The sequence below is a fragment of the Kineosporia sp. A_224 genome (assembly GCF_002198655.1).
Lineage (GTDB): Bacteria > Actinomycetota > Actinomycetes > Actinomycetales > Kineosporiaceae > R-H-3.
In genome coordinates this window covers 1-49,914 of the sequence record NZ_MWLN01000038.1, presented here as the reverse complement: position 1 = coordinate 49,914, position 49,914 = coordinate 1, and the positions used below count along the sequence as shown (strand labels likewise).

Sequence of the window (49,914 nt, the reverse complement as noted above, 5' to 3'; positions counted from 1 at the left end):
AGCAGCGAAGCGGTTCGTCCGTGCCTACCGGCGCGGGGGAGGCCGTCTGCAGCGTGCCCGGCCACACGAGGCGGGCGACCTGGCGGCGCCCGGAGCGCACCAGCTCGGCGGGCCCCCCGCGCCGGTAGGCACGGACGAACCGCTTCGCTGCTCGGCGCGCCCGGGTACGGACGGCGCTCACGGACCCTGGCTCGGACACCCTCGTCACCTCGACATCAACGATTCCGGACACGCAGAGCCAGTCGCTCAGCGTGGTCGATCCACAGCGGAATGTAGTGCATCGTGTCGCCCTGGAGGATGCTCACGGCGGGACTGGTTCAGCCGGTGCCGGGGCCCGTCGATGGGATGTACCTCACGAAACACGCGTGACACCTGACGACGGGACGCTATCGACGTGACGGCAGCCGAGAGCAGCGAGCGCTGGTCCCCGCCCCGGGACACCGCGGAGCACGCCCGCCTCGCCGAGGCGGCGGGCACGGACGCGCCCTGGCGGCTGTGGGGCCCCTACGTCGCGGGGCGGCAGTGGGGCACGGTCCGGGAGGACTACTCGGCGTCCGGCGACGCGTGGAACGCCTTCCCGTTCGACCACGCGCACCGGCGCGCCTACCGCTGGGGCGAGGACGGCCTCGGCGCGGTCTGCGACCGGTTCGGCTTCCTCAACCTCGGCGTCGCGCTCTGGAACACCCGGGACGACCGGATCAAGGAGCGGCTCTTCGGCCTGGCCAACGGCGAGGGCAACCACGGCGAGGACGTCAAGGAGTACTGGTGGGCCGTCGACGGCACCCCGACCCACTCCTGGATGCAGTGGATGTACCGGTACCCCCAGGAGGCGTTCCCGTACGAGCGGCTGCGCACCGAGAACGCCGCACGCGGCCGGGACGAGCGCGAGTACGAGCTCGGGGACACCGGCGTCCTCGACGGCAACCGGTTCTTCGACGTCCTCGTGACGTACGCCAAGGCAGGCCCGGACGACCTCTGCGTCGAGATCACGGCGACGAACCAGGGGCCCGACGCCGCCCCGCTGCACCTGCTGCCGCAGCTGTGGTTCCGCAACACGTGGGCCTGGGGCCGGGACGGCCGCAAGCCCTCGATGCACCAGCTGCTGCCGCCGACGTTCACGGTGAGCGGGCTGGAGGCCGTCGAGGTCGAGCACGCCCACCTCGGCCGCTACCACCTCGCGGCCGAGGGCACGCCCGTGCTCCTGTTCTGCGACAACGAGACCAACGCCGTCGAGCTCTTCGGCGCCGCCCGGAACGCGACGCCGTACCCGAAGGACTCGGTCGACAAGCGGGTCGTCCACGGGGACACCAGCGTCGTCAACCCCTTCGACGAGGGCACCAAGGTCGCCGTCTGGTACGTCTTCGACGCGGTGCCGGCGGGGGAGTCGGTGACGGTCCGGCTCCGGCTCGGCCGCGCGCTGCCGACGACGGGCACGTTCGGCCCGGAGTTCGACGCCGTCCTCGCCGCGCGCAAGCAGGAGGCCGACGAGTTCTACGCGCAGGTCGTCCACCCCGACATGCCCGACGAGGACCGGCACGTCGCCCGCCGCGCCTACGCCGGGCTGCTGTGGACCAAGCAGGTCTACCGGTACGACGTCCAGGAGTGGCTCGAGACCGACCCGTCCCCGGAACCCGCTGCCGGGCAACGGGATGCGCCGGGCGTGCGGAACACGGGCTGGAAGCACCTCTACCTCGCCGACGTGCTCTCGATGCCCGACGAGTGGGAGTACCCGTGGTTCGCCGCGTGGGACCTCGCCTTCCACGCGATCCCGCTCGCGCACGTCGACCCCGGCTTCGCCAAGGAGCAGCTGCTGCTCATGTGCCGCGAGTGGGCGATGCACCCCAACGGTCAGCTCCCGGCGTACGAGTGGGCGTTCGGCGACGTCAACCCGCCCGTGCACGCCTGGGCCGCGTGGCACGTCTACCGGATCGACGGCTACCGCGACAAGGACTTCCTCATCCGGGTCTTCACCAAGCTGCTCCTCAACTTCTCCTGGTGGGTGAACCGCAAGGACGCCAACGGGTCCAACGTCTTCGAGGGCGGCTTCCTCGGGATGGACAACATCGCGCTGTTCGACCGGTCGGCGCCGCTGCCCCCGGGCTTCCGCCTGGAGCAGTCCGACGCGACGAGCTGGATGGCCTTCTACTGCCAGCAGATGTTCAAGATCGCGCTCGAGCTCGCCCGCACCGACAAGGCGTGGGACGACGTCGCGACGAAGTTCTTCGAGCACTTCCTCGCGATCGCCCAGGCGATGCGGTCGTTCGGCTCGCAGGGCGAGAGCCTGTGGGACGAGGAGGACGGCTTCTTCTACGACGTCCTCGTCGCGCCCGACGGCTCGACGCAGCCGCTGCGGGTGCGCTCGATGGTCGGGCTGCTGCCGATCCTCGCCGCGACCGAGGTGCCGGCGTGGGTCGGGGAGGAGTGCCCGGACCTGTCCGCCCGGATGCGCTGGCTGCAGCGCCGTCGCCCCGAGCTCGTCCGTCCGCTGCTGTTCTCCAAGGGCGCGGGGGAGCGCAAGATCCTGCTCTCCCTCGTCGACCCGACCCGGTTGCGGCGCATCCTCGAGCGGGTCTTCGACCCCGAGGAGTTCTTCTCCCCGTTCGGGATCCGCTCGCTCACGGCGTCCTGCCGGCAGCCGATCACCGCGCACGTCGCCGGCCGGGACGCCTCGATCGAGTACGAGCCGGGGGAGTCCCGGACGAACCTGTTCGGCGGCAACTCGAACTGGCGCGGGCCGATCTGGTTCCCGGTGAACGTCCTGCTCGCCGACAAGCTCCGCACCATCGGCCGGCACTTCGGCGACACGTTCCAGATCGAGATCCCGACCGGCTCGGGAAAGCTGCACACCCTCGTCGAGGCCGCCGACATCATCGACAACGGGCTGACCGCGCTCTTCCGCCCGGTCGCCGGTCGCCGTCCCGCGGACGGCGACCGGATCGAGGCCTCGGCCGACCCGCTGTGGGCCGACCACCCGACGTTCAGCGAGTACTTCGACGGCGACACCGGTGAGGGCCTCGGCGCGAGCCACCAGACCGGCTGGACGGCGCTCGTCGCGCACCTGCTCAACCCGCGGCTGCCCCCGGACCCGCGGCGGCGGGGCTGGGCCTGAGGCCGGGGCGCCCGGCGCACGTCGGCCTCAGCTCGCGAGGGCCTGCCCGCCGCCCGTGAGGTACCGCAGCGCCGAGGCCGTGTCGGGGCAGGCCTGCGCCCGCACCCCGCCGCCCACCGTGCTCCAGCCGCGGACGATCACCGCGACGAGTGCGTTCGCGCCGGTGACCGCGACCCGGCAGCGCTGCGGGCCGAAGGTGCGCCGGTTGACGAGCTTCGCCTCGGACAGCAGCCGCGGCGACGTGAGGATGCCCTGGACGTCGACGTGGAGCAGGGGCGCGCCACCCGCCCGCGCCACCTCCTGCTCGCTCGCCGCGATCCGGGCGAGCAGTGTCGCCTCGTCGGTGCTGCGCAGGTCGACGTACAGGTAGGGGACGCCTGCGTGGTCGCGCCACTCGCACCCGTCCACGCCCACCTCCTCAGCATCGGCCGCGCGCGGGCGGTCGTGCCGGCCCGGTGGCCGCCATGTCCAGGATCGGTGGTCCCGGCCGGGCCCCGGAAGCCGCCGCCCGGACGACCTCCGGACGGGTGAGCCGTCACCGCTCGTGACCGGCCGGAGCGGGTGCGGGCCCGGAGCAGGAGGGAGGCGTCGTGGCCGTCGAGCGGGCGCCGGGTCAGGGTGCCGACGCGTCCGACGAGCGACTACCGGGCACCGCTGCGCGCGCGCTTTGCTCTGCCCTCACCAGCGAGCCAACGGTTCGGTCGCATGCCTGCTCGTCCCGGGAGGGGCTGCGTCGATGCTCGGGTCGATGCTCGGGTCTGGGCCGTCGTGATCACGACGCGGAGCGCCCGAGCACGGACCCGAGCTCGCCCGTCGTCGCTGCACCCGTCGCCGCAGGGGGATGCACGTCAGGGCGCGCACGGGTCTTCAACCACCGGTGCGACGTGGCTCGCTGGTGATGGCAGAGCAAAGCACCCGGCAGGGGAGTGCCGCCGTCGAGGCCGGCCCGGCGTCAGCGGACGGCGGGCGGTGCCGGCCGCCGTGAGCTCAGCAGCAGCGTCGCGGCCGCGACCGCGAGCGCTGCGGCGACGCCCGCGGACCCGCCGCCGGTGAGCACGTGCCAGGTGAGGCTGTGGCCGCCGCCGCCCGCGAGCAGCGCGCTGACGCCGTCGTGCGCCGCGCCCGTGAGCGCCGCGCCGAGGACGGCGCCCGCCGCGACGGCCCGCAGCCGCAGGCCCGGCACACGCCGTCCGCGGGCCGCGGCCGGCTCGACGGGCGCCGGGGCGGCCCGGCGCCACCGGAGCACGAGGTCGACCACGAGCACGACGAGACCGAGCGCGCTGCAGACGACCTGGGCCCAGTCGGCGCCCGAGTACCGGCCGTGCATCTGCGCCAGCCAGGGCACGTGCTCGGAGCCCCAGTGGCCGTCGTGCGTGAAGCCGTCCCAGAGCACGTGCGTCGCCGCGCCGACGGCGAGCGAGACGACCGTCATGCCGAGCGCCGCGGGCCGCAGGTACCGGCGCAGCCCGCTGCCGGCGTCCGGGTGCAGCCGGCGGCGGACCGCCGCCGGGGCCAGCAGGACGGCCGCCGGGGCGAGCAGCGACTGCCACACCGCGAAGACGGCCAGACCGAGGACGACGTCGGCCCCGAGGACGCCGTCGACCGCCTCGTGGGTGAGGCCCGAGCCGAACGGCGAGGGGACGTAGTACGGGATGTCCGGCGCCATGCTCCCGATGACGAGCGCGGCCGGGACGAGCGCGACCCGGCCGCGGGTCCAGCGCATGAGCGGCAGGACGGCGGCGGGGTGGCTCCCGGTGAACGGCATGCACCCACGCTAGGCAGACCGGTGCCGCCGCGGTCGCGCCGTCGCGGCGCATCCACGGGGTCTCCACGGGATCCCCACACCCGGGCAGCCCCGCCCCGCGCCCGCACTACACGCTGCGCCGGTAGGCCCGCCCCTCCCACGGCCCCAGCCGCAGCCCGCCGTCGGCCGCGGCGTCGCCCGCGACGACCTCCGCGCCCGACCACAGGTGCGCCTGCGGCACGACGGGCTCCTGCTCCTGCGCCGTGAAGTTGCCGAGCACGAGGATCTCGGTGGGACCCAGCCGGCGGGTGAACGCGTACACGTGCGGGTCGTCGGGCAGGAGCATCGTGAAGTCGCCGAGGGCGACGGCCGGTTCGGTGTGCCGCAGGTCCGCGAGGCGGCGGTAGTGGTGCGCCACGGACGACGGGTCGGCCCACGCGGCGGCGACGTTGACCTCGGTGCGGTTCGGGTTCACCGCGATCCACGGTGTGCCGGTCGTGAACCCCGCCTGCGGGCCGTCGTCCCACTGCACGGGGGTGCGGGCGTTGTCCCGGCTCATCGGCCGCAGCACCGCGAGGACGTCGTCCGGGTCCTGGCCGGCCGCGACCGCCGAGCGGTAGTGGTTGAGCGACTCGACGTCGCGGAAGTCCGTGATCGCGGGGAACGGCGCGTTCGTCATGCCGATCTCCTCGCCCTGGTAGACGTAGGGCGTCCCGCGGTGCAGGTGCAGGACGGTCGCGAGCATCTTCGCCGCGGCGACCCGGTGCTCGCCGTCGTCGCCCCACCGGGACACGATCCGCGGCTGGTCGTGGTTGTCCCAGTAGAGGCTGTTCCAGCCGGTCCCCGCGAGCCCGGTCTGCCAGCGCCCGAAGGTCGCCTTGAGGGCGCGCAGGTCGAAGGGGACGGGGTCCCACTTCGAGGCACCGTGGTCGATCCCGACGTGCTCGAACTGGAACACCATGTCCACCTCGGCACGGGCCGGGTCGGTGAACAGCCGGGCGTCCTCGACCGTGACACCGGGCATCTCGCCGACGGTGAGCAGCCGGTCGGGCCGGCCCGCGAAGACCTCGCGGTGCATCTCGGCGAGGAACTCGTGGATCCGCGGCCCGCACGTCCAGTGCGGCGAGCCGTCCCCGAGCGCCGCCCCGCCCGCGCCGGCGGGGGCCGCGACGTGCCCGTCGGGCAGCGACCCGTCGGCGCCGACCGCCTTGCTGATGAAGTTCACGACGTCCATCCGGAAGCCGTCGACGCCCCGGTCGAGCCAGCGCCGCATCATCGCGTAGACCGCCTGCCGGACCTCGGGGTTCTCCCAGTTGAGATCCGGCTGCTGGGTCGCGAACAGGTGCAGGTAGTACTCCCCGCTCGCCTCGTCGTACGTCCAGGACGGGCCGGAGAAGAACGACGCCCAGTTCGTCGGCTCGGCGCCCGGGGTGCCGGGCGTCATCCCCTCGCGGGCCGGCCGCCACCAGTACCAGTCGCGCTTCGGGTCGTCCTTCGACGAGCGGGACGCGACGAACCACGGGTGCTCGTGCGAGGTGTGGTTGACGACGAGGTCCATGACCAGACGCATGCCCCGCGCGTGCAGCCCCTCGACGAGCGCGTCGACGTCCGCGAGCGTGCCGAACGTGGGGTCGACGTTCTCGTAGTCGCTGATGTCGTAGCCGTTGTCGTGCTGCGGCGACCGGTACACCGGCGACAGCCACACGACGTCGACGCCGAGCCGCTCCAGGTGGTCCAGGTGGTCGATGACGCCGCGCAGGTCGCCGATCCCGTCACCGTCGGAGTCGGCGAAGCTGCGCGGGTAGACCTGGTAGACGACGGCGGAGGTCCACCAGGGCGGGGCTGCGGGGTCCATGCCTGAACGCTCCCAGCGCTCCGGGGGCGGGGCAAGGCGCGCGGGCCGGGGTCGACGCGCGGGGCCCGGTGATCGACGGCAGGCTGACGTCCATGACCTCGTCGCAGACACGTGAACCGCTGGAGACGGACGTCGTCGTCATCGGCGGCGGACCGCCCGGGGAGAACGTCGCGGGCACGGTCCGCGCCGCGGGCCTGGAGTGCGTGCTCGTCGAGCGCGAGCTGTTCGGCGGCGAGTGCTCGTACTGGGCGTGCATCCCGAGCAAGGCCCTGCTCCGCCCGCTCGACGTGCACGCCGCCGCGACCCGGCTGCCCGGGCTCACCGTCGGCGAGGTCGACGCCGCGGCCGTCCTCGCCCGCCGGGACTGGTTCACCGGCCGCGCGGACGGTGCGCCGTTCGCGCACGACGACGCGTCCCAGGAGTCCTGGGTCGCGAGCACCGGCGCCGTCGCCCTGCGCGGTGACGCACGGCTCGACGGCCCGCGCCGGGTCGTCGTCGAGACCTCGGACGGCGCCCGCACCGTGCTCGCGCGGCAGGCCGTCGTCCTCGCCGTCGGGACCGACGCCGCGGTCCCGGACGTGCCGGGGCTGCGGGCCGCCGCACCGTGGACGAGCCGGGAGGCGACCGACGCGCGGTCGGTCCCGCGGCGGCTGCTCGTGCTCGGCGGCGGGGTCGTCGCGTGCGAGATGGCGCAGGCGTTCCGCGGCCTCGGTGCCGCCGAGGTCACGGTCGTCGAGCGCGGCGAGCGGCTGCTCGGGCGCGCCGAACCCGTTGCGGGGGAGCTGGTCCGGGCCGCGTTCGAGGAGGCGGGCATCGACGTCCGCACCGGCACCGGCGTCGTCCGGGTGAGCCGTCCGGCGGCCGGCGGCGAGGTGACCGCCGAGCTCGACGACGGGACCACCGTCGTCGCGGACGAGATCCTCGTCGCGACCGGCCGGTCGCCCCGGACGGCCGGGCTCGGGCTGGAGTCCGTGGGCCTGACCGCCGAGCACCTGCACCGCGGCTACGTCTCCGTCGACGACACCCTCGCGGTGACCGGGCCGGGCCTCGACCCGGCCGCGCCCTGGCTCTACGCCGTCGGCGACGTCAACGGCCGGAACCTGCTGACCCACATGGGCAAGTACCAGGCCCGGGCCTGCGGTGCCGCGGTCGCCACGCGCGCCGCGGGGCGCACCGTCGCCCCGGACGCACGGTTCACCGCCGCGACCGCGACCGCCGACGGGCTCGGCGCCCCGGCGGTCGTGTTCACCGACCCGCAGGTCGCCTCCGTCGGGCTCACCGCGGCGGCGGCGCGCGAGCGCGGCCTCGACGTGCACGTCGTCGACCACGACCTGGGCGCGGTGTCCGGCGCCGCCCTGCTCGCGGACGGCTACCGGGGGAGCGCCCGGCTCGTCGTCGACCGCGCCCGGCGGGTCGTCGTCGGCGCGACGTTCATCGGCCAGGACGTCGCCGAGCTGCTCCACTCGGCGACGGTCGCCGTCGTCGGCGAGGTGCCGCTCGAGCGGCTCTGGCACGCCGTCCCGTCGTTCCCCACGATCAGCGAGGTGTGGCTGCGGCTCCTCGAGGCATACCCGGACGCCGCAGGCGCCGTCGACGAGTGACGCCGTCCGGCGCATCGTTTGCCCACGAGCACAGATTCCGGCATCCGGGATGATCCCCAGGAACGCGAATGGGTCCCCGCTCGTCGGGCAGTGCAGGAGCACGTACCGACCGACGACACGAGAAGGAGACCCCCATGGGCCTGTTCAAGGGTGCCGCCAAGGCCGGGATCGCTGCCAAGGCCATCCAGGTCGTCCGCCGCGAGGCGGCCAAGCCGCAGAACCAGGCGAAGGCCCGGGAGCTGTTCGCCAAGCTGCAGAACCGCCGCCGTCCGGGCGGCACGCCGCCGGCGAACCGCCCGCTCTGACCCGGCCGCAGGACCGGTGATGGCCGTCAGACGCTGACGGTCATCACCGAGCCGAGCACGCTGCCCACCTGTGCGAGCCGGTACAGCTCGCTGCGGTGGAAGTCCACGCCCTCCTGGCGGACCAGGAGCAGGCCGAGGGGACCGTTGCCGATCGGCACGAGTGCTGTCCCGCTGTACGCAAGGCCGGTCGCCGGGTCCATGAGCGTCACCGCGCCCAGGCGCAGCGGTGCCGTGATCCGGACCGCGTCCGGGGCCGGGGCGTCGCGGCTGACCGCGAGCACGTCCTCCTGGGCGCCGGTGGCGTCGAAGACGAGGACGGCGGCCCAGTCGGCGCCGAGCGCCCCCGGCGCACCGTCGACGAGCGTGCGCACGGCCCGGTCCGGCTGGGCGAGCACCTGCTGGCACAGCTCGAGGTCGGTGTGCCCGGTCACCGGGGGGACCGGCTGCTGGACGCCCGCGACCTGGATCCCGGGCTCCGCGCTGACGGCCGACGTCACCGCCGCGAGGTGGACGGCGTCGCGCACCGTGACGAACACGTCGTCGAGCGCCCGCCCCGCCTGGCTCTCGAGCACGTCGACCGCGGCGATGTCGCCGCCGGCCGCGCCGATGGCCGTGGTGACCCGGCCCAGCGTGCCGGGCGAGTCCGGGACGCTGATCCTCAACCGCGCGAGCACGTCGCCTCCTCGGATCCGTTCACCTGGTGCTTCGGGTCAGCCAAGCATCTCAGAGCCGCGTTCCGAGGGTGTTTCACCGTGCCGTCATGATGGGGCCGTGACCGGTGACCCCTGGGCGAGCACGTGAGGGGCACCGCCGTCACCCTTCGGTCGATCGCCGTCCCGGCCTACGGGCCGCCGCTGCTCTACGGCATCGGCCAGGGCGCCGTCGCACCGGCGATCGCGCTCTCGGCTCGCGACCTCGGTGCCTCCCTCGGGGTCGCCGGGCTCGTCGTGGCGGTCCTCGGTGTGGGGCAGATCGTCGGCGACGTCCCCGCCGGGGCGCTCGCGGCCCGGGTCGGCGAGCGGCGCGCGATGCTGCTCGCGGTCGCCGTCGCGGTCGCGGCCCTCGCGGGCTGCCTCCTCGCACCGAGCGTCGCCGTCCTCGGCGCGTCGGTGTTCGTCCTCGGCCTGGCGAACAGCGTCTTCGGGCTCGCCCGCCAGACGTACCTGTCGGAGGTCGTCCCGCTGCACCTGAGGGCGCGGGCGCTCTCGACGCTCGGCGGCACGCTGCGGATCGGGATGTTCGCCGGGCCGTTCCTCGCGGCGCCGTTCATCCGGGCCGGCGGCACCGACGCGGCGTACGCCCTCCATCTCGTCGTCGCCGTCCTCGCGGCCGTGGTCCTGCTCGTCGTCCCCGACCTGACCCGGCCCGTCGACGGCCGCTCCGGGCGCCCGCCGCGGGCCCGCCCCGCGGGGGTCGTCGCCGTCGTCCGGCGGCACCGGCGGGTGCTCGTGCACCTGGGCACCGCCGTCCTGCTCGTCGGGGCGGTCCGGGCCTCGCGGCAGGCCGTCATCCCGCTGTGGGCGGACCATCTCGGGCTCGACGCGGCGACGACGAGCGTCGTCTACGGCATCAGCGGCCTGCTCGACACGCTGCTGTTCTACCCCTCGGGCAAGGTCATGGACCTGCGCGGCCGGGCCTTCGTCGCCGTCCCGTCGATGGCGGTGCTCGGGCTGGCGCACCTGCTGCTGCCGCTCACCGCGGGCCTGCCGTCGCTCGTGGCCGTCGCCGTCCTCATGGGGATCGGGAACGGGATGGGCGCCGGGGTGGTCATGGTCGTCGGCGCGGACGTCGCCCCGCCGGGCAGCCGCGCCGAGTTCCTCGGTGTCTGGCGGCTCTTCCACGACGCGGGGAGCGCGGCCGGGCCGCTCGTCGTCTCGGCCGTCACGGCCCTCGTCGCCCTGGGGCCGGCGGTCGCGGTGATGGGACTCGTGGGGGTCGGTGCCGCCGGGCTGCTCGCCCGCCGGCTGCCCGGCGTCGCGCCGGGCGGGGCCGCCCCGGCAGGTCCGGCCGGCCCGGATGCCGGACAATGACGTCGAGAGCGATGCGTGCCGGACGGCGCGGCGCACCGGTCGGGTGACGCCCGCACCGGCAGGAGGGGTGGCATGACCGACCGGCGGACCGTGGACCGAGCGACGGCCAAGAAGTGGAAGGACCTGCTCGCGAGCGAGCGGGAGGCGGCCCAGCTGTACGAGCGCCTCGCCGCCGGCGAGAGCGGCGAGCGGGCCGACATCCTCCGCGAGCTCGCCGAGGTGGAGCGGCGGCACGCGGCGCACTGGGAGAGCCGGCTGCGCGAGGCCGGGCAGACGGTGCCCGAGCCGACCGGCCCGGGGCTGCGGACGCGCACGATGGGGCTGGCCGCCCAGCGGCTGTCGCTGGACGCCGTGCTGCCGCTCATCGAGCGGGCCGAGCGCGGCGACGCCGGGATCTACGACGCGGACCCGGACGCGGCCCCCGGGATGGCGGACGACGAGCGCGGCCACGCGCGGACGCTCGCAGCCCTGCGTGACGGCGGCGGCGACAAGGGGGCGAAGACCGGCACGGGCGGGCGGCCCCAGGACGCCCCCGGCCGGATCAACCGACGCGAGCCGTGGCACCGCGGCGACCGCTCCGGGGCGCTGCGGGCCGGCATCTTCGGGGTGAGCGACGGGCTCGTCTCGAACACCGCCCTCGTCATGGGCTTCGCGGGCTCCGGCGCCTCCCGGTCGGCGGTGCTGCTCGCCGGGGTCGCCGGCCTGCTCGCCGGCGCGTTCTCGATGGCTGCCGGGGAGTACGTGTCGATGTCGGGCCAGCGCGAGATGTTCGAGCGCGAGATCGAGCTCGAGGCCACCGAGCTGCGGGACAAGCCGGAGGAGGAGCTCGAGGAGCTCGTCCTCATCTACCGCGCCAAGGGGCTGCCCCGGGAGCAGGCCCGCGAGGTCGCGACGAGCATCATGAGCGACAAGGACGTCGCCCTCGACACGCTCGCCCGTGAGGAGCTCGGGCTCGACCCGGACGCCCTCGGGTCACCGTGGGGTGCCGCGTTCTCCAGCCTGGTCGCCTTCGCGATCGGCGCGGTCGTCGTCATCGTCCCCTACCTCTTCGGGGGCGGGACGACGGCGTTCGTCACGGCGGTCGCCCTCGCCGTCGCCGCGATGGCGGCCGTCGGGGCCGGGATCGGCGTGCTCAACGGGCGCTCCCCGGTCCGGTCCGCCGTCCGGCAGGTCGTCGCCGGCACGCTCGCGGCCGGGGTCACCTACGTCGTCGGCGCGATCATCGGGACGACCGTCGCGGGCTGACGGCCGGCGGACCATCGCGGGGGACCGAGGTCGCCGGGCGCCGCGGACCGACCGAACTACACTCGTGTCATTCGAGGCGAACCGGACGCCCGGGCACGGCGGGGCCGTGCGGACGGCCGCCACGACCCGAGGGAGGCGGTCATGGCGTCCTGCCGCCGCTGCACGACCGACCTGGTGCACTGCCACGGCACGCTCGTCCGGCACTCCGGGGGCGATGTCGAGTGCAGCGATCCCGGCTGCGAGGGCCGGGTCGCCGTCCACGACTTCGTCATCCGCTGCGGGGACGTCGAGTCGGGCTGCTGCGCGCAGCCGCCCGTGCGCCTTCCGGTGCCCGCGGGCCGGCTGCCCGCACCGGCGCGCAGCGCCTGAGACCGGCGGCCCTCCCCGGCGCCGTACGGTGACCTCCGTGGGCACCGTACGGGTCGGGATCTCTGGCTGGCGCTACCCGCCGTGGCGGGGGTCGTTCTACCCGCCGGGCCTGGCGCAGCGCCGCGAGCTCGAGCACGCCTCGCGCCGGCTGTCGAGCATCGAGCTCAACGGCTCGTTCTACGCGCTGCAGCGCCCGGAGTCGTACGCCGGCTGGGCGCGCGAGACGCCCGATGCGTTCGTCTTCTCGGTGAAGGGCCCGCGCTTCGTCACCCACCTCAAGAAGCTCGCCGGCGTCGACGTGGCGCTCGCGAACTTCTTCGCCTCCGGTCTGCTGGCCCTCGGCCCCAAGCTCGGCCCGGTCCTGTGGCAGCTGCCGCCGAACCTGGGGTTCGACGCGGACCGGCTCGACGCCTTCTTCGCGCTCCTGCCCCGCACCCACGCCGAGGCGGCGGCGCTCGGCGCCGGGCACGACGAGAAGGTGGACGGCCGGGCGTTGACGACGACCGCGACGCCCGGGCTGCCGCTGCGGCACGCCCTGGAGGTCCGGCACGCGAGCTTCGGTGACGCGGCGGCGGACGGCCGGCTGCTCGACGTCCTCACCCGGCACGGGGTCGCCCTCGTCACCGCGGACACCGCGGGCAAGTGGCCGTGGCTGGCGCACCTCACGAGCCCGGACCTCACGTACGCCCGGCTCCACGGGGACGCCGAGCTCTACGTCAGCGGGTACGACGACGACGCGCTCGACCGCTGGGCGGACCGGGTGGGCGAGTGGGCCGCGACCGGGCGCGACATCTTCGTGTACTTCGACAACGACGCGAAGGTCCGCGCCCCGTACGACGCGCAGGCGCTCGCCGCGCGGCTCGGTATCGCCTGGCCGGCGGGGGGCGCATGACGACGCGACTGCTCCTGCTCGCCGACACCCACGTGCCCGCGCGGGCCGGGGACCTGCCCGCCGAGGTATGGCGCGAGGTCGCGGCGGCGGACGTCGTCGTCCACGCCGGTGACTGGGTGGACATCGGCCTGCTCGACCGGCTCGAGGCCGCCGCCGCGAGGCTGGTCGCCGTCCACGGCAACAACGACCACGGCGCGTTGCGCGAGCGGCTGCCCGAGGTGGCGCGGGCCGAGGTGGCAGGCCTGCGCCTCGCCGTCCTCCACGAGACCGGCGCCGCTCCGGGGCGGGAGGCGCGGTGCGACACGGACCCGCGGATCGCCGGGGCCGACGTCCTCGTGTTCGGGCACTCGCACATCCCCTGGGACACCGTGACCCCCGCGGGTCTGCGCCTGCTCAACCCGGGGTCGCCCACCGACCGGCGCCGGCAGCCGCGGTGCACGTACATGACGGCGACGGCCGACGACGGGGTGCTGCGCGACGTGCGCCTCGTCGCGCTGCCGCTCAGGCCCCCCGGCCTGTCTTCTCCTGCAGTCGGTCGATGAGCTCGGACGCCTGGGCCTTCGTGAGGCCGTCGGGGACCTCCTCACCGGCCTCGCGGGCGAGGGTCGTCAGGTAGCTGTGCTGCGGGCCGGTCATCGGCTCGTCGCCGGTGACCCACTGCTCGACGGGCTTGGTCGCGTCGTCCGCGCCGGACTGCTGGTCGGGTGCCTGGCTCATACCGGCACGCTATGCACGCCCCGCGACCGCGCACGGCGACCTTGCCCCGGTCCGTGACGCGACGAGGCCCGCACCGTGGGGTGCGGGCCTCGTCGCGTCCGGGGGAGGAGCCCCGGGTCGTGCGGTCGGCGGTCGTCAGGCCGCCGGGTGAGGACGGTCAGGCCTTCACGGGCTCGATCCGCTCGTGGACGCCACCGACGACCGCGTCGGCCGCGGTGCGCCGCGAGTGGACGATGCCGAGGATCGACAGGAGGAACATGAGCGCCGCACCGACGTAGGAGACGGCGGCCGCGATACCGGCGATCTTGCCCATGGTGCCGAACGCGTAGGCGTTGAGGAGCAGGCCGCGCAGCGTCTCGCCGCGGAACATGGTCTGGACCTGGCCGGCCAGCTCGGTGTCCTGCGGGTTGGCGCGGGACAGCGTGCTCAGCTCGGAGTAGGTCTTGCCGCCGGCGATCTCCTCGAGGTGCTTGGCGATGAACTGGTCGGCGTAGGCGCCCGCCTGCTCACCGGTGGTGAGCTGCTGGCCGCCGTACTGCTGGAGCCCGGGGTAGGTCTTCGCGTCGAGGCCCTCGCTGCCGGCCGGCGGGAAGAAGATCTTCTGCGCGACGAGCTGGTCGTGGACCTGCGTGTTGACGAAGGAGGAACCCCAGGACAGGAGCGCGCCGGCGACGAGAAGGATGACCGCGACAACGAGGCCGGCGGCAGTGAGCAGTGTGTCGAACGTCTTGCGTCGCATGACGATCTCTCCTTGTGGGTGAAGGCATCGTGCTGGTGGACCGGCACCTGGTGGGCGGCGGGAGAATCGCTTCTCGGGGTAAAGCATCGCCCGCCTGTGCGCCGCCTGTGCGGGTCATACGTCCCGATGGTTGAAGTCTCATCTCTTATGTGGTTGAGGTCTCATCTCTTGGCGCAGGGCATCGATCGGCCGGGCAGAACCGCCTGGTGAGGAACGGGTTCTGCGGTGCCGCGCCCGATTGCGCCGGCCCGCAGCGGATCTACGGTCCGGCCGTGGACGCATCCCGGGACGACATCCCGCCGGTCCCGCACGGCGTGACCGAGGGCGCTGCCGGCGGCTCCGGCGAGAGCGTCGTCACGGTCGTCGTCCCGATGGTCGCGAACCTCGCGATCGCCGTCGCGAAGGCCGTCGGGGCGCTCCTGAGCGGTTCCGCCGCAATGCTTTCCGAGGCGGCGCACTCCCTCGCGGACACCGTCACCGAGGTGCTGCGTCGCGCTCCGCCGCGGGGCCAGGCCGCGGACCGGCGCCACCCCGTCGGCTACGGCCGCGAGTCCTACCTGTGGGCCCTGCTCGCGGCGGTCGCGACGTTCGTCGCGGGGGCGGTCGTCTCCGTCATGGAGGGGGTCGACAAGATCCGTCACGGCGAGGAGGCCGGCGACCCTCGGGGGTCGTACGTCGTCCTCGGCGTCGCGTCCGTGCTCATCGGGCTCGTCCTCGTGGTCGTCGCGGTCGTGCTGGCCCGGGCCAGCTCGAGCCTGCTCGTGGGCCGCTCGGCGATCCCGTCGCTCGACGACGCGCTGCGCGGCGAGCTCGAGTCACTGCCAGGGGTGGAGTCCGTCCCGGTGTTCGTGACGACCGTGCTCGGCCCCGGCCGGCTGTTCGTGGCCGCGAAGGTCGAGTTCGCGGACGGCTGCACCGCCGATGACATCGAGCGGGTCGCGGACGAGGCCGAACGACGCCTCGTCGCGCGGTACCCCGGCGTCGAGCAGGTGTTCCTCGACCCCACCGCCCGGACCGCCCGGACCGCCCGGACCGCCCGGACGCAGCGCCCGCAGGAACGGGCGCACGGGTAGCCCGCGGACGAACCGGGCGCCGTCCGCCCACGTCGTGCCGTCGTCGAGGAAACGCAGCACCCGCAACGGGTCGTCGCCACCGAACATCGCCACGAAGGCCGGGCCCAGCACTGCGGGCTCGCGGGCCAGCACCCGGAGGAACACCGTGTCGAGCCACCGATGCCGCCACGGCCGGTGCGGCACGGCGAACGGGTGCCCGTGCTCGACGAGGGAGCGGACGACGGCCGCGGCGTCACGCTGGATCGCCCCGAACCCGTAGCCGCTGCTCGCCCGGACGAGCCCGCCGGCCGCCCCGATCGCGAGCACCCGCCGTCCCCGGCGGTGCGGCGCCTGCGGCCGCAGGGCGATGGTGCCGTGCTCGACCCGCCCGACCCGGAACCGGCCGGCGGCGAGCACCCCGCGCAGGTAGGCGGTGAGCTCCCGGCCCACCTCGGTCGGGGTCGGGCCGAGGACCCCCGACGGGACGTAGGCCGTGTGCTCGACGAGCGCCGTCCGCCGGTCCTGGGGCAGGACGTGGACGAAGGCGGCCCGGCCGCAGGGCAGCCGGGCGTCGCAGAGCACGGCGGTGCCCGGGTCGAAGACGTTCCGGTCGGTGTGCACCTGCCACCCGGTGAACTCCATCCGGTGCCCGGCGCCCGCCGGCCGCGGGCCCCGCGCCCCGGGCCGCCGCCCCGGCCAGGTCCCGGTGCTGTCGAAGACCCAGGCAGCCTCGACGGTCTCGCCGTCGACGACGACGCGGGCGCCGTCGCGCCCGTCCACGACCGCCGTCGCCCGGGCGCGCACGATCTCGATGCCGCAGGTGCGGGCGACCGCGGTCGCGGCCACGTCCCGCAGCGCCCGCAGGCTCACGACCCGGTAGCGGTACGGCGCGAGGTCGACGAGCCGGGTCGCCCGGTCGGTGACGACGGCGACGCTGTCGTAGGCGCGCTCAGCGGCCGCCTCGACCGGGCCGTCCTGCGCGCTCCACCAGCCCCACGAGCGGTCGGCGGACCGGTCGTGGTCGAGGGGGGCCTCGTCGACGACGAGCACGCGCCGGTCTCCCCACCCGTCCGTCGCGAGGCGGGTGGCGAGCGTCAGGCCCGCTGCTCCGCCGCCGACGACGACGGCGTCGAGCATGCGTCCATCCCATGCCACGTGGCGGTGCCCCGGCCCGGGACGGAGGTCGCGGACCGGGGCACCGGAGCCACAGCCGGTGGACGGGTCAGGCCGCGTGCGGGTGCAGCACGACCTTGGTGTAGCCGTCGATCCGCTTGTCGAACTTGTCGTACGCGTCCGGGGCGGCGTCGAGCGGCAGCTCGTGGCTGACGATGACGCTGGGCTCGGCCCGCCCGGACACGATGAGGTCGCGGAGGTAGCGGTTGTAGTTCTTGACGTTCGCCTGCCCCGTCGCGAGCGACAGGCCCTTCTCGAAGAGCTTGCCGAACGACAGGGCGAGCTTGCCCTGCTTCGCGGCGTCGTCCGCGCCGCCCGGGTCGCTCGGCACGTAGAGGCCGGGGATCCCGAGGGCACCGGTCGGGTTGACGACGTCGATGAGGCCCTCGAGGACGACGTTCGCCTGCTCCTGGTCGTTCCGGCCGGTCGCCTCCGCGCCGTCCTTCGACGGCGTGCCCCCGCTGTGCCCGACGGCCTGGTAGCCGACGGCGTCGATGCCGCGCATGACGCCGTCACCGCCGCGCAGGTCGCGGATCTGCTCCGCCGGGTCGCCCTTGCCGAAGTCGATCGGCACGCAGCCGAGCTCCTCGGCGGCCTTGAGCCGCTCCGGGACCCGGTCGACGACGTAGACGACGGAGGCGCCCTTGATGAGGCTCGAGTAGGCGGCCATGATCCCGACCGGTCCGGCACCGAAGACGGCGACCGTGTCGCCCGGCTGCACGCCGGCCATGTGGGCGCCGTGGTAGCCGGTGGGGAAGATGTCGGAGAGCATCGCGAAGTCGGCCTCGTGGTCGGTGCCCTTCGGGAGCTGGAGGCAGTTCCAGTCCGCGAACGGCACGCGCAGGTACTCGGCCTGGCCGCCGGTGTAGGGGCCCATGCTCACGTAGCCGTAGGCGCCGCCGGCGAAGCCGGGGTTCACCGTGAGGCAGAACCCGGTGTAGCCCCGCTCGCAGTTGAAGCAGAAGCCGCAGCCGACGTTGAACGGCAGGTTGACCCGGTCACCCTTCTTGACGGTCGCGACACCCGGGCCGACCTCCTCGACGACGCCCTGGTTCTCGTGGCCGAAGACGATGCCGGGCTCGGCGCCGGTCCGGCCCTCGTACATGTGCAGGTCGGAGCCGCAGATGCAGGTCGAGGTGACCCGGACGACGACGTCCGTCGGGGCCTGGATCTTCGGATCCTCGACCTCCTCCACCGCAACCTCGAACGGACCCTTGTAGACGACTGCCTTCATGGGAGCGCGTCCCCCTCTTCGTATCGGTCTTCCGCTGTGTGCTTGCACCTGCCCCCTGCCCCTCGGGCATGGTCGTCATGTGTCGCGCAGGCGCCGGACCGGGGCGGGACCTCCGGCCCGGCCCCGCGCGGCTCGTTCGGGTCCGTCCGGGCGACACGCCGTCCGGCGGGCGCAGAGCCGGCCGAAGGACTTGTGGTGCGTGCCGAAGAGGAGTCGACTGGGGGCCAACCGGTTCCGCGACCGGAACCGGTCCAGCGGATCGAGGAGGCGCGATGTCGACCAGCGTGGAGTCGGAGGCGCAGACCGTCGGGAAGCCCGACGGCCCGCAGACACCGGCAGCCGTCACAGCGAGCGCAGCGGTGTCCGCACCGCTGACCCATGTGTGGGAGGTGCTCGTGAGCCCGGCCGGCTCGCAGGCCCTGCTCGGCGACGGTGCGGTGCTCGGGGCCAAGGGCGAGCCCTATCACTGCGAGGACGGGACCTACGGGGTCGTCCGCAGCTACCACCCCCTGGAGCAGCTGCGCGTCTCGTGGCACTCCGCCGCGGACAGCCCGGCGACGATCGTCGAGGTCGACCTGCGTGCGGACGGCGACACCACGGTCCTCGACCTCAGCCAGACCCATCTCCACGACGGCCTCGACCTCGTCGCGCTCGAGGAGCGCTGGACGCAGGCCCTGACCTCGGTCGCCGGCGCCGCGCAGGCCTGACCCGCGGCGCCGTCCTGACGTCGCCTCGCGGGCCCGGTCCTCGACAGAGCAACGGCCCGGACGACGTCGCAGCCGCCTCCTGACCCGGGGAGCGGTGACCGCCGGCACGGTCGCCCTCCCCGGTCGGGAGGCCGGTGCGTGCGCGCCCTCGGCCCCTCAGAGGTAGATCGCCGTGCAGGACGACGGGGAACTGCCTCAGAGGTGCTTGAGCGCCTCGCGCCGGGCCAGCGGGGTCAGCTCCGGGTGCTCGTCGCAGAACTGCCGGACGGCGTCCGGCCGGTGCCGCGCGTGGGTGCGCAGCGCCCAGCCGATCGCCTTGGCCACGAAGAACTCCCGGTCGTCCGCGCGCCGCGCGCAGAGCTCGAGGAGCAGCGCCTCGTCCGTGGCGCGGCCGTAGCCGAGCTGGTGGATGACCGCCGACCGGACGAGCCACGGGTCGTCGTCCTCGACCCAGGCGCGCATCGTCGCGACGAGCCCGGGGTGCGCCGCGACGAGCGGCCCGACGGCGACTGCGCGCAGGCTGTCCACGGTGTCCCACCACGCCTTGCTCGTGAGCAGCGGCAGCACGGCCGACGTGAGGAAGCCGGGGCCGAACCGCTGGGCGCGCCGCGGCGTCCCGAGGAAGCGCCCGAGCAGGTCGCACGCCGCGTACTGATACTCCCGGCCGGCGAGCCGCCACAGCTGGCCCGTGGCCGCCGCGAGCTCCTCGGGGGAGGGCTCGGGCAGGTCGCCCCACGACTCCGCGAGCAGGCCCCGTCGGCGCGGCGTCGGGATCCCGATGAACGGGAACCGGTCGCGCATGTAGGCGCTCATGTCGCGCGCGCGGCCGGGGTCGCCGGCCGGCTCGAGGACGAGCATCGAGCGGACGACGACCTCGTCGACCCAGCCCAGGGCCGCGGTGGGGCGCTCTGCCACGTCGACCACCGTGCCACGCGGTGCGGTCACGAGCGCAAGGTCCGCCCCGTGCACGTCGCTGTCCGTGCTGTCCACGCCCATCGCGGTCCTACCTCACCCTCACGTGATCCCTGATCGTCACTCTAGAGAGTCGCGCGGTCACATGTGGTGAGTTCTCGGCAGTGGTCGGGTCCGGGCGGTGCGCCGCACCGGTGCGGCCGGGGGAACCGCGACCCGGATGATGACGTCGTGGTCGGCATGAGGATGCGCATCCCCGGCGTCACGGCCGTGCCGGTGCACGGGCCGGACGGCTCCGTGTGGCACGTCGGCGTCGAGTGGCTGCCCCGGACGCCGCGACTGCGCCGGTGGTGGACGCGCCGCGTGCGGGCGACGGACGTCGTCGGCGATGCGGACCTCATCGACACCACGGGCGGCGGCGACGTCGTCGCCTCGGTCCTCTACGCCATCGGCACGGCCGTCGTCGTCGTCCTGCTCGTGCTCTTCGTCGTCCCGGCCCTGCTGCTCGTCGTCGACGTCGTCCTGCTCGTCGTGGCAGCCCTGCTCGGCGTGCTCGCGCGCGTGCTGCTCGGGCGGCCGTGGCGGGTCGTCGCGCGGTGCACGAGCGGGCCGTCGGCGGGCGAGGAGCAGGTCACGGCGGTGGCCGGCGTCCGGCAGGCGCGCCGTGCGCGGGACGACCTGCGGGCGGCGATCGCCGCTACAGCCAGTCGCGCCGCTTGAAGACCGCGTAGAGGCCGCCGCTCAGGCCGACCATGACGAGCAGCGACGTCCAGAAGCCGCTCGCGTGCCCGAAGCCGGGGTAGGGCACGTTCTGCCCGTAGAACCCCGTGACGGCCGTGGGGACCGCGATGATCGCCGCCCAGCTCGTGACCTTCTTCATGATCCCGTTGAGCCGGTTCCCCTGGATGGTCAGGTTCGTCTCGAGGATCGTCGCGACGAGGTCGCGCAGCGACTCGGTCCACTCCGTCGCGCGCAGCACGTGGTCGTAGACGTCCTGGTAGTAGGGCGCCATCGCGTCGTCGACGACCTGCAGGTCGCGTCGCAGGAGCGAGTTGACGACCTCCCGCATCGGCAGCACGACCCGGCGGGCGAGGACGAGCGACTTGCGCAGCTCGAACGAACGGCGCTGCACCTCCGAGGAGTGCGGCCGCTCGTCGAAGAGCAGGTTCTCGAGGTCCTCGATCTCGTCGTCCAGGCCCTGCACGGTGGCGAAGTGGCTGTCGACGACGACGTCGAGCAGGCCGTGGAGCAGGAACGCGACGCCGTGCTTGGCGAGGTCCGGGGAGGCGTCCCACCGCTCGACGACCGCGTCGACGTCGAAGCCGTCCGCCGGGCGCACCGTCACCAGCGCCTGGGACGTGACGAACGCGAGGACCTCGTCGACGCCGATCCGGCCGGTGGCACGGTCGAGCGCGACGCCGTACGCCGCGATGAACAGGTGGGTCGCGTACCGGTCGAGCTTGGGCCGCTGCCGGGCGGACACGGCGTCCTCGACGGCCAGCCCGTGCAGGTCGAGCTCGCCGGCGACCAGCTCGAGCTCGGCGGCGGGCGCGTGGCACAGGTCCGCCCAGACGACGGCCGACGGGTCGGACAGGTGCTCGGAGATCTCCTCGAGGGGGAAGTCCTCGGCCTCGAGCACCCCGCCGCGGTACAGCCGTGTGCGCGCCACACGCCCACGGTAGCGCCGGGGCGTCGCACCACCCGACGACGTCCGGTCCGGATCGGGCTGGACCCTCACGTGACGTGACGCCCTAGCGTCGTCCCCGGCGGGCGGACGACGGCCGCGGACGAGGGCGGGGACGAGGGCGCGGAGGCGGGTATGGACGGCAGCGCGGGTGACGGGACGGACGGCGGGGGGCTGCCCGTCGGCGAGGTCGCCCGGCTCGCGGGGGTCACGGTGCGGACGCTGCACCACTACGACGAGATCGGGCTGCTGCGCCCGGGCGGCCGCACGGCGGCCGGCTACCGGCTCTACGACGAGACCGACCTGCTGCGGCTGCAGCGGGTGCTCGCCTACCGCGAGCTCGGGTTCTCGCTCGAGGAGGTCGCGCGGCTGCTCGCGCCGGGCGCCGGGGGCGGCACGGCCTCGCCCGACGACGAGCTGGCGCTGCTGCGGCGTCAGCGGGACCAGCTCGTGGCACGGATCGAGCGGCTCCGGACGGTGCTGCTCGCGGTCGAGACGACGATGGAGGCACGGACGATGGGTATCGAGCTCACCCCGCAGGAGATCCTCGAGGTCTTCGGCGACGACGACCCCACGCAGTACGCCGACGAGGCGGCCGAACGCTGGGGGGACACCGACGCGTACAAGCAGTCCCAGGCGCGGGCCCGCTCCTACGGCAAGGCCGACTGGGCGCGGATGAAGGCCGAGCAGGAGGCGTGCACCGCGGCGTACGCCGACCTGTTCCGGGCCGGTGCGGCCGCGGCGGGCTCGGAGGCGATGGATGCGGCGGAGGCGCACCGGCAGCTGATCACCCGGTGGTTCTACGACTGCGACCACACGATGCACCGGGGCCTGGCGGACATGTACGTCGAGGACCCGCGCTTCACCGCGCACTACGACGCGCACGCCCCGGGCCTGGCCGCGTGGGTGCGTAACGCCGTGCACGCGAACGCGGACCGCGCGCAGTCCTGACCGCCGCGCCGGCCGGGGCGGGCCTCAGCCGCTCAGGGCCGCCGTCGCGGGTCCGCAGGAGCGGGCAGGGGCCGGCCGCGCACCGGCGTTGACCCGGGAGAGGAACGACCGCGCGACGGGGACCGCGGCCCCGGCCCCGGAGCCGCCGCGCTCGACGACGACGGCGAACGCGAGGTCGCGCTGGTAGCCGGTGAACCAGGCGTGCGCGCCGACCGGCTCGGGCTCGCCGTACTGCGCGGTGCCGGTCTTGCCGGCGACGGCGGCGCCGGGTGCCGTCCGCAGCGCCCGCGCCGTGCCCGAGCGGACCGTCTCGCACATGAGCGACTGCAGCGTCGCGACCCGTGCCGGGTCGAGCGTCGGCCCGGTGACCGGGGCGGGCGCCCCGGCGCCGAGCACCAGCGTCGGTGCGCGGTACCGGCCCTCGGCGATCGTCGCGGACGTCAGCGCCATGCTCAGCGGGCTGACGACGACGTCGCCCTGGCCGATGAGCGACGCGGCGTGGACAGCGGTCGTCCGGGTCGGCGGCACGGAGCCGGAGAACGCACCCAGCCCCAGGCTCGGCGCCGGGACCCCGATCCCGAGGTCCTTCGCGGCGATCTGCAGGTCGCGGTCGCTGACCTGCGCCCCGAGCCCGGCGAACGCGGTGTTGCAGGACGTCGCGAACTGCCGGGCGAGCGAGGCCCGCCCGTGGGGCCGGCGGTCCGCGTTGCGGAAGACGTTGTCGCCCACGGTGATCGAGGCCGGGCAGTCGTAGCGCTCGGCGACCGTGCGGCCGTGGCCGGTGAGCGCCCAGGTCGTGACGATCTTGAACGTCGAGCCCGGCGGGTAGGCCCCGAGCAGCGGGCGGTCCCACTCCTCGCCGACGTTGCTCGCCACGGCGAGCACACGCCCGGAGCGGCGGTCGACGGCGACGAGCGAGGTCCGGCCGCCCGCCCGGTCGACGGCCTGCTGGGCGGCGGCCTCGACCCGGGCGTCCAGGGTCAGCCGGACGGGCGTCCCGGGGGCGGGGCGGCCGAGGACGGCGAGCACGGCGCCGCCCGGGCTCGCGTCCGCCGCGACCGGGCGGGGCGCGAGGGTGCCCTCGTCGGGCACCGGGACGACGACGACCCGCTGGCCCGGTGTCCCGCGCAGCCGTCCGTCGTAGGACCGCTGCAGACCCGTCGTCCCGACGAGCTCGCCGGCGACGACCCGACCGCCGGAGGCCCGGGCGGCAGCCTCGGTCGCGGGCAGCGCCTCGCCGAGCAGCGCGCGGCCGTACGTCGGCGTGCGGGGGACCGCGGCCGTCATCCGCGTCGCGGTGACCCCCTTGATCCGCAGGGCCTCGCGGCTCACGTCCCGCCAGCGGCCCGTCCGCAGCATCGCGACCTCGACGGTGGTGCCGCGCCGCACCGACCCGACCTTCGCGACGAGGGCCTTCGGGCTGACGCCGGTGAGGCGGGCGAGGCGCTGGATGTCGCCGCGGGGCCGGATGAGCGCGTTCGTCGCGTAGCGGACGCGGACGACCGTCACGGTGCTCGTCAGCGGCTCGTCCCGGGCACCGAGGATGGCGGCCCGGGCGCCCTGGACGCGTTCGGTGAGCAGCGCGCCGTCCGCCGTGAGGGCGGGGTGCACGATCTGCGGCGACCAGGCGACCCGCCACCGGCTGCCGCGCTCGCGCAGGGTCACCGTCGTGTCGTACGCCCAGGTCCGCCCGCCGTCCACGGTCCACACGACCCGTGCGCGCTGGGTCGCCGTCCGCCCGTCCGCGCCGCGGCGCAGCACGGGGGAGCCGACGAGCGAGACGTCCGAGGGGTTGTCCGGGGAGCGGGTCGTCAGCCCCGCGGTGACCGCTCCCGCGCGCCGCGCCACCGCCGCGGAGAGCGCGTCGGCGTCCGTCACCGGGGCGCCGCCCGTGCTCGAGGCGCGGTCGTAGGTGACCCGGTCGAGGCGGCCGCCCTCCCAGGCCCGGGCGAACGCCGACGCGGCCTGCTGCACGCGCTGGCGGGTCATCCAGTCCCCGATCGCCCCGTGGTAGACCACGGCGGCCAGCCCGAGCAGCGCGACGAGCGCGATCGCGACGCCCGCGAGGACGTCGTCCCGCAGCCGGCGGGGCGCCGGTGCGCCCGGGACGTCGCCGCCGTCGGCGCGGTGCTCGGCCCAGGGGTCGGTGCCGTCACCACCCGCGCCGCCGGCCGCCGGCGGAGGTGCCGCCGGGTCCCCGGCGCTGCCGGGGTCGCCGTCCGTGTCGTCGGTGTCGTCGGCGTCGTCCGCGTCGACCGGTCCGGCGGCTCGCGCCGGCTCCTCCTCGACGACGCCCTCGACGACGTTGCTGCCGGCGGGCACGGTGCCGACGACGGTGACGTCGACCTTGTCCGCCGCCGCCGCGGCCCGTCGGACGTCCTCGGCGGAGGGAGCGGGGGCGGGGGCGGCGTCCCCGGGCTGCGGCACCGGGGCGCCGGTGAGCCGGTCGGGGGACTGCCAGGACTGCGACCACCGCGACGGCGGCCCCCAGGCGTACGACCGCCCCGACCGCTCGGCGGCGCGCCCCGGGGACGGCAGGAAGCGGTCGAGGAGGGCACCGAGGAGCGTGCTCGCCTGCGACGCCACGGCGCCCTCCCGAGATCCGGCGGACCGGCCGACCGGTCCACGAACGGCGGACCGGGGCGACGCTCCGCGACGGGGCATCACCGGTCCGGGGTGAATGATCACAGTGCGTGCAGTCCGCAGGCAACACATCCCAGCAGATCGTCGTGCGATCGCGACCCGGAGGTGCCGGTGGTGCCGGGGTCACAGGCCCGGTCGTGCCGTGGGGGAGCGGTCCCTAGGGTGGAGGCATGCCCGCGCTGCGCCTGGTCCTCAACATCCTGTGGCTCGTCCTCGTGGGGTGGGCGTCCGCGCTCTCCTTCGCGATCGCGGCGCTCGTCATGACGATCCTCGTCGTGACGATCCCGTTCGGCATCGCGTCGTGGCGGCTCGCCGTCTACTCGCTGTGGCCCTTCGGCCGCACCGTCGTCCCCAGCCCCACCGCCGGGACGGCGAGCACGCTCGGCAACGTCCTGTGGTTCGTCCTCGCCGGGGTCTGGATCTTCCTGTCGCACATGGGTGCAGCCATCGCCTTCTGCGTGACGATCATCGGGATCCCGTTCGGCGTCGCGGCGTTCAAGATCGGGCTCGCGGCGCTCGCGCCGCTCGGCAAGCAGATCGTCGACACCGACCGGCTCGTCGCGCTCTGACCCGACCGGCCGGGGCACGGCACCCGGTCAGGGGGCCTTCGCCGGGCTGTTGACGACGGGCGGGAGCGCCGACCACGGGAACTCGATCCACCGGTCCGTGCGGCGCCAGCTGTAGTGCGGCCGGACGACGCTCGCGGGCTTGTCGTAGATCACCGCGCTGCGCACCTCGGCCACGTGCCGGCCGACGAGGTCGAGGACGAGCTCGAGGGTGCGGCCGGTGTCGGCGACGTCGTCGACGAGCAGCGCCCGGGAGCCCGCGAGCTGGGAGAGGTCGAAGATCGGCGGCAGGATCACCGGCTCGTCGAGCCGTGCGTCGACGCCCGTGTAGAACTCGACGTTCAGCGTGCCGACGACCTTGGCACCGAGCGCGTAGGCGATCCCGCCCGCGACAGGCAGCCCGCCGCGCGCGATGCCCAGCACGAGGTCGGGGACGTAGCCGTCGTCCGCCACCTGCTGCGCGAGGTCGCGCACGGCGGTGCCGAACAGCTCCCAGGTGAGGATCTCGCGCGCGGGCGTCGCGTCGACGGCTGCCGTGGTCATCGGGTCTCCCTGCGGTGGCCGGCCGCGGCCGGTGATCCGGGTCGTCCCCGCCAGCGTGCCACCCGGCCGTGGCCCGTAGGTGTCGGTGCTGTGACAAAAGCCGGGTGCTGCGGCCGGGAACACCGTCGTGGGGGCGTGCGTTACCGATATATCGTCAACGCATCGACATGGAGGCACCATCATGAGACGCCCGTTCAACCCCGAGTTCGCCGGCCCCTTCGGCGGACGCCCCTTCCCGGCCCCCTTCGGCCGCCCGTCCGGCGACGCGTCGCCCGGTCCGCACCGGATGGCGCACGAGCCCGGCGACGAGCACGAGCACGGCCGCGGTCGCGGCCCCGGTCGCGGTCCGCGCGGCGGCCGCCGGCGNCCCGGGCTTCCCTCCCGGTGGTCCCGGCGGGCCCGCCGGGCCCGACGGTCCGCCCTGGCGGCACCGCCGGCGGCGGCGCGGCAACGTCCGGGCCGCGATCCTCGCCCTGCTCGCCGAGGAGCCGCGCCACGGCTACTCGATCATGAACGAGCTCGCCGAGCGCAGTGGCGGTCTCTGGCGGCCGAGCCCCGGCTCGGTCTACCCGGTGCTGTCCCAGCTCCAGGACGAGGGGCTCGTCGCCGTCTCGGACGCCGAGGGCCGGCGGGTCTTCTCCCTCACCGACGCGGGCCAGGCCCACGTCGAGGAGCACGCGGAGGACCTCCACGAGCCGTGGGTGGTCGCCGGCGAGGGCCCGCGCGAGCGGGTCCAGCGGCTCATGCAGGGCATGGCCGGTCTCGGCGCGGCCGTCGAGCAGGTCGCCCGGCTCTCGGACGACGCCCAGGCCGCGCGTGCGACCGAGGTGCTCGACGAGGCCCGCCGGGCGATGTACCGGATCCTCGCGGGCGACGAGCCCGCGGGCCCGCCGGAGCCCGGGGAAGGCTGAGCCGGCGACCGGCGCGGGCCGGCCCGTGCGGCCCCGGCCGCACGGGTCGACGCGCACCGGGCTGCGCGGCTCCGTACCCTCACGGGGTCAGGCCGGGGACGACGACCACGCCGTCCCCGGCGCACCCGTGCCCGGCCCCCGAGGTCCGGCACCGCAGGAGGAGGAACCCGCGTGCGCCTGCTCGTCATCGGAGGGACCCGGTTCGTCGGCCGGCACGTCGTCGACGCGGCGCTCGCCGCCGGCCACGAGGTGACGCTCTTCCACCGCGGCGGCGCGGACGACCCGTTCCCGCAGGCCGAGCACCGCCACGGCGACCGCGACGGCGACCTGGCGGTGCTCGCCGAGGGCGAGTGGGACGCGACGATCGACGTCTGCGCCTACGTCCCGCGCCAGGTCCGCGCCCTCGGGGACGCCCTCGGGCTGAGCGGCGGCCGGGGCGGCCGCTACGTGCTCGTGTCGTCCGTGTCGGTCTACGCCGACGCCGACGGCCCGGGGGCCACCGAGGACGCGCCGCTCGCCGTCCTCGAGGACGAGGACACCGAGGAGGTCACCGGCGAGACATACGGCGGCCTCAAGGCGCTGTGCGAGTACGCCGCCGTGGAGGTCTTCGGGACCTCGACCCTCGTCGTGCGGCCGACGTACGTCGTCGGGCCCTACGACCCGACCGGCCGCTACACCTACTGGGTGCAGCGGTTCGCCCGCGGCGGCGAGGTCGTCGCGGTCGGCCCGCGCGAGCAGCCGATGCAGGTCGTCGACGGTCGTGACCTCGGGGCGTTCGTCGTCCGGCTCGTCGAGGACGGGGCGAGCGGGGCCGTCCACGTCGCCGGCCCGCGCAGCCCTTACACCGTCGAGGACCTGCTCGAGGAGACCAGGGCCGCTGTCGCTCCCGCGGGCACGTCGATCACCTGGCTGGACGGCGCCGCGGCGGCCGCCGCGGGCGTCACGCCCGCGGACCTGCCGCTGTGGCACGGCCCCGACCTGGACTGGCTGGGCGCCGTCGACCCGGCCGCGGCGTTCGCGCGCGGCTTCGCCCCGCGGCCCGTCGGTGACACCGCGGCGGACGTCCTCGCCGAGAGCGGCGTCACCCCGGTCCCCGACGGCACCGGGTTCTCCCCGGAGCGCGAGGCGGAGCTGATCGCGCTGGCGGAAAGCCTTTAGTCCCAAGGCGTCCGGGGTCGACCGGGCCAGAATCTCCAGTGCGGCTCGAAGCCGGCTCACCCAGGAAGGTGACCTAAAGCCACGAACCACCCCGACAGCCCGGCGGCGTCTGGGGCGGACAGGCGAAGGCCCTGGTGAGTCAACCGGCTTCGGGCCGCACAGCTGTGCGACCGCGCCCCGCCGGCCGCGGCGGGACCGCCGTCAGGCGGGCGGCCGGACCGCCGGCATCCGACGCCCGGCCGCGGCCCGACGTCCGGCCTCGTCGAGGTGCTCGACGAGCAGGTCCAGCGCCCCGGTCACCGCGGGCCGGGACGCCGTCGTGACGACCGCCTTCGGTGCGACCTGGGCCAGCCGCTCGTGCACGCCGTCGACGAGCGGGCCGGCGTCCGTCTCGAGCACCCCGCCGCCGAGGACGACGACGCTGCCCGTCGTGAGCCGGCCGCTGCGGTCCAGCGCCATGTGCGCCGTGAGGGCCAGCTCGGCGGCCTGCCGGTCGAGGAGCTGGAGCGCCACCGAGTCGCCCGCGGAGGCCGCCCGCAGGACGACCGGCGCGATGTCGGCGAGCCGCCACCGGGAGAGCTCGCCGCGGCGCAGCGCGCGGGCGACCGACGCGCACGAGGGGTGGCCGAGCGCGAGCGGGGCGAGGCGTTCGAGGATCGTCGGGACGCCGCGGCCGTCACCGGCCCGGGCGGCCCACCACAGCGCCTCCTCGCCGAGGCCGACGCTGCCTCCCCACTCGCCGCCCACCCGGCCGAGCGAGGGGAAGCGCTGCCTGAGCCCGTCGTGGGACGACGCGCACCCGGTCACGGCGCCGCAGCGGACCGCGACGCCCTCGCCGCCCGGGGCGCCGGCGTACAGCAGCGCGAGGGCCGCGTCGTCGACGACGATCTCGCGGGCCTCGACGACCTCGGCGAGCGCCTCGGAGAGCTGGTCGGCCTCCTCGTCGAGCTCGAACCCGCTGACGAAGACCCCGAGCCCGGCCAGCCGCAGCCGCCGGGCGTCGGCGATCCCGGCCGCGTCGGCCGCGCGGGCGAGCAGGGTGGCGACGTGGTGCGCGGCCTCCCGGGGACCACCGGGCTCGGTGGCCGCCCCGGGGCCGGAGAGCGTCGAGAGGATCTCGCCGGTACGGCTCGCGAGGACGGCGGTGAGCCCTTCCGGGCCGCCCTCGACGGCGGCGACGGGCGTGTCCGCGGCGCTGCTCACGTGGCGACCTGCTCGGCGGCCCGCCCGACCCGGTCGAGGAGCAGGTCGCGGGCGAGCCGGGTCGCGAGGGTCCGACCGCCGGCGAGGACGGCGTCCGGGCCGCAGCAGGGGCCGCGGACGTGGCCGAACCACCGGCCCCGCGCCCGAAGCCCGGCCTCCACGAGATCGGCCAGGAGAGCCCCGCCGCTCGCGCCGCCGGGCCCGCCCAGGACGACGAGCGCAGGGTCCAGGACGCCGATGACGGGTTCGAGGGTGTCGGTGACGAGGGCGGCGACGTCGGCGAGGAACGCCCGCGCGCCCCGGCCGCGCTCCTCGCTGCGGGCCAGGACCACGGCCTCGGTGAGGCCGTCCGGCCCGGCCGTGAGGGCGTAGCCGGCGGCGAGGCTCTCCAGGCCGGCCCGGCCGAGCAGCGACTGGAGGTCACGGCGTCCGTCGCCCTGGGGCGGCCGGGCCCGGACGTAGCCGATCTCGCCGGCCCGCCCGGTGGCCCCGCGGTGGACGACCCCGCCGACCTCGACGGCCAGCCCGACGCCGTCCCCGAACCACAGGAGCGCGGTGCCGTCGGCGGCGGGCTCCGGGGTGGCCGCCAGCTCACCGACGAGCGCCAGGTTCGCGTCGTTCTCGACGACGACCGTGACCCCGAGCCGGCGGGACAGCGTGCGGGACAGCGCCGGCCCGGCCCAGCCGGGCAGGTGCTCGGCGTTCGCGAGCCGGTCGGTGCGCCCGTCGTAGGCGCTGCCGATCCCGACGACGACGTGGGCGAGGTCCGTCGGGGTGATCCCCGCGGTCGTGCACACCGCGGCGAGCAGGTCGCGCAGGGTGCGTGCGGCCGGTGTCTGCGGGCAGGTCGCCAGGGTCGCGGCGGCGACCGTGCGGCCGGTCACGTCGAGCACCTCGACGCGGGAGGCGTCCCGGGCGACGTCGACGGCGGCGGACAGGACGGTCCGCGGGGGGACGCCGTACAGCGCCGCGTGCGGCCCGCGGCCGGCGGGCGTCGAGGCGCCGGTCGGTGCGACGAGGCCGACGGCCTCGAGCCGGCAGAGCATGAGGGACGCCGTCGGCCGGGAGAGCCCCGTGAGGTCGCTGATCTGCTGGCGGGTCAGGGGACCGCCGTCGAGCAGCACCTCGAGCGCGAGCCGGTCGTTCAGCGTCCGCAGCAGGCGGGGGCGGCCGGCCGGCTGGCCACGGTCCTCGCGCATCCTGCTCCGATCACGGGTACGTGCGGCGGCCGCCGAGGGCGGACCGCCGCTGGGACGGCTGCGTCCCGGCACCAGGGTGGACCAGACCCGGTCGGGACTCGAAACAAGGTTTCGTGATCGTGAGCATCGTGCCGGTCACCCGCCGTGTCAACGCCATCGGGCAGACATCGTCCGATGGGACGATGTTCGAGAAAATGTCAACGTCGCGTCACCGTGGCGTCGAAGGTCCGCGCGTGCCGGCCCGGCGGGCGGCCGGGAGCGTCAGCCCTCGGCGAGGTTGCGCTGGACCCACAGCGCGGCGGACGTCCGGTCCGCGACGCCGATGCGCCCGAACGCGTTCGTGAGGTGCGCCTTGACGGTGCGCTCGGAGATGCCGAGGACGCGGGCGATCTGCTTGTTGGCCAGGCCCTGCCCGACGAGCCGGAGCACCTCGGTCTCGCGGCCGGTGAGCTCGGTCGTCTGGGTCCGGGGCCGGTGCGTGAGCACGGTCCGGGCCACCCGCGGGTCGAGCGGGGCGCCGCCGGTGACGACGGAGCGGATGCCGGCGACGAGGTCGTCGGGGTCGGTGTCCTTGAGCAGGTAGCCCACGGCGCCGGCGTCGAGGGCGTCGTGCACCCGCTCGGCGTCCGCGAAGGACGTGAGGACGACGACCTGGACGTCGGGGTGGGCGGCCACGATGGAGCGGGTCGCGGAGACGCCGTCCGTCTTCGGCATCGACAGGTCCATGAGGACGACGTCCGGCAGGGTTGCGGCGACCACTTCGAGCGCCTCCGAGCCGTCCTGCGCGGTGCCGACGACCGTGAGGTCCTCGTGCGCCTCGAGGAGGGACACCAGGCCCGCCCGGACGATCTTGTGGTCGTCGACGAGAACGATCCTGATCACTACCAGCCCACCTCCACGCGAACACTCGTCCCGGCGCCAGCGGCGCTCGAGACCTCGAGCCGGGCCCCCGCGCTGCGCGCCATGTCGGCGAGCAGCGCGAACCCCAGGTGCGACCCGTCCTCCCGTTCGACCGGCTCGGCGAGCCGGTCCGCGGGAGGCAGCACGAACCCGTGGCCATCATCGACCACTTCGAGGGCCGCGGTGCGCGCGACGCGGTCGACGTCGACCCGCAGGTGCACCGTGGTCGCCGACGCGTGCTTGGACGCGTTGCGGACGGCCTCCTGAGCGACCCGGAAGAGCAGCGACTCCACGGTCGGCGGCAGGTCGATGCCGTCGGGGACGTCGAGCAGCACCGTCGTGCCCCGGCTGCGCAGCGGTGCGACGAGGTCGGTGAGCGCGCCGTCCAGGCCGGCCTGCCGCAGCGCCGGCGGGTAGATCGACACCAGGGTCGAGCGCAGGCTGCGCAGGCCCTCGCGGACCGTCGCGGCCGCGCTCGAGATCTCGCCGGCGAGGGTCTCGGACCCGCCGCGGCGGGCGGTCGCGGCGGCGGCCGCGACGACGAGCGAGGCGCCCGTGAGGTCCTGGACGACGCCGTCGTGGAGGTTCGCCGCGATCCTGCGCCGCTCCTCGTCCGCCGCCGCGAGGGCCCGCTCGAGGAGCAGCTCGCGCTCCCGGCGGACGACCTCGAGCTGGGACGTCGTCCAGCGGATGAGCGGCCACTGGGCGAGGGACAGGAGCAGGGCCGTCCCGAGGGTCACCGGCGTGAACGTCTTGAAGATGTCGGCGGCCCGGTCGCTGACGCTGCTGAACTTCGAGTACGTCTCGAACAGCAGGGTGTCGCCGTCCCGGGTCCAGATCGGCCGGTAGACCTCCAGGAGCGTGCCCAGGTCGCGCTCGTACTCGTTCTCGGGCTTGCTCAGCTCGGAGATCTCGGCGTCCGACTGCTCTTTCTCGATCGCCTCCTTCTCCTCCTCCCCGAGGACGAAGGTGCGCTCGACGATCCGGGGCTCGTCGGAGTAGACGATCATCCCGTCCGGGCTCCAGATCTTCACCCGGACGAGGTCGGTGGACAGCACCCGGGTCTCGATGATCTTCCCGAGCTCGGCGCGCGCCGCGGCCCGCACGGCCGGGTCGTCCGAGACGAGACCCGGCGGGACGTCGTCCGCCTGCAGCACGCTCTCGGCGAGGATGTTCGTCGCCCGGACCGCGTCGTTGATCGCCTCGCGGCGTGCCGCGGCCAGCGACAGGGCGATCCCGAGACCGGCGAGGACCATGAACGTCGCGAGGTTGACGGCGACGAAGCGCAGGAGGATCCGGCGCCGGGTGAGACTGCGGACCGGGGTGGTCCGGGTGCCGTCGGCGAGCACCGCCCGGTCGACCCGGCCCAGCGCCAGCCCCATCGCGGGCGTCCCCGTGAGGGTCGCCTCCCAGCTCACCTCGGGGCGGCCGGACACGACGGGCCACGGCGCGAGGCCGGTGTCGCCGTCTGGGGTGTTCGCGGACATGCAGCCGCCCTCCGGGGTGTGGAGCCTCCAGGGTGCCGTGCGGCGGCGACCGGTGGCGAGGTGTCCGAACGTTCTAGTACCGGCACGCACGGTTCGCGTCACGCACGGTGGCGGGTCGCCACGCCCCGGCGGCGGCCGTCCGGCCTGGGACACTGTCGGCGTGCCGTTCCTGAGCCCGGACGACGACCGGCTGCGACGCGCCCGCGAGACCGCGGAGCGGCTGCGCGGCGAGGCGGACCTCGAGCGCCGGCTCGCCCGCGGCGGGGCCGAGGAGCCGTCCGCCGGGCCGGCCGGCGCGGTGCCGGTCGGGAGCGTCGTGCGGGGCCGGGTCGTCGGCGGTGACCTCGCCGGGCCGCTCGCAGCGCTCGAGGCGGCCGGGTGGCGGCTGCTCCACGACGTCCGTCGCCGTGCTTCGCCGCTGGCCCGGCTCGACCACGTCGCGGTCGGCCCGCAGGGGCTCGTCGTCGTCCAGCAGGTCGTCTTCGAGGGCGTCGTCACGGTCGCTGACGGCGCGCTGCGCCTCAACTCCGCCTCCTACGCGTTCGAGACCCGCGAGGTCGCGACCGCCGCGGCCGGGCTGCTCGTCGGGCCGGCCGGCTTCCGGGGCCGGCGCGACGACCCGGACGGCGTCGCCGGTCTGCCGTTGCGCACGGTGCTGTGCGTGGTGCCGGCGGAGCCCCCGCGTGCCGTCGTCCGGCCGGACGTCCACGTCGTCGGCCGGGCCGGGCTCGGGCCGCTCGCCGCGGACGCGCCCGCCGTCCTCGACGCGGACGAGGTCGCCCGGGTGCACGCGGCGCTCGCCCGCGCGCTGCGGGTCGGCGACGGGCTGCGCCGTCCGCGGCACCCGCTGCCGTCCTGAGGACGCCGCCTGTGGACGACGCGGGCAGCGCCCGGCGCGGTCCGGCTACCGTGCCGACCATGACCGACGCCTACGCCGTCGACCCCCGGGCGCTGCTCGCCGCCGGGGAGGTCCTCGCGACGACCGCGCGCCTCGCGCACACCGCCCGGGGCACCGCCGCCCGGGCCGCGGCGGGGGAGGGCTGGGCGCTCGACGGCCCGCTGCCGGCCGCGGCCGACCGGTTCGCCGCGACCCTCGACGGGGCGCTCGCGCGGCTCGTCGACGACGCCCGCGAGGCGGGTGCGCTGCTCGCGCTCGCGGCGTCCCGGTACGCGCAGGCCGAGCAGGCGGCCACGGCGCCGGCCGGCCCGGGCGGACCGTCCGGCGCGTCGCGGGATGCGTGGGCGGCCCCGCGGGGTTGACCATGGGGAGAGCAGGTCGGCCCGGTCACGTGACCGCCCGGATCCTGCCGGACCATGTCGAAAGGGTGTGACAGTGCTCGACCCCCAGGGCCTCTTCGAGCTCGACCCCGACCAGCCGTCGGCGGAAGAGCTCGGGACCCCGCTCCTCGTCCACGCCATGAGCGGCTTCATCGACGCCGGTCACGCCGGCCGGCTCGCCGCGGCGCACCTGCGCGACGGGCTCCCGAACCGCGTCGTCGCCCGCTTCGACCTCGACCAGCTCTACGACTACCGGGCCCGGCGCCCGGTCATGACCTTCGTGGAGAACCGCTGGGAGGACTACGAGGAGCCCACCCTCGAGCTGCTGCTCGTCCAGGACACCAAGGGCACCCCGTTCCTCCTGCTCATCGGCCCCGAGCCCGACGTCCAGTGGGAGCGGTTCACGGCCGCGGTCGCGGCCCTCGTCGAGCGCTACCGGGTCCGGGCCACGGTGGGCGTCCACGCGATCCCGATGGCCGTCCCGCACACCCGGCCCGTCGGGGTGACCGCGCACGCCACCCGGCCCGAGCTCGTCGAGGGCTTCCCGCCGTGGGTCGGCCGGGTCCAGGTGCCGGGCAACGTCGGCGGGCTGCTGGAGTTCCGGCTCGGGCAGGCCGGCCGGGACGCCGTCGGGTACGCCGTGCACGTGCCGCACTACCTCGCGCAGACCGAGTACCCGGAGGCCGCCAAGGCCCTGGTCCAGCACGTCGGCACGCTCGGCGGGCTCGACCTGCCGACCGCCGCGCTCGACGCGGCCGCGGCCGACGTCCGGGCCGCCGTCGAGTCGCAGATCGAGGACCAGCCCGAGGTCCGGGCCGTCGTCGCGGCGCTCGAGGAGCAGTACGACGCGTTCGTCGCCGGCCGCGGCCGGTCGTTGCTCGCCGACGAGACCGCCGCGCTGCCGACCGCCGACGAGCTCGGCGCCGAGCTCGAGCGGTTCCTCGCGGAGGAGAACGAGCGCCGGGGACGCGGCGACGACTGACGACCGGGGTGCCGCGGGCGCCCCGCTCAGCCCTGCGCCGGGATCTCGTCCCGGCGCAGGGCGGCGAGGCCGCCTGCGACGAGCGGCTCCACGAGCAGGCCGATCCGGTCGAAGCCGGCGCCCACGGTCTGGCCCTGGACGAACCGGTAGTGGATCCCCTCGAGGACGACCGCGAGCTTGAAGAAGCCGAGGGCCGCGTACCAGGACAGGTCCGACACGTCGGTGCCGGTGCGCCGGGCGTAGTGCGCGACGAGCTCGTCGGCCGTCGGGAAGCCCGGCGCGGCCATCGCGTCGGAGACCGGGTCGCCGGGGGTCGAAGGCCGGTTCCGGTAGACGACGAGCAGCCCGAGGTCGGCGAGCGGGTCGCCGAGCGTGGCCATCTCCCAGTCGAGGACGGCGACGACGCGGCGCAGGTCGTCCGGGGCGACCATGACGTTGTCGAGCCGGTAGTCGCCGTGGATGACCGTCGGCGCCGGGGACAGCGGGACGGCGGCCGCCAGCCCCGCGCGCAGGTCCTCGATGCCTGCGACGTCGCGGCTGCGTGAGGAGTCGAGCTGGCGGCCCCAGCGCCGGACCTGCCGCTCGAGGTAGCCGTCGGGCCGGCCGAAGTCCGCGAGGCCGTGCGCCGCGACGTCGAGCAGGTGCAGGTCCGCGAGGACGTCGACGAGGGCGCCGCCCAGGGCGCGCACGTCGTCCGCGGAGAGCGCCGCGAGGTCGTCGGCGTCGCGCAGGACGCGGCCGTCGACGAGCCCCATGAGGTAGAACGGCGCACCGAGCACCGCATCGTCTGCGCACAGCGCGAGCGCCTCGGGCACCGGGACCGCGCTGCCCGCGAGCGCGCTGACGACCCGGTACTCGCGGCCCATGTCGTGTGCCGTCGCGAGCACGTGCCCGAGCGGGGGGCGCCGCAGCACGAAGGGGCCGCGCCCGCCGTCCACCCGGTAGGTGAGGTTGGACCGGCCGCCGGCGATGAGCGTCGCCCGCAGCGGTGCGTCCGCGAGCAGGTCCGGCCGGGTGCCGCGCAGCCACGTCGCGAGCGCGGCGAGGTCGACGCCCGGCGGGTCGGGGGGAGCGGCGTCCTGCGTCGGGGTCATGAGACGGACCCTAGCCGTGTCTCGTCATGCCCGGGAGTCTCGTCAGACCCGGGAGGCCACGTCCTCGAGCACGTCGACGAGCGCGAGGCCGTACGCCTCCTCGGCGCTCGCCGCGATGACGACGTGCTCGCGCGGGCCGGTCTCGGCGTCCGGCAGGGCGAGGACGACGGCCCAGCCGTCGCCGTCCCGGCGCAGCGCCCGGAACAGCCCGCCGAGCAGCTCGCGGAGCTGGTGCTCGGCGGGCAGCCACAGCGCCTCGTGCTGCTCGACGGAGTCCATGGCCCACTCGGTGGTGCCGTTGAACCCGATGACGGTCGCGTTCGGGAACCGGTGGACCTCGACCGTCATGTCGGAGATGACGAAGACCTCCTCGTCCATGCCGCGGTCGGGCAGGACGAACCGGTCGCCGGGGGCCGGGGTCCAGCGCAGGCCGGCGAGGTCGAGGCGACGGGCGGTCGCGACGGTGAGCACGCTCCATTGTCGGCACGGCGGCGTCCGGACGGCGACCCGTGGCGTCTGCGAGCGGCCGCGACGGGCGGCCGCGACGGGCGGCTGCGGCGGACGGGCCGCTGGGGCGAACGGGTAGCGGCGCGCACCCGCCGCTCAGGTGCCGGCAGCGGGCTGCCGACGAGATCCGGGACGCCGAGGGACGGACGCCGAGGGACGGAGCTGACGGACGTGGTGCACCGACCGGGCCCCCGACGGGGGCTGGACCTGAGGCGACGGCTGGTCGTCGTCGCCGGGTTCGGGGTCGCGATGGCCGTCGTCTTCGGCGGGCTCGCCCTCGCGGGCAGCGCCCGGACCCTGGCGGCGCACGAGCAGGTCGACCGGCTCGAGTCCCTCCGGGCCGCGGAGCTGTCGATCGACGAGCTGTCCGAGTCGCTGCGCGGCGACGTCCTCGCGCACGTCGCGGGGGTCGCGACCGCGCCGCGGGTCGCGCACTCGGAGGACCTCGAGGCGATCCGCCGCGAGGCCGCCCTGCTGCCCGGGTCGGCGGCGGGCTCCGGGGTCTCGCAGGAGTCGCTCGCCGCGGTCGCCGGGGCCGCGCTCGACCTCGCGGAGGAGACCGAGGGCCTGCTCTCGACGCCGGCGAGCCGTGTGACCGGCGCCGACCTGGCCCGGTTCGACGCCGCGAGCGGCCGGTTGGAGACGCTCGTCGACCGGCAGCGCACCGAGCTCGACGCGCGGGCCGCGGCCGCCGAGGTGGCCGCCGAGGCCCGCCGCCAGCACCTCCACTGGTTCCTCGTCGTCGTGGCCGTCGTCGGCCTCGGCTGCGTCGGCGCGGCCACGTGGTGGGTGGCGAACCGGACCGTCCGCTCGCTCGAGCGGCTCGGCCGGGTGGCCCGCAGCGTTGCCGACGGCGACCTCACGGCCCGGGTGTCGAGCGACGAGGCGAGCGAGATCGGCGACCTCGCGCGGGTCTTCGACGACATGGCCGAGGAGCTCGAGAACGCGTTCCTGCGGCTGGCCCAGGAGCGGGCGCACCAGGAGTTCCAGGCCCGGCTCGACCGGGCGTTCGAGCACCTCGACTCCGAGGAGGACCTGTCCGCCGTGCTCGCCCGGGCGATGTCCGTCGTCCACCCGTCGCTCCCGATGGAGCTGCTCGTCGCCGACTCCAGCGAGTCGCACGTCGCGCGGATGACCGTCAGCGAGAGCGCCGGCGCCGCGTGCTGCCCGGTGGACTCGCCGTGGGCCTGCCCGGCGGTGCGGACCGGCCGCACCCTCGTCCACACCTCGAGCGAGGACCTCGACGCCTGCCCGCGGCTGCGCGGGCGCCCCGACGGCCCGCACTCGGGGGTGTGCGTCCCGGTCGCGTTCATGGGGCGTTCGCTGGGTGTCCTGCACGCGGCCTCGCCGTCGGAGCGCACCCCGCCCGACGCGGTCGTGGAGAACATGCGCGTGCTCGCCGAGCGCACCGGGTCGCGGCTGGGCACCCTGCGCGCCTTCGCGCGGGCGGAGCGGCAGGCCTCGACCGACGCCCTCACCGGGCTGGAGAACCGCCGGTCCTTCGAGGACCGGCTGCGCGGCCTGACGGCGTCCGGGCGCGGCTACGCGCTCCTGCTCGCCGACCTCGACCGCTTCAAGCAGCTCAACGACACGTACGGCCACGAGACCGGGGACCGCGCGCTGCGCCTGTTCGCCGACGTGCTGCGCGCCACGCTGCGCACGGGGGACGTCGTCGCCCGCTACGGCGGCGAGGAGTTCGTCGTCGCGATCCCCGACCGCGACGTCGAGGCCGGCCTGCAGGCCGCCGAACGGCTGCGCGCGGCGCTCGCCGAGGCGGTCGTCGGCCCCGACGTCCCGACGTTCACGGTGAGCGTCGGCATCTCCGACTCGACGCTCGGCCCGACGCTCGCCGCCCAGCTCCGGGTCGCCGACGCCGCCCTGCTCACCGCCAAGCGGGACGGGCGCGACCGGTGCATCGTCGGCACCGAGGGGGCCGGGATCGTCCGCGAGGGCGAGCCGATCCTGCCGCCGGAGCAGCGCCGCTCCGAGGACGACCCGGCCGCGGTCGGCTGACGCGGGCCGGCTGACATGGGTCGGCCAGGGGCCGGCTACCGACCGCCGAGGACGACGCCGAGCAGCAGCGCCACGAGCGTCGCGAGCAGGCCCACCGCGCCCCAGATCCCGGTCCAGGCCTTCGACGCCGCCTTCTCGTGCGCGTAGGCCGCGCCCCCGGAGACGACGACCGCGACGAGCTTCGCGACGAGCACCCCACCGCCCTCCTCGCCCTCCGCGGAGAGCTCGGCGACGTTCCAGGCGCCCGTGACGAGCAGCACCGCGAACGCCGGCCAGGCGATCCGGCGGAACGCCCGGGCGGCCTTCTTCGGGGCCTCGCCGCCGACCTCGCGGAGCACGGGCAGCAGCGCGAGCAGGGTCAGCTGGCCGCCGACCCACACCGTCGCGGCGAGGACGTGGAGGAAGAGGCGGACCGTCTCGAGCGTGGACACGGCGCCATCCTGCCCGCCGTCCGGCGGCTTGCCGCACCCGGGGCGGCACGCCAGGGTGGCAGGGTGCGGATGAGGCTGCGCCTGCGGGCGTTCACGTGGCTCCTGGACCATCTCGGCCGCGGCGAGGTCGCGACGCTGACCCCGAAGCAGCTCGCCGCCCGCCGGACGCCGGTGCCGGCGTCCGGGCTGACGGGGCTGTTCGTCGGCCGGGCCGAGCGCGGCGTGCGGACGACGGCCGGCACCGTCGCGGGGGACGGCGGGGTCCGGCTGCCCGTGACGTTCTACCGGCCGGACGGCGCGGCGGGCCCGGGCGTCGACGCGACGGGCCGCCGTCCGCTGCTCGTGTACCTGCACGGCGGCGGCTGGGTGGGCGGCAGCGCGGCCGGCTACGCGTGGCTGTGCACGGGGATCGCCGCCGCGACCGGCGCGGTCGTCGCGTCGGTGGAGTACCGGATGGCGCCCGAGCACCTGTTCCCGACCGCGGCCCTCGACTGCTACGCCGCGGTCGCGGACCTCGTCGCCGACGCCGACCGGCTCGGCGTCGACCCGGCCCGGGTCGCGGTGTCGGGCGACAGCGCCGGCGGCAACCTCTCCGCGGTCGTCGCGCTCCTCGCCCGGGACGCCGGCGGCCCGGCGATCGCCGGCCAGGCGCTCATCTACCCGGCGACGGACGCGACCCTGTCGTCGCCGTCGATCCGCCGCCTCGCCGACGCCCCGGTGCTCGATCTCGACGACATCCACGGCTTCCTCGGCCTGTACCTCGGCCACGACCTCGGCCCGGACGGCGCCGGCGGCGCGAGCGACCGCACCGACCCCCGGCTGTCGCCGCTGCTCGCGGCCTCGCACGCCGGGCTGCCCCCGGCCCTCGTCCAGACCGCCGAGCACGACCCGCTCGTCGACGACGGCCGCCGCTACGCCGACGCCCTCGCCGCGGCCGGTGTGCCGGTCCGCTACACCCGCTACGAGGGCGTCCCGCACGGCTTCGTCTCGTTCGCCGGCGTCGTCGGCGCCCCTGCGTTCCAGGCCCGCGCCGAGATCAGCGCCTTCCTCACGGAGATCTTCACCCCCTGACCCCGACCGGGCTACGCGCGGGGCGGGGCAGGGCGGGGTTCGGGGGCGAGGACGACGACAGCGTGCTGGCCCGCGTGCGCGGCCGCCTCGGGGTCGACGGCGACGGGGGAGGGGACGCCGGCCCGCACGGCCTCGAGCTGGGCGCCGAAGGAGACGCCGAGCAGCAGGGCGACGGACGTCAGCTGCGACCACAGCAGCAGGGCGACGATCCCGGTGAGCGGGCCGTAGACCTCGCCGAAGGAGCCGGACGACGTGACGTACAGCGCGAAGAGCCCGGTGAAGAGCAGCCAGAGCACGAGCGCCAGCCCCGCGCCGAACGCGAGCCACGACATCTGCGGCTGCTTGCGCCGCGGCGCGTGGCGGAAGATCACCGTGATGGCGGCGAGGTCGAGGAGCGCGCCGAGCGGCCAGCGCACCCACTCGCCCGCGGTGTGCAGCCCGTTCCCCCAGTTGTAGACGGCGTCGAGGCTGTCGAGCAGCCGGCCGCCCGCGACGAGGACGAGGAACCCGAGCATCGCCGGGATGCCGCCGCCGACGGCGAGCAGCGCCGCCCGCAGGTACTTGCGGCCGGTGGGACGGTCGCGCTGGATGCCGTAGATCCGGTTGGCCGCGCGCTCGAGCTGGCCCATCGAGGTCGTGAGCGCCACGAGCGCGGTGACGAGGCCGACGGCGAGGGCCACCCGGCCGCCGCTGCCGTCGGCCGAGGTGCCGCGGTCGAGCGCCTGCGTGACGGCGTCCGTGCCGCTGCCGGGGGACAGTTCGAGCAGGGTGCGGCGGAAGGCCTCGGCGAGGCTCTCGGTCCGGATCGACGACGACAGGCCGACGAACGCGATGACGAGCGGGACGAACGAGAGCACGAACTGGAAGCCGAGGGCGCGCGCCGACGTGAAGCCGTCGGCGTAGCGGAACCGGCGGAACGAGTCACGCAGCAGGTGCACCCGGCCGACCCGGCGCAGGACGGCGGCCGCGTCGTCCGCGGAGAGCTCCTCGGTCGCCTGCCGGGACGTCTCCGGGACCCGGGTGGCGGTGCTCACCGGGGTCCGGCCTGCCCGACACCGCCGCGCGGGCCGTGGCCCCGGCCCTCCTCGGCCGGACCGTCTGCGGGCCGGGTCACGTCGATCGCGTCCTGCGCCGCCCTCGGCACCCGGACGACGAGCGCTCCCGGCTCGACGCGGATGCTCAGCCGGTCGCCGTCCTCGACGAGGTCGCCGTCGACCTGGCGCGGCTGCGGCCGGCGCATGACGACCTCGACCTCGCGGCCCTGCCACGTGCGCAGCGTCCGGTCGTTGCTCCGGTGCCGGCCGGTCAGGCCGCGGAACGCCAGCCGCAGCCAGCCGACTGGGCCGCTGGGCGCGACGAGGGCGATGTCGAGCAGGCCGTCGTCGGGACGGGCGTCGGGCAGGAGCTCCAGGCCGCCCTGGAGCTTGCCCAGGTTGCCGACGAGAACGGTGCGGACGCGGGCCTGCACGGGCCGGCCGCCGTCGATGCACAGCTGGACCCGTGCGTGCGAGCGTCGCATGCCTCGGACGCCGCCGACGATGTACGCGGGCCAGCCGACGGCCGCCTTGAGACCCTCCGGGGCCTCGCGCATCATGGCCGCGTCGAAGCCGGCGCCCGCCATGATCGTGAAGACGGTGCCCTCGTCGGAGCCGTTGCCTTCCACGGGGCGGGAGCCCGTGCCGTTCACCAGACGGCCGACGTCGACCCGGCGGTCGGTGCCGTCGAGGACGGCGTCGAGCGCGGCGTCGACGTCGAGCGGGAGCCCGAGGTTGCGGGCGAGCAGGTTGCCCGTGCCCTGCGGGACGACCGCGAGCGCGACCCCGGTGCCCGTCAGGCCCTCCGCCACGGCGCGCACGGTGCCGTCGCCGCCGGCCGTCGCGACGACCCGGGCGCCGGCCTCGACGGCCTGCCGCGCCATCGAGTAGCCGGGGTCGTCCTCGGTGGTCTCCAGGACGAGCGGCTCGCCGAGACCCGCTGCGGCGCAACGGCCGGCGAGGTCGGCACGCAGGGCGTCGGCGTCGGTCACCTTGACCGGGTTGAGGATGAGAGCGACCTGCGTGGTGGACGTCCCGGCCGCCGCCGGGTCGACCGCCGGGTCCATCGGCTCGATGGCGGTCACGCGGTCACCCCCGGGGTGCGGTGCGGCTGCCCGGAGGCGTCCCCGGGGGCGTCGGCGTGCCGGCCGTGGCCGGACGCCGCGAGGGCCGGCCGGGTGTCGGCGACGCCGTGCCGCGGGACGTCCCCGTCGTCCGGCAGCGGCGTGGCCCGCAGAAGCCGGTCGGCGAGGAAGAGCTGGAGCCCGGCGTTGACGAGCGACCCCGCGACGTCGCTCGGGTGGTGCATGCCGCGGTAGAGCCGGCCGGTCGCGACGAGCGCGGGCAGGCACAGCAGGACGACCACGAGGAGGCGGCGCAGCCAGGTCGGGCGGACCCGTCGGTGCACGACGACCGCCAGGCTCGTGTAGAGCGCGATCGCCGCACTGGTGTGGCCGCTCGGGAACGACGAGGTGGGCGGCGACTGGTCGAGCTGCTCGACGTCGGGGCGGTTGCGGTCGATGGCGAGCGTCGTGAGGAGGAAGACCACCGACTGCCCGAGCGTGACCGTGACGACGAGGATCGACTCGCGCCAGCGCTTGAGGGCGCGCCGCAGCACGACCGCCACGACCAGGCACAGCGGCACGATCGTCGAGGTGTTGCCCAGGCCGCTCATGAAGAGCGTCGCGGTGTTCCCGGCGGCGGTGCGGGCGTCCTCGAAGGCGCGGTTGACGTCGTCCTCGACGGTGAACGGCCAGACCGTCTCGGCGATCCTCGTCACGAGCAGGCCGAGGCCGACGAGCACGACGAGGATCGCGAGCCAGCGCAGGAGCAGGCCGCCGGCGAGCCGGGGCAGGACGTGGCGCCACGTGGTGCGTGGCGCGGCTTCGGCGGGGGAGGTCATTCGGTGCTCCTCGGGGGTTCCAGGCCGGTCTCGGGGGAGGACGGCGGCAGGCCTTCTTGGCTGCGCCACACGGCGAACGCGGCGGTCGTGCCGCAGACGGTGGCCAGCGCCACGACCCACCCGGCGAGGACGTCGCTCGCGTAGTGGACGCCGAGCGCGAGCCGGTCGACGGCGGTGACGACGACGATCGCGACGGCCGCGGCCCACACGAGGACCCGGCGGGCCCCGCGGGTCGCGGGATGGGCGAGGACGACGAGGACGGCCGCGAAGAGCATCGAGTTCAGCGCGTGCCCCGAGGGGAACGAGTAGCCGCTCGCGGTGCTCACCGGGTCGGTGAACGTCGGGCGGGCCCGGGCGACGAGCTCCTTGAGGAGCGGGCCGAGGACGCCGCCCACGACCATCGTCGTCGCGAGCCAGTAGACGAGCCGGCGCCGGCCGCGCCGCCACAGCACGACGGCGACGACGAACGCGACGACCCGCCAGGTGTTCGGGTCGGTGACGGTCGCGAGGACGTCGAAGGTGCGGGCCAGCCAGGGGCGCGGCAGGACCTGGGTGTGGAAGGCGTCGGCGACGGCCCGGTCGGCGCGCTCGAGGCTCTCGTACCTGCCGAGCACGAGGATGGTGAGCAGCGTGAAGGGCACGGTGACGAGCACGGCGGCCGCCGCGCCGAGCCCGAGCCGCAGGCCGAGGCGGCGGCTCTGGCGCGCGGTGTCGGAGGGGTGCACGTCGGAGGACATCACCGCAGATGGTCCCCGGCCGCTGCTCGGTCCACCCGTCGAGATGGCCTCGCTGCGCCGGGCGACTGAAGTCGCGGCCCTCACGCGCCGATGTGGTGGGCATGGTCTTCGACGTCCTCGCGCTGGCCCTCGTGGTGGGCGGCGCCTACGCCTTCTGGCAGGAGGGGCGCCGCGCGCTGGCCGTGCTGCCCCCGGACGACCTGCCCCCGGAGGCCGCGCGCACCCCGCTGCCGCGGCACGCACGGCTCCACGGCTACGTCGCCGAGGGGCTCGACGACATCGACGACTTCCTCGCGGGCAGCGAGCGGGACCGGGACCAGCCGGCCTGACCGTCCGTCGCCCGGCCGGCGGGACCGCCGGCCCTGGCTGCGGGACGACGCGTCAGACCGGCCGGTACGACAGGACGGTGTCGACGGTGTCCGCCTCGCCCGCGGGCTTGTCAGGGCGGTGCGCGAGGACCCGGGCGAACCGCAGCGCGACCCCGGCCGGGTAGCGCGACGAGGTCTGCACGCCGTCGAAGGCGATCTCGACGACGAGGGTCGGCTCGACGTCGACCCGCCAGCCGTTGCTGCTGCGCTCGATGCCGCGCAGGTGCTCGGTCTGCCACGCGAGCATCGCGTCGGTGAGCCCCTTGAACGTCTTGCCGAGCATGACGAAGCCACCGGCCGGGCCGAACCGGCCGCCGGGGTCGCGGGCGCCCAGGTGCAGGTTCGAGAGCAGCCCGGTGCGGCGGCCGTGCCCCCACTCCGCGGCGAGCACGACGAGGTCGAGGGTGATCCGCGGCTTCACCTTGACCCAGCCCGCACCCCGCCGCCCCATCGCGTAGGCACCGGCGAGCGCCTTGACGACGACGCCCTCGTGCCCGCGGGCCAGCGCGTCGGCGGCGAACGCCTCGGCCGCGGCGGCCTCGCCCGGGTCGGCGGCGTCCTCGACGACGTGCCGGGGCACGAGCAGGCCTGCCGGGGCGACCGTGGCCAGGGCGGCGCGCCGGGTCGGGCCGTCCGCGTCGAGCAGGTCGGTGCCGTCGACGTGCAGGGCGTCGAAGAGGACCGTCGTCAGCGGTCGCTCGGTGTCGGTACGGGTGTGCCGGGCCACGAGGGACGACGTGACCTGGAACGGCTCGGGCCGCCCGTCCGGGCGCAGCGCGAGCACCTCGCCGTCGACGACGAACCGACCGGCCGGCCAGGTGCGGGCCTCGGCGACGAGCCCGGGGAGCCGGGCCGTCACGTCGTCGAGCGTGCGGGTGAAGACGGCGACGTCGTCGCCGTCCCGGTGCACCTGGACCCGTACCCCGTCCAGCTTCCACTCCACCCCGGCCGGTCCGGTCTTCGCGAACGCCTCCGTGAGGCTCGGGGCGGACGCCGCGAGCATCGGGGAGAGCGCCGTCCCGACCCGCAGCCCGAAAGCCGCCAGCGCCGGCTCGCCGCCGTCGAGGGCGGCGACCGCGACGGCCGCCGGGTCCCCGGTGAGCGTCACGGCCCGCCGGACCGCCGCCGCCGGGACGGCTGCGGCGAGCGCGATCGCGTCGAGGAGGAGCCCGGCCTGGGCGCCCTGCCGTAGCTCACCGGTGACGAGGCCCGCGAGCAGCCGGCGCTCCGGCCCGGTCGCGGCGAGCACGAGGTCGCGCAGGAGCGCCGCCCGGGCCGCCTGCGACCCGGCGCCGCCGGCGTCCTGGAGCGCCTCGAAGGCGCGCTCGACCCCCTCGACGGTGAGCGTCGCCGCCGCAGGCTCGGGCGGCCCGCCGTCGAGCAGCGCCGAGACGGCCGCCCACCCGACACCGAGCCGGCGCTGCCGGGTCTGCCCCGACAGCCACGCCGCGACCGACGGGAGCTCCGCCGCCGTCGCCGCGCGCAGCGCCCCGGCGAGCAGCTCGACCTTGGCCTTCTTGCCGCTCACGGCGGCCACGGCCTCGGAGGTCGCGGCGACCTCGGCGAGCAGCATCCCGGTCACCGCGTCACCCCACGCTCGCGAGGGCGAACGGCAGCACCTCGTCCGCACCCGCCACCCGCAGGGCCCGCCCCGCCACCGTGAGGGTCCAGCGCGAGTCGACGAGGTCGTCGACGAGCAGGACGGGGCCGTCGAGCCGGGCCAGCGCCTCCTGCATCGCGGCCGGTGCGACGAACTGGTCCCAGACGCCGGCGAGCCGGAAGGCGCTGTTGCCGCCGGGCTCCCCGGTGGGCCCGTCGAAGGCGAACGCGAGCGGGCCGAGCCACTCGAGCCGGCCGCGCTCGGCGAGGTGCCGGGCGACCGAGGCGACGAGCTGGGGCCGGCGCCGGCTCGGCACCGCGGCGACCGCGACCGGCCGGCGGGACCAGCCCCAGCCCTTGAGCACGTCGATGCAGGCCCCGAGGAGCGCCTCGTCCGCGGGGGCGTCCGGAGCGTTCGGGTCGAGGAGCGTGCGCAGCCGGTTGCCCCAGCCGAGGTCGGTGAGCCGGGCGACGACCCGGCCCTCGCCGACCCGCTCGGACTCGGGGATCTTGCCGCTCGCGCTCACCCCGAGCCGGTCCATCCCGGACGGCCACTGCGCGCGCGGCGCGACCTCGACACCGACGTGCCGCAGCCGGTCCCGGGCGGCCGACCGCGCGACGTCCGGCACGTCGGAGGGGAACCATGCGACCCCGCCGGCGTTGATGACGCAGCGGTCGCACTTGCCGCAGTCGGCCGCGGCCGGGTCGTCGAGGGCCTCGGCGAGGAAGCGCATCCGGCAGCCGGACGACCGCTCGTAGGCGAGCATCGAGGCCGCCTCGCGCTCCCGGGCCTGCGCGACCCGGCCGTACCGCTCGGCGTCGAACACCCACGGCTGGCCGGTCGAGACCCAGCCGCCCTGCACCCGGTTCACCGCGCCGTCCACGTCGAGCACCTTGAGCAGCAGCTCGAGCTTCGTCCGGCGGACGTCGGTCACCGTCTCGAGCGCCGCCGTCGACATCGGGCGGCGGGCCGCGGCGAGCGCGGCGAGGACGGCGGACGCCTGGTCCTCGCGCGGCATCGACGACGTCGCGAAGTACCGCCAGATGTCACGGTCCTCCGGGCCGGGCAGCAGCAGGACGTCCGCCCGCTCGGTCGCGCGCCCCGCGCGGCCGACCTGCTGGTAGTACGCGACGGGGGAGGACGGCGCCCCGAGGTGGACGACGAAGCCGAGGTCGGGCTTGTCGAAGCCCATCCCGAGCGCGCTCGTCGCGACGAGCGCCTTGACCTCGTTGCGGCGCAGCAGGTCCTCGGCGTGCTCGCGCTCGGCGGTGTCCGTGCGGCCGGTGTAGGCGAGCACCCGGTGCCCCGCGGCGGAGAGCAACGAGGCCGCGTCCTCGGCGCCGGACACCGTGAGCGCGTAGACGATCCCGCTGCCCGGCAGGTCGGGCAGGTGCGCGGCGAGCCAGGCGAGCCGCTCCTCGGCGCTCGGCAGCGGCAGCACCCCGAGCCGCAGGCTCTCCCGGGCCAGCGGGCCGCGCAGCGTCCGGACGGCGTACCCGCCGCCGTCCGCGAGCTCCCGCGCCGGGGCGTCGGCGCGGACCACACCATGCCGGGAGACCGCGAGCTGCTCGGCGACGTCCTCGACGACACGGGCGTTCGCCGTCGCCGTCGTCGCGAGCACCGGGGTGCCCGTCGGGAGCTCGGCGAGCAGGTCGCGGATCCGCCGGTAGTCGGGGCGGAAGTCGTGCCCCCAGTCGCTGATGCAGTGCGCCTCGTCGACGACGAGCAGCCCGGCCCGGGCCGCGAGACCCGGCAGCAGCTCCTCGCGGAAGCGCGGGTTGTTGAGCCGCTCCGGGCTCACGAGGAGGACGTCGACGGTGTCGTCCGCGAGCGCGGCGGTGACCTCGCCCCACTCGTGGGCGTTGGCGCTGTTCATCGTCACCGCGCGGACCCCGGCCCGGGCGGCGGCGGCGACCTGGTCGCGCATGAGGGCCAGCAGCGGCGACACGATGAGCGTCGGCCCGGTGCCGCGGGCGCGCAGCAGGGCCGTCGCGACGAAGTACACCGCGGACTTGCCCCACCCGGTCCGCTGGACGACGAGCACGCGCCGGTGGTGGGCGACGAGGTCGGCGATGGCGTCCCACTGGCCGTCGCGGAAGTCGACGTCGTCGCGCCCGACGAGCCGGCGCAGCGCCGTCCTGGCCTCGTCGTGGAGCGCGTCGAGGTCGTCGGGCGCGGCGGTGCCGACGGGCGTCATGCCTGCACCTGCGCGACCCGGCCGGCGTCGACGGCGAACCGCCGCGTCACGTGCACCTCGTCGAGCAGGCGCCGGTCGTGGCTCACGAGCAGCAGCGTGCCCGGGAAGGAGTCGAGCGCCTGCTCGAGCTGCTCGATGGCGGGCAGGTCGAGGTGGTTCGTCGGCTCGTCGAGGACGAGCAGGTTGACCCCGCGGGCCTGGAGCAGCGCGAGCGCCGCGCGGGTGCGCTCGCCCGGAGACAGGCTGGCGGCGGCGCGCATGACGTGGTCGGCCTTGAGCCCGTACTTCGCGAGCAGCGTGCGGACCTCGGCGTCCGGCCAGTCCGGCACCTGGTCGGCGAAGGCGCGCATGAGCGGCACCTCGCCGGCGAAGAGCGACCGGGCCTGGTCCACCTCGCCCACGACGACACCCGGGCCGAGAGCGGCGGTGCCCTCGTCGGCCGCGAGGCGGCCGAGCATCACGGCGAGCAGCGTCGACTTGCCCGACCCGTTCGGTCCGGTGATGGCGACCCGGTCCGCCCAGTCGACCTGGAGCGTGACAGGCCCGAGGGTGAACCCGCCGCGCCGGACGACGACGTCCCGCAGGGTCGCGACGACCGCGCCCGCACGGGGCGCGACCGCGATCTCCATCTGGAGCTTCCACTCCTTGCGGGGCTCCTCGACGACGTCGAGCCGCTCGATGAGCCGCTCGGTCTGCCGGGCCTTCGCGGCCTGCTTCTCGGTGGCCTCGGTGCGGAACTTGCGGCCGATCTTGTCGTTGTCCGGCGCCTTGCGGCGGGCGTTCTTGACGCCCTTCTCCATCCATGCCCGCTGCATCCTGGCGCGCTCGCCGAGGTCGGAGACCCGGCCGGCGTACTCCTCGTACTCCTCGCGCGCGTGCCTGCGGGCGATCTCGCGCTCCTCGAGGTACGCGGCGTAGCCGCCGCCGACGACCCGGACCTGCTGCTGCGCGAGGTCGAGCTCGACGACCCGGTTCACCGTCCGCATGAGGAACTCCCGGTCGTGGCTCACGAGCACGACACCCGCGCGCAGGCCGGTGACGAACCGCTCCAGCCGGTCGAGGCCGTCGAGGTCGAGGTCGTTCGTCGGCTCGTCGAGGAGGAAGACGTCGTACCGCGACAGCAGCAGCGAGGCCAGGCTCGCCCGGGCGGCCTGCCCGCCGGACAGCGCCGTCATCGGCGTCGCGAGGTCGACCCCGAGGCCGACGTCGGCGCACACCTCACCGGCGCGCTCCTCGAGGTCCGCGGCGCCGAGCGCCAGCCAGTGCTCGAGCGCGAGGGCGTACGCGTCGTCCGCGGGGACGCCGTCCACCGGGCTGCCGTCGGCGAGCGCCTCGGACGCCCGGTCGAGCGCGGTCTGCGCGGCCGCGACCCCGGTGCGCCGCGCGAGGAACTCCGCGACGGTCTCGCCGGGCCGGCGCTCGGGCTCCTGCGGGAGCAGCCCGACGGTCGCCGACGAGGGCGAGAGGCTGACCGTGCCCTGCTCGGGCACGCCGAGACCGGCGAGCAGCCGCAGCAGGGTCGACTTGCCGGCGCCGTTGGCACCGACGAGACCGACGACGTCCCCGGGCGCGACGACGAGGTCGAGGCCGGAGAAGAGCGTGCGGTCGCCGTGGCCGGCGGCGAGGTCTCGGGCGAGGAGGGTGGCACTCATGATGCGACGACGCTACCGGCGCACCCCGACAACCCCCTCCCCACTATCCACAGACCCGCCCAACCCCCCGAGTTACTAGCGCGTATGACCCGATTACTGGGTCATACGCGCTAGTAAC

General features: G+C 75.6%; 47 protein-coding genes and 1 pseudogene. 21 read left to right on the top strand and 27 right to left on the bottom strand.

The genetic code is table 11. From position 1 onward, the window contains the following. A partial coding sequence (locus EDJALFJO_RS35320) for a hypothetical protein (protein WP_233149642.1) occupies window positions 1-199 on the bottom strand: 199 nt, incomplete at its 3' end. A gap of 195 nt (window positions 200-394) precedes the next feature. Between EDJALFJO_RS35320 and EDJALFJO_RS02670 the strand changes: the two genes are divergently transcribed. Continuing rightward, a complete protein-coding gene (locus tag EDJALFJO_RS02670; protein ID WP_088281931.1) occupies window positions 395-3,109 on the top strand; it encodes a glucosidase in 2,715 nt (904 codons plus the stop codon). A gap of 27 nt (window positions 3,110-3,136) precedes the next feature. Here EDJALFJO_RS02670 and EDJALFJO_RS02665 read toward each other — a convergent pair whose 3' ends face one another. The 3 genes from EDJALFJO_RS02665 to EDJALFJO_RS02655 all read right to left on the bottom strand — a co-directional run bounded on the left by EDJALFJO_RS02665 (window position 3,137) and on the right by EDJALFJO_RS02655 (window position 6,708). Then, on the bottom strand, window positions 3,137-3,517 hold the full coding sequence (locus EDJALFJO_RS02665; RefSeq protein ID WP_088281929.1) for a hypothetical protein: 381 nt from the start codon (window positions 3,515-3,517) through the stop codon (window positions 3,137-3,139). 544 nt (window positions 3,518-4,061) lie between these two features. Continuing rightward, complete coding sequence (locus EDJALFJO_RS02660; RefSeq protein ID WP_088281927.1) at window positions 4,062-4,874, bottom strand: DUF4184 family protein; 813 nt, start codon at window positions 4,872-4,874, stop codon at window positions 4,062-4,064. Between the two features lie 106 nt (window positions 4,875-4,980). Next, entirely contained in the window at window positions 4,981-6,708 is a 1,728-nt protein-coding gene (locus EDJALFJO_RS02655; RefSeq protein WP_088281925.1) for an alpha-glucosidase, read from the bottom strand. A gap of 92 nt (window positions 6,709-6,800) precedes the next feature. On the opposite strand from EDJALFJO_RS02655, the gene EDJALFJO_RS02650 reads away from it, so the two are divergent. Continuing rightward, entirely contained in the window at window positions 6,801-8,309 is a 1,509-nt protein-coding gene (locus tag EDJALFJO_RS02650) for an NAD(P)/FAD-dependent oxidoreductase (protein ID WP_088281949.1), read from the top strand. Between the two features lie 134 nt (window positions 8,310-8,443). Then, entirely contained in the window at window positions 8,444-8,614 is a 171-nt protein-coding gene (locus EDJALFJO_RS33960; protein ID WP_158220262.1) for a hypothetical protein, read from the top strand. A gap of 26 nt (window positions 8,615-8,640) precedes the next feature. On the opposite strand, the gene EDJALFJO_RS02645 is transcribed toward EDJALFJO_RS33960, so the two are convergent. Next, entirely contained in the window at window positions 8,641-9,288 is a 648-nt protein-coding gene (locus EDJALFJO_RS02645) for an ACT domain-containing protein (RefSeq protein ID WP_088281923.1), read from the bottom strand. 123 nt (window positions 9,289-9,411) lie between these two features. Between EDJALFJO_RS02645 and EDJALFJO_RS02640 the strand changes: the two genes are divergently transcribed. The 5 genes from EDJALFJO_RS02640 (at window position 9,412) to EDJALFJO_RS02620 (ending at window position 13,692) form a co-directional block, all read left to right on the top strand. After that, window positions 9,412-10,644: an MFS transporter gene (locus EDJALFJO_RS02640; RefSeq protein WP_233149641.1), complete on the top strand. Its 1,233-nt coding sequence runs from the start codon at window positions 9,412-9,414 to the stop codon at window positions 10,642-10,644. 72 nt (window positions 10,645-10,716) lie between these two features. Beyond that, window positions 10,717-11,889: a VIT1/CCC1 family protein gene (locus tag EDJALFJO_RS02635; RefSeq protein WP_088281919.1), complete on the top strand. Its 1,173-nt coding sequence runs from the start codon at window positions 10,717-10,719 to the stop codon at window positions 11,887-11,889. Window positions 11,890-12,030: 141 nt separating this feature from the next. Further along, a complete protein-coding gene (locus EDJALFJO_RS02630; RefSeq protein ID WP_088281917.1) occupies window positions 12,031-12,258 on the top strand; it encodes a hypothetical protein in 228 nt (75 codons plus the stop codon). A 28-nt stretch (window positions 12,259-12,286) separates the two neighbouring features. After that, window positions 12,287-13,150, top strand: coding sequence for a DUF72 domain-containing protein (locus tag EDJALFJO_RS02625; protein ID WP_369812484.1), 864 nt, complete (start codon window positions 12,287-12,289; stop codon window positions 13,148-13,150). Further along, window positions 13,147-13,692 carry a metallophosphoesterase gene (locus EDJALFJO_RS02620; protein WP_088281913.1) on the top strand — a complete coding sequence of 182 codons (546 nt, stop codon included), beginning with the start codon at window positions 13,147-13,149 and terminating at the stop codon, window positions 13,690-13,692. Before EDJALFJO_RS02625 ends, EDJALFJO_RS02620 begins: the two co-directional genes overlap by 4 nt. Here EDJALFJO_RS02620 and EDJALFJO_RS02615 read toward each other — a convergent pair. Together EDJALFJO_RS02615 and EDJALFJO_RS02610 are read right to left on the bottom strand one after the other, a co-directional pair. After that, entirely contained in the window at window positions 13,652-13,867 is a 216-nt protein-coding gene (locus EDJALFJO_RS02615; protein ID WP_088281911.1) for a DUF3072 domain-containing protein, read from the bottom strand. The two genes, EDJALFJO_RS02620 and EDJALFJO_RS02615, sit on opposite strands and share 41 nt — an antisense overlap. Before the next feature lie 157 nt (window positions 13,868-14,024). Further along, complete coding sequence (locus EDJALFJO_RS02610) at window positions 14,025-14,606, bottom strand: hypothetical protein (protein ID WP_088281909.1); 582 nt, start codon at window positions 14,604-14,606, stop codon at window positions 14,025-14,027. 272 nt (window positions 14,607-14,878) lie between these two features. Between EDJALFJO_RS02610 and EDJALFJO_RS36260 the strand changes: the two genes are divergently transcribed. Next, window positions 14,879-15,679, top strand: coding sequence for a cation diffusion facilitator family transporter (locus EDJALFJO_RS36260; RefSeq protein ID WP_369812483.1), 801 nt, complete (start codon window positions 14,879-14,881; stop codon window positions 15,677-15,679). A 33-nt stretch (window positions 15,680-15,712) separates the two neighbouring features. On the opposite strand, the pseudogene EDJALFJO_RS02600 reads toward EDJALFJO_RS36260, so the two are convergent. Together EDJALFJO_RS02600 and EDJALFJO_RS02595 are read right to left on the bottom strand one after the other, a co-directional pair. Continuing rightward, window positions 15,713-16,795 (bottom strand): annotated as a pseudogene (locus EDJALFJO_RS02600) (FAD-dependent oxidoreductase); the annotation flags it as partial. An 85-nt stretch (window positions 16,796-16,880) separates the two neighbouring features. Beyond that, a complete protein-coding gene (locus EDJALFJO_RS02595) occupies window positions 16,881-18,065 on the bottom strand; it encodes a glutathione-independent formaldehyde dehydrogenase (protein WP_088281905.1) in 1,185 nt (394 codons plus the stop codon). Window positions 18,066-18,337: 272 nt separating this feature from the next. Here EDJALFJO_RS02595 and EDJALFJO_RS02590 point away from each other — a divergent pair, with 272 nt between their 5' ends. Next, a complete protein-coding gene (locus tag EDJALFJO_RS02590) occupies window positions 18,338-18,772 on the top strand; it encodes a hypothetical protein (protein ID WP_198949940.1) in 435 nt (144 codons plus the stop codon). Window positions 18,773-18,967: 195 nt separating this feature from the next. On the opposite strand, the gene EDJALFJO_RS02585 is transcribed toward EDJALFJO_RS02590, so the two are convergent. Then, window positions 18,968-19,687 (bottom strand): DNA alkylation repair protein, encoded by a 720-nt coding sequence (locus tag EDJALFJO_RS02585; protein WP_198949939.1) that lies wholly within the window; start codon window positions 19,685-19,687, stop codon window positions 18,968-18,970. Between the two features lie 228 nt (window positions 19,688-19,915). Here EDJALFJO_RS02585 and EDJALFJO_RS02580 point away from each other — a divergent pair, with 228 nt between their 5' ends. After that, a complete protein-coding gene (locus EDJALFJO_RS02580) occupies window positions 19,916-20,404 on the top strand; it encodes a hypothetical protein (RefSeq protein ID WP_088281903.1) in 489 nt (162 codons plus the stop codon). Here the strand turns inward: EDJALFJO_RS02580 and EDJALFJO_RS02575 are convergent. Further along, entirely contained in the window at window positions 20,382-21,353 is a 972-nt protein-coding gene (locus EDJALFJO_RS02575; RefSeq protein ID WP_198949938.1) for a magnesium transporter CorA family protein, read from the bottom strand. The two genes, EDJALFJO_RS02580 and EDJALFJO_RS02575, sit on opposite strands and share 23 nt — an antisense overlap. A 150-nt stretch (window positions 21,354-21,503) precedes the next feature. Between EDJALFJO_RS02575 and EDJALFJO_RS02570 the strand changes: the two genes are divergently transcribed. After that, window positions 21,504-22,319 (top strand): MerR family transcriptional regulator, encoded by an 816-nt coding sequence (locus EDJALFJO_RS02570; protein WP_088281901.1) that lies wholly within the window; start codon window positions 21,504-21,506, stop codon window positions 22,317-22,319. 24 nt (window positions 22,320-22,343) lie between these two features. Here the strand turns inward: EDJALFJO_RS02570 and EDJALFJO_RS02565 are convergent, their stop codons facing one another. After that, a complete protein-coding gene (locus EDJALFJO_RS02565; RefSeq protein WP_088281899.1) occupies window positions 22,344-24,905 on the bottom strand; it encodes a penicillin-binding transpeptidase domain-containing protein in 2,562 nt (853 codons plus the stop codon). 236 nt (window positions 24,906-25,141) lie between these two features. On the opposite strand from EDJALFJO_RS02565, the gene EDJALFJO_RS02560 reads away from it, so the two are divergent. Then, entirely contained in the window at window positions 25,142-25,531 is a 390-nt protein-coding gene (locus tag EDJALFJO_RS02560; RefSeq protein ID WP_088281939.1) for a YccF domain-containing protein, read from the top strand. Window positions 25,532-25,558: 27 nt separating this feature from the next. On the opposite strand, the gene EDJALFJO_RS02555 is transcribed toward EDJALFJO_RS02560, so the two are convergent. Continuing rightward, entirely contained in the window at window positions 25,559-26,071 is a 513-nt protein-coding gene (locus EDJALFJO_RS02555) for a phosphoribosyltransferase (RefSeq protein WP_088281897.1), read from the bottom strand. Between the two features lie 509 nt (window positions 26,072-26,580). Here EDJALFJO_RS02555 and EDJALFJO_RS36255 point away from each other — a divergent pair. Together EDJALFJO_RS36255 and EDJALFJO_RS02545 are read left to right on the top strand one after the other, a co-directional pair. Beyond that, entirely contained in the window at window positions 26,581-26,982 is a 402-nt protein-coding gene (locus EDJALFJO_RS36255) for a PadR family transcriptional regulator (RefSeq protein ID WP_198949942.1), read from the top strand. A 171-nt stretch (window positions 26,983-27,153) separates the two neighbouring features. Then, window positions 27,154-28,140 (top strand): NAD-dependent epimerase/dehydratase family protein, encoded by a 987-nt coding sequence (locus tag EDJALFJO_RS02545; RefSeq protein ID WP_198949936.1) that lies wholly within the window; start codon window positions 27,154-27,156, stop codon window positions 28,138-28,140. Window positions 28,141-28,341: 201 nt separating this feature from the next. Here EDJALFJO_RS02545 and EDJALFJO_RS02540 read toward each other — a convergent pair whose 3' ends face one another. The 4 genes from EDJALFJO_RS02540 to EDJALFJO_RS02525 all read right to left on the bottom strand — a co-directional run bounded on the left by EDJALFJO_RS02540 (window position 28,342) and on the right by EDJALFJO_RS02525 (window position 32,929). Next, window positions 28,342-29,343 carry a BadF/BadG/BcrA/BcrD ATPase family protein gene (locus tag EDJALFJO_RS02540; RefSeq protein ID WP_158220261.1) on the bottom strand — a complete coding sequence of 334 codons (1,002 nt, stop codon included), beginning with the start codon at window positions 29,341-29,343 and terminating at the stop codon, window positions 28,342-28,344. Further along, the gene (locus EDJALFJO_RS02535) at window positions 29,340-30,542 is read right to left on the bottom strand and encodes an ROK family transcriptional regulator (RefSeq protein ID WP_088281893.1); all 1,203 of its coding nucleotides are present in this window, start codon (window positions 30,540-30,542) and stop codon (window positions 29,340-29,342) included. The genes EDJALFJO_RS02540 and EDJALFJO_RS02535 overlap by 4 nt, the downstream gene beginning before the upstream one ends. Before the next feature lie 261 nt (window positions 30,543-30,803). Continuing rightward, window positions 30,804-31,424 (bottom strand): response regulator transcription factor, encoded by a 621-nt coding sequence (locus EDJALFJO_RS02530; protein WP_088281891.1) that lies wholly within the window; start codon window positions 31,422-31,424, stop codon window positions 30,804-30,806. Further along, complete coding sequence (locus tag EDJALFJO_RS02525; protein WP_088281889.1) at window positions 31,424-32,929, bottom strand: ATP-binding protein; 1,506 nt, start codon at window positions 32,927-32,929, stop codon at window positions 31,424-31,426. The genes EDJALFJO_RS02530 and EDJALFJO_RS02525 overlap by 1 nt, the downstream gene beginning before the upstream one ends. Before the next feature lie 160 nt (window positions 32,930-33,089). Here EDJALFJO_RS02525 and EDJALFJO_RS02520 point away from each other — a divergent pair, with 160 nt between their 5' ends. From EDJALFJO_RS02520 to EDJALFJO_RS02510, 3 genes are all read left to right on the top strand, one after another. Continuing rightward, window positions 33,090-33,788, top strand: coding sequence for a hypothetical protein (locus tag EDJALFJO_RS02520; RefSeq protein WP_088281887.1), 699 nt, complete (start codon window positions 33,090-33,092; stop codon window positions 33,786-33,788). Between the two features lie 59 nt (window positions 33,789-33,847). Beyond that, a complete protein-coding gene (locus EDJALFJO_RS02515) occupies window positions 33,848-34,189 on the top strand; it encodes a hypothetical protein (RefSeq protein ID WP_143448249.1) in 342 nt (113 codons plus the stop codon). Between the two features lie 73 nt (window positions 34,190-34,262). Continuing rightward, a complete protein-coding gene (locus EDJALFJO_RS02510; RefSeq protein WP_088281883.1) occupies window positions 34,263-35,189 on the top strand; it encodes a proteasome assembly chaperone family protein in 927 nt (308 codons plus the stop codon). 26 nt (window positions 35,190-35,215) lie between these two features. On the opposite strand, the gene EDJALFJO_RS02505 is transcribed toward EDJALFJO_RS02510, so the two are convergent. Together EDJALFJO_RS02505 and EDJALFJO_RS02500 are read right to left on the bottom strand one after the other, a co-directional pair. Further along, window positions 35,216-36,283 (bottom strand): phosphotransferase family protein, encoded by a 1,068-nt coding sequence (locus EDJALFJO_RS02505; protein ID WP_088281881.1) that lies wholly within the window; start codon window positions 36,281-36,283, stop codon window positions 35,216-35,218. 42 nt (window positions 36,284-36,325) lie between these two features. After that, on the bottom strand, window positions 36,326-36,754 hold the full coding sequence (locus tag EDJALFJO_RS02500; protein WP_088281879.1) for a pilus assembly protein CpaE: 429 nt from the start codon (window positions 36,752-36,754) through the stop codon (window positions 36,326-36,328). A 207-nt stretch (window positions 36,755-36,961) separates the two neighbouring features. On the opposite strand from EDJALFJO_RS02500, the gene EDJALFJO_RS02495 reads away from it, so the two are divergent. Next, complete coding sequence (locus EDJALFJO_RS02495) at window positions 36,962-38,803, top strand: diguanylate cyclase (RefSeq protein ID WP_088281877.1); 1,842 nt, start codon at window positions 36,962-36,964, stop codon at window positions 38,801-38,803. Between the two features lie 35 nt (window positions 38,804-38,838). On the opposite strand, the gene EDJALFJO_RS02490 is transcribed toward EDJALFJO_RS02495, so the two are convergent. Further along, a complete protein-coding gene (locus EDJALFJO_RS02490) occupies window positions 38,839-39,234 on the bottom strand; it encodes a hypothetical protein (protein ID WP_088281875.1) in 396 nt (131 codons plus the stop codon). Window positions 39,235-39,303: 69 nt separating this feature from the next. Between EDJALFJO_RS02490 and EDJALFJO_RS02485 the strand changes: the two genes are divergently transcribed. Further along, entirely contained in the window at window positions 39,304-40,305 is a 1,002-nt protein-coding gene (locus EDJALFJO_RS02485) for an alpha/beta hydrolase (protein WP_143448248.1), read from the top strand. Between the two features lie 11 nt (window positions 40,306-40,316). Here EDJALFJO_RS02485 and EDJALFJO_RS02480 read toward each other — a convergent pair whose 3' ends face one another. The 4 genes from EDJALFJO_RS02480 to EDJALFJO_RS02465 are packed head-to-tail and all read right to left on the bottom strand — an operon-like array spanning window position 40,317 to window position 43,979. After that, window positions 40,317-41,339 carry a YihY/virulence factor BrkB family protein gene (locus EDJALFJO_RS02480; protein ID WP_088281871.1) on the bottom strand — a complete coding sequence of 341 codons (1,023 nt, stop codon included), beginning with the start codon at window positions 41,337-41,339 and terminating at the stop codon, window positions 40,317-40,319. After that, complete coding sequence (locus EDJALFJO_RS02475; protein WP_198949934.1) at window positions 41,336-42,424, bottom strand: diacylglycerol kinase family protein; 1,089 nt, start codon at window positions 42,422-42,424, stop codon at window positions 41,336-41,338. Before EDJALFJO_RS02475 ends, EDJALFJO_RS02480 begins: the two co-directional genes overlap by 4 nt. Next, window positions 42,421-43,242 (bottom strand): phosphatase PAP2 family protein, encoded by an 822-nt coding sequence (locus tag EDJALFJO_RS02470; RefSeq protein ID WP_088281869.1) that lies wholly within the window; start codon window positions 43,240-43,242, stop codon window positions 42,421-42,423. Before EDJALFJO_RS02470 ends, EDJALFJO_RS02475 begins: the two co-directional genes overlap by 4 nt. After that, the gene (locus EDJALFJO_RS02465) at window positions 43,239-43,979 is read right to left on the bottom strand and encodes a phosphatase PAP2 family protein (RefSeq protein ID WP_088281867.1); all 741 of its coding nucleotides are present in this window, start codon (window positions 43,977-43,979) and stop codon (window positions 43,239-43,241) included. Before EDJALFJO_RS02465 ends, EDJALFJO_RS02470 begins: the two co-directional genes overlap by 4 nt. 101 nt (window positions 43,980-44,080) lie before the next feature. On the opposite strand from EDJALFJO_RS02465, the gene EDJALFJO_RS02460 reads away from it, so the two are divergent. Beyond that, window positions 44,081-44,308, top strand: a complete 228-nt coding sequence (locus EDJALFJO_RS02460; protein ID WP_088281865.1) for a hypothetical protein — start codon at window positions 44,081-44,083, stop codon at window positions 44,306-44,308. 52 nt (window positions 44,309-44,360) lie between these two features. On the opposite strand, the gene EDJALFJO_RS02455 is transcribed toward EDJALFJO_RS02460, so the two are convergent. Genes EDJALFJO_RS02455 through EDJALFJO_RS02445 form a run of 3 tightly spaced genes read right to left on the bottom strand, consistent with a single transcriptional unit; the run spans window position 44,361 to window position 49,796 of the window. Further along, entirely contained in the window at window positions 44,361-45,920 is a 1,560-nt protein-coding gene (locus tag EDJALFJO_RS02455) for an ATP-dependent DNA ligase (protein WP_088281933.1), read from the bottom strand. A gap of 13 nt (window positions 45,921-45,933) precedes the next feature. Then, complete coding sequence (locus tag EDJALFJO_RS02450; protein WP_088281863.1) at window positions 45,934-48,144, bottom strand: ATP-dependent DNA helicase RecQ; 2,211 nt, start codon at window positions 48,142-48,144, stop codon at window positions 45,934-45,936. Further along, on the bottom strand, window positions 48,141-49,796 hold the full coding sequence (locus EDJALFJO_RS02445) for an ABC-F family ATP-binding cassette domain-containing protein (RefSeq protein ID WP_088281861.1): 1,656 nt from the start codon (window positions 49,794-49,796) through the stop codon (window positions 48,141-48,143). The genes EDJALFJO_RS02450 and EDJALFJO_RS02445 overlap by 4 nt, the downstream gene beginning before the upstream one ends. Window positions 49,797-49,914 lie beyond the last annotated feature (118 nt).

What these genes read in the sequence shown, in the direction of transcription:
- EDJALFJO_RS02660 (WP_088281927.1), bottom strand. Translation starts at nt 4,874, where the DNA reads ATGCCGTTCACCGGGAGCCACCCCGCCGCCGTCCTGCCGCTCATGCGC.
- EDJALFJO_RS02655 (WP_088281925.1), bottom strand. Translation starts at nt 6,708, where the DNA reads ATGGACCCCGCAGCCCCGCCCTGGTGGACCTCCGCCGTCGTCTACCAG.
- EDJALFJO_RS02650 (WP_088281949.1), top strand. Translation starts at nt 6,801, where the DNA reads ATGACCTCGTCGCAGACACGTGAACCGCTGGAGACGGACGTCGTCGTC.
- EDJALFJO_RS33960 (WP_158220262.1), top strand. Translation starts at nt 8,444, where the DNA reads ATGGGCCTGTTCAAGGGTGCCGCCAAGGCCGGGATCGCTGCCAAGGCC.
- EDJALFJO_RS02635 (WP_088281919.1), top strand. Translation starts at nt 10,717, where the DNA reads ATGACCGACCGGCGGACCGTGGACCGAGCGACGGCCAAGAAGTGGAAG.
- EDJALFJO_RS02630 (WP_088281917.1), top strand. Translation starts at nt 12,031, where the DNA reads ATGGCGTCCTGCCGCCGCTGCACGACCGACCTGGTGCACTGCCACGGC.
- EDJALFJO_RS02620 (WP_088281913.1), top strand. Translation starts at nt 13,147, where the DNA reads ATGACGACGCGACTGCTCCTGCTCGCCGACACCCACGTGCCCGCGCGG.
- EDJALFJO_RS02615 (WP_088281911.1), bottom strand. Translation starts at nt 13,867, where the DNA reads ATGAGCCAGGCACCCGACCAGCAGTCCGGCGCGGACGACGCGACCAAG.
- EDJALFJO_RS02610 (WP_088281909.1), bottom strand. Translation starts at nt 14,606, where the DNA reads ATGCGACGCAAGACGTTCGACACACTGCTCACTGCCGCCGGCCTCGTT.
- EDJALFJO_RS02595 (WP_088281905.1), bottom strand. Translation starts at nt 18,065, where the DNA reads ATGAAGGCAGTCGTCTACAAGGGTCCGTTCGAGGTTGCGGTGGAGGAG.
- EDJALFJO_RS02590 (WP_198949940.1), top strand. Translation starts at nt 18,338, where the DNA reads ATGTCGACCAGCGTGGAGTCGGAGGCGCAGACCGTCGGGAAGCCCGAC.
- EDJALFJO_RS02570 (WP_088281901.1), top strand. Translation starts at nt 21,504, where the DNA reads ATGGACGGCAGCGCGGGTGACGGGACGGACGGCGGGGGGCTGCCCGTC.
- EDJALFJO_RS02555 (WP_088281897.1), bottom strand. Translation starts at nt 26,071, where the DNA reads ATGACCACGGCAGCCGTCGACGCGACGCCCGCGCGCGAGATCCTCACC.
- EDJALFJO_RS36255 (WP_198949942.1), top strand. Translation starts at nt 26,581, where the DNA reads ATGAACGAGCTCGCCGAGCGCAGTGGCGGTCTCTGGCGGCCGAGCCCC.
- EDJALFJO_RS02535 (WP_088281893.1), bottom strand. Translation starts at nt 30,542, where the DNA reads ATGCGCGAGGACCGTGGCCAGCCGGCCGGCCGCCCCCGCCTGCTGCGG.
- EDJALFJO_RS02525 (WP_088281889.1), bottom strand. Translation starts at nt 32,929, where the DNA reads ATGTCCGCGAACACCCCAGACGGCGACACCGGCCTCGCGCCGTGGCCC.
- EDJALFJO_RS02515 (WP_143448249.1), top strand. Translation starts at nt 33,848, where the DNA reads ATGACCGACGCCTACGCCGTCGACCCCCGGGCGCTGCTCGCCGCCGGG.
- EDJALFJO_RS02505 (WP_088281881.1), bottom strand. Translation starts at nt 36,283, where the DNA reads ATGACCCCGACGCAGGACGCCGCTCCCCCCGACCCGCCGGGCGTCGAC.
- EDJALFJO_RS02485 (WP_143448248.1), top strand. Translation starts at nt 39,304, where the DNA reads ATGAGGCTGCGCCTGCGGGCGTTCACGTGGCTCCTGGACCATCTCGGC.
- EDJALFJO_RS02470 (WP_088281869.1), bottom strand. Translation starts at nt 43,242, where the DNA reads ATGACCTCCCCCGCCGAAGCCGCGCCACGCACCACGTGGCGCCACGTC.
- EDJALFJO_RS02465 (WP_088281867.1), bottom strand. Translation starts at nt 43,979, where the DNA reads ATGTCCTCCGACGTGCACCCCTCCGACACCGCGCGCCAGAGCCGCCGC.
- EDJALFJO_RS02460 (WP_088281865.1), top strand. Translation starts at nt 44,081, where the DNA reads ATGGTCTTCGACGTCCTCGCGCTGGCCCTCGTGGTGGGCGGCGCCTAC.
- EDJALFJO_RS02455 (WP_088281933.1), bottom strand. Translation starts at nt 45,920, where the DNA reads ATGCTGCTCGCCGAGGTCGCCGCGACCTCCGAGGCCGTGGCCGCCGTG.
- EDJALFJO_RS02450 (WP_088281863.1), bottom strand. Translation starts at nt 48,144, where the DNA reads ATGACGCCCGTCGGCACCGCCGCGCCCGACGACCTCGACGCGCTCCAC.
- EDJALFJO_RS02445 (WP_088281861.1), bottom strand. Translation starts at nt 49,796, where the DNA reads ATGAGTGCCACCCTCCTCGCCCGAGACCTCGCCGCCGGCCACGGCGAC.